Below are 57,671 nucleotides of genomic sequence, written 5' to 3'. Positions count from 1 at the left end.
ACCTCCGCCGGTTAGTCCCAGTCCCGCCAGGTGCCTGGTACATGCGCGGCACCTGTCACGACTTGAAAGGCTGCGTTTAGGGCGCTGCCGCTCCCGTAGTGGGTTTCGATGAACATCGAATCCTCGCCGGGCGCCTGGGCCTCTCCCTCCCAGATCACGGCGCCCTGGATCTTGGCCCCCGCCCAGGTCTGGCTCGCGCAGTCGCCCTCGAAATAGACGATGCCATAGACGCTGATGTCCTCAGTGAAGGATGGGCATCCGCTGGTGCGCGGCACGATCAGCAGGAGGGGTTTGCTCGGGGTGCCGATGGTTCGGTTGTCGACGCCGTCTTCGTCCGCGCAGCTTCCGGTGAGATCCAGCGCGCCGATCGGACCCTCGCGCTCGATCACATAGATGCCGGGGGCCGAGCTGGCTCCGCAGGGGATCTTGTCGGCGAAGGCGTGGCCGGCGTCTTTCGCGAGCTGGACCGCTTGATCGAAGCCGAGTTCGAACAGGTGACGCCAGGCGCAGTCTGTATCGGGACATCCCTCGAAGCTGGCGCGGCGGTAGTCGCTGCTAGGGCCCTGTTCATCCGGGGTGAAGATGCGATCCTGGTTGCGATCCGACCATGTCGAAGCCTGGACGGACCCCGCTGGCAGGCAGCTTGCGTTGGCCTGCTCCCCCGTCGCCGCGGCAATGGCTGATTCATCGGAGAGGATGATCTCGCTCGCCTGGGGTGCGGAGGTCATGCAACCGCCGAGAACCAGCGGAGGCGGCATCCGGGTCTGCGGCGATACGGCGAAGAGGCCGGTCTGCGAGAAGCAGCTGCGTGCCGTGGCCGTCAGAGCGGTGTCGCCAACGGCGAGCGAGGTGGAGCGCACGCAAATGGCGTTGCCGGTTTGGATGAAGGTCAAGAGGACGTCGTAGATCTGGCCGCTCGTTGAGCGATTCTGCGGCGGGCTGGGTGGCTCGATGCCGGGGAGCCAGACGTTGCGCGCCAGCCAGGCGCGTGCGAAGTCGAGGCCGGCCTCGGCGGCCTGCTCGGCCCCGATGGATTGGAGTTCGTTGTTGGCGATGCGCTGCTCGACGACGCCTGTGCGGCCGGCGCTGAACGCGAGGATTCCGGCGCCCACGAGCAGTAGCAGGCCGAAGAGGAGGGTCATGGCGCCGGATTGGCGCCGCCTCTGGGCATGCCTGTGGGGCGGCTTCTGGATCTGGGCGCCCTTCATGGCGTCACCAGGTAACGGTCGTTGCGCACCGCGACCGTTGTGGAAAGACTGCGCGCGCTGTGCGTCCCCTCGGCGAGTTGGCCCCTGAGCGAGATCTGGACCGAGCGGATGGATTGGCAGGTATCGCCCGATGCGCAGGGCTCGGTTCTGGCCTTGGCGGGATTGGCGTTGCGGATCAGGGTGGTCAGGCGGAACTCCAGATCCGTGATCAGGATGTCCGGGCTGGTGATGCGTTCCCAGCGGCCGGCGTCGCAGCAGAAGCTGAGGTCGTCCTTGCCATAGCGCCCGACGCGCATTTGGATGCTCTGATCCCGATGGCGGAAGCCGAACATCTCCATGTCGATCGATTTGGTCTTGTCGGTCCGATCCGGCGGGTACCAGGACCGCCAGGCGTAAGGCTCGTCGTTGCCGGCGGCGAAGGGCGCGCCGCCGTCGAGCCCGGTGGGCCGCGGACACTCGGTTTCGTCGTCCGCGCGATCGCAGGCACGGATGCCGATGCGGGCATCTGCGTCGAGATCGTAGCTATAGGTGAGGCAGCCGCCGGTCTGAACCTCTGTCATGCAGTCACCTGAGGCGTGAAACGCGGTGCAGGTCGATGGCGCGCACTCGCCGGTTGCGGCCGCGGTGTCGATGCAGAGGTCGTTGTTGACACGGCCGTATCGGCGCTGGAAGGGGTTGTTGAGGGGGCTGAGATCCGCGGCGTCCGTATCGCCGTCGCCGTCCGCATCCAGCGTGCCCTCCGCGTCCAGCGTGCCGGTCGGGTCCGGCCGAAGTCCCAGATCGGTCCAGTCGAAGCGGCCATCTGCATTGGTATCTCCGTCGGCATTGGTGTCATTGAAATCCCAGAAACCGGCGCGCCGGATATCCATCTGCATCACGTCCAGCGCGGCCCTCAGCTCTTGGTCGAGGCGAGCCTCCATCAGGGTGTCGCGCGCCCCTTCTGAAATCATGAGGTAGACGCTCAGGGTGGCGGTGAGCACCAGGGTGCCGACGGCGAGTCCCACCATGAGGCCGGTGAGGGTGATGCCGGCCTGGTGTCGTCTGGGGCTGAGATCAGCCATTGCAGGGGTCATAGCCTGGCAGGTCTCCAGTTGGCGAGCAGAGGCGCACTCGGCCGAGCCGCGAGAGCAGGACCTTGAGCGATGAGCCCCGCGCCGATGTGAGGAGCAGGCTGCCGTTGATGGCGGTCGCTCGGCGGGGCTCGAAGGTCGTTCGCGTGAAGGTCGCGCTGAGGCTGACGCCAGGGAAGTCGGCGCCGCTCACCCGCTTCAGCTCGCAGAACCTCGGGGCTGGGGTCGAGACACGGCAGTCGCAGCCAAAGGGGCGTTCGACAGCGACGCCATAGCACCATTGGCCGACGTCGAGACTCAGCTGGAGCGGCCGGTTCTGTTTGATGGATTCCGAGCGCGCCCAGCGCAGATCCTCCGCAATGGCCTGGGCCGCGGCCTTGAGTCGATTGCGGGCGATCATGGACTGCATGGACGGAACGGCGATGCTCATGAGCACCGCCAGCACGGCAATCGCGACCAGGAGTTCAAGGAGGGTCAGGCCGCGACTCCTGGACGTAACGCGCGTGAGCGGCATGCGCTCGGCCGATGGAGCGCCGCCCGAGCGCCAGTCGATGCCTGTTGGCTGGGTCGGGGCAGGCCGTGTCACCAGCACTCCCGGGGCGCGCGGTGGCCATCCTGGTCGAGCGTGATCGGATTGCAGGGGATTCCAGCGGCCTTGTCATTGGCCTGGTCGCCGAGGGGAACCGCGATCGCCCGAAACGCGCTCGCGCTGACGCCGTCGAGGCTGAGTCGGTAGTGTCCATCCGGGCTCATGTCGCTCAGGCCGAGGCTAGGCGATGCCGCCGCGCCGGTGGCGCATCCGCGCGTTCCAGTGACTTGGCTGGCATACCGGGGACAGTTGGCGCGGAGCTTCTCCTCGGCGATGGCCACTTTCATCAGGGCGGTGTGTGCGTCGGCGCGTCTGGCCTGTCGAATCTGCTGCTGAAAGGACGGAAAGGCGAGCATCGCGAGGATGGCGACGACAGCCAGCGCGATCATCAGCTCGATGAGTGTGAAGCCGTCCTGTCTCTCGGCCAGGGTGGCCTTGGATGAACGCAAGCGAGGCGTGTCCTCTTGTCGGCCCCGATGCATCTCGCTGTTTGACACGAAGCGCGCTCGTTTCATCAGGTTCTCGCATGGGCGTACGCTCAAGGAGTCTCTCGCAAGGGGGTCTTCGTCCACCACTTCAGGCGGATTCGTGTGCGTCGAATGGGTCATCCGAACTCGCCTCTGGCGTTCTTTGCGTCCTCTCGTCGAGCGATGAGTATAGCGAACTGTGTCTGATGAAGGCGAACACCCGCTTCGATCGACCTTTCAGCCGCCGAGGCCGAGCCGCGCTGTGGAGGCCTGCCCGCTTCGAGTATCATTCAAGGCCGAGATTCCCCAACGCACCGTCGGGGTTTGCCGTCAACGAACCAGTCTAAGGAGAGTCTCCCTTGCTCGATTTGATTTATGCCGGTGGCTGGCTGATGGTGCCCATCGTTCTGTGCTCCATCATCGCCACCGCAATCGTGATCGAACGTGCCTGGATGCTGCGTCGTCGCAGAATCATGCCGGAGAATCTGGTCGCCCGTATCTGGCAGCTCCACCGCGACAAGTCGCTCTCTGACGCAACCATCCTGGAGATCCGCACGGGTTCTCCGCTTGGAAGAATGCTGGCGGCGGGTCTGATCAATCGGCACCACAGCCATGAGATCATGAAGGAGGCGATCAATGACGCGGGGCGCCATGTCGTCGCCGAGCTCGAGCGTTTCCTCAATACGCTCGGCACCATCGCGGCCGTGGCACCGCTGCTGGGGCTGCTCGGCACCGTGCTCGGTATGATCGATGTCTTTGGCGTCATCATGGAGGCAGGTGTCGGCAACGCGGGCGTGCTCGCGGGGGGGATCTCCAAGGCGCTCGTGACCACGGCGGCCGGCTTGTCGGTCGCCATTCCGGCGCTGCTGTTCCATCGCTTCTTCGACAACCGGGTCGGTCAGCTCGCGATCGACATGGAGGAGCAGGCCCTGCGACTGGTCGAGGTCCTGAAGGGAGAGCGTGAGGACGGCGGGGAATTGGCATCATGAATCTGCGCCCACATCGACGCGCGCCGGCCGACATCAATCTGACGCCACTGATCGATGTCGTCTTCCTGCTGCTGATCTTTTTCATGGTCTCGACCACCTTCAAGGACGAGGCCCGTCTGCGCGTACAGCTCCCGCAGGCGCAGGGCGAGGACATTTCTTCCGAGGAACCGGCCATGATCCGGCTCGTCATCGACCGGGCGGGGAGCTTCTTCCTGAACGATCAGGCGCTGACCGACGCCAAGCCCGAGTCCCTCGCCAAGGCCCTGGCGGAGCTGAAGCGCCAGGACGGGGCGTTGCCCGTGCTCATCCAGGCGGATGCGGCGGCGACCCACCAGTCGGTCATGACGGCGATGGATGCCGCCAGTCAGGCCGGCCTCAATCAGATCGCCTTCGCGGCGACGCGGCCCGACGACAAGAAAGCGCCATGAGCAAAGACCAGGCCCTCTCGACCACGGAGGCGCGCGTGGTCTACCGGCGGTTGCTCGGCTACGTTCGGCCTTATTCCCGGATGTTCATCTTTTCGATCGTCGGCATGCTGGTGTTCGCAGTCACCGAGCCGCTGTTCGCCGCGATGATGAAGCCGTTGATCGACGGCAGCTTCGTGGAGCGCGACATCGAGCTGGTGCGCACCATGCCCTGGCTGCTGGTGGGGCTTTTCCTGGTGCGCGGCATCGCCGGATTCATCAATACCTATTTCCTGAGCTGGGTGGGGCGGCGCGTGGTCGCCGACCTGCGCCAGCAGATGTTCGAGCACCTGCTGCGCGCCCCGACGCGGTTCTTCGACAACAGCGGTTCGGGCCACATCCTCGCGAAGCTCACCTATAACGTCGAGAACGTTGCCAATGCGGCCACCTCGGCGGTCACCACCCTGGTGCGCGATGGCTTCACCGTGATCGGCCTCATGGCCTACATGCTCTATCTGAACGCAGGGCTGTCGGTCATCTTTCTGGTCATCGGGCCGGTCATGGCCGCTTCGGTGAAGTACGCGACCAAGCGTTTCCGCCGGCACAGTCGACGGATTCAGGATCGCGTGGGCGACCTGACGCACGTCGCCCAGGAGGCGATCGACGGCCACCGTGTGGTGAAGGCCTTTGGTGGTCAGGCGCGGGCGGCGCGCCGTTTCGGTCTGATCAACGAGAAGACGCGCTCGCTGCAGATGAAGATGATCGCGACCGAGGCGGCGAGCGTTCCGCTGGTGCAGCTCATCTCCGCTGCCGCCATCGCCGTCGTCGTCTATCTCTCCACCATGCAGGGGCTCAAGGAAAACATTTCGGTCGGCACCTTCATGTCCTTCGTGGTCGCCATGGGCCTGCTCCTGCCGCCGGTCAAGCGTCTGACCTCCGTCAACGCCCAACTCCAGCGGGGCATCATCGCCGCCGAGAGCCTCTTCGAGCTGATCGATTCCGAGGAGGAGCGGGACCAGGGCGCCCGAACGCTCGCGCGGGCGACGGGCCGTGTCGAGTACCAGGGCGTGAGCCATGTCTACTCGGAGGACAAGGCGCCGGCCATTCAGGATGTGAGCCTGGTGATCGAGCCGGGCGAGAAAGTCGCCCTGGTCGGGCGCTCCGGCAGTGGCAAGAGCACCATTGCGAGCCTCCTGCCGCGCTTCTACGACCCGACCCAGGGCGAGATCCTCATCGACGGCATCCCGATTCGCGAGCTGACGCTGGCGAGCCTGCGTGCGCAAATCTCGCTCGTGAGTCAGGAGGTCGTCCTCTTCAATGACAGCATCGCCAATAACATCGCCTACGGTTGCGCCGAGCCGCCCAGCACGGCGGAGCTTGAGCGCGTGGCGGCGAGCGCCCATGCCCTGGAGTTCATCCAGGCGCTGCCGAACGGCTTCGAGACGGTGGTCGGCGACCGTGGCGTGCTGCTCTCCGGTGGTCAGCGCCAGCGCCTGGCAATCGCCAGGGCGATGCTCAAGGATGCGCCCATCCTCGTCCTCGATGAGGCGACTTCGGCCCTGGACACGGAGGCGGAGCGCCACATTCAGGCCGCTCTGCAGGAGTTGATGCACCGCCGCACCACGCTGGTGATCGCGCACCGTCTCTCGACCATCGAGAATGCCGATCGCATTCTGGTGCTGCAGGATGGGCGGATCGTCGAGCAGGGTTGCCACCAGGAACTGCTGGCGCTTGGGGGCTACTACGCGCGGCTTCACCGGCTCCAGTTCCACGATTCGGTCGCGGATCAGCCCGTCCTGGCCTGAGGCCGCTCATGATGGATCCGACCCGGCTCTGGTACGGCCCCAGCCTGCTGTCGTGGTTCTTGCTGCCGCTGTCCTGGCTCTACTGCGCCATCGTGCGGGTGCGTCGTCTCGGCTACCGCCTGGGGTGGATGAATGTCGAGCAACTGGCGGTGCCCGTCATCGTGGTCGGCAATCTGACGGTCGGCGGTACTGGCAAGACCCCGCTCGTGCTGCGTCTGGCGGCGCTGCTCCAAGAACGCGGCTGGACGCCTGGGATCATCACGCGCGGCTACCGCGGCAAGGCCGAGGCTTGGCCCCAGAGCGTGCGCCCAGCGAGCGATCCGGTTCAGGTCGGCGACGAGCCGGTTCTGCTCGCGCGCCGCAGTGGCTGTCCTGTCGTCGCTGGTCCGGACCGGGTTTCCGCGGGGCGGATGGCGATCGCCACGGGCGGCTGCGACATTCTGCTGAGCGACGATGGTTTGCAGCACTACGCCCTGGGCCGCGATCTGGAGATTCTGGTCATCGACGCCCAACGCGGCTTCGGCAACGGTCGCTGTCTGCCGGCCGGCCCCTTGCGCGAGCCTGTGTCGCGACGGGCCAGTGTCGACCTGGTCGTCTATAAAGAGGGGGCGGGGCAGGGGCATGGCATGCGGCTGGAGCCGGGTGAGGTCAGGAGCCTCTGCGCGCCAGATCGTGCATTGGAACTGGCGGACTTCCGCGCCGAGTCCATCCTCGCGGTCGCCGGTATCGGGGACCCGGAGCGCTTCTTTCGCGTGCTGGAAGGAGAGGGGTTGAAGATTGCAAGGCGCCCCTTCCCGGATCACCATTGTTATACGGCCGCTGACGTGGCTGCGTGGGGCGACCGAACCGTCATCATGACTGAAAAGGATGCGGTCAAGTGCGCCGCCTTCGCGACCGAGCGCCACTGGTACCTGTCCGTCGAGGCCAGGTTAGACGCCGCCTTCGAGACACACTTCTTTGCCAAACTCACGGAGTTCACACGTGGATAAGGGGTTCAAGGTGCTGATTCCGGCGCGTTACGGGTCGACGCGACTGCCGGGGAAACCTCTGCTTGAGATTGCCGGTAAGCCCATGATTCACCATGTCGTCGAGCGCGCCTTGGCCAGCGCCGCGGATGAGGTCGTGGTCGCGACGGACCATCAGCGCATTCTCGATGCCTGTGCCGGGTTGGGCGTCAAGGCCCTGCTGACCGATCCTGGGCACCGCAGCGGTACGGACCGTGTCGCGGAGGCCGCCGAGCAGTGCGGTTGGGATGAGGACACCATCATCGTCAATCTGCAGGGCGACGAGCCCTGCATGCCCTCCCGGCTCATCGACCAGGTCGCCGCCGATCTGGCGGCTCTGGACGAGGTCGGCATCGCGACCCTGGCCTATCCGATCCGGGACAGTGCCGTCCTCTTCGATCCGCACGTTGTCAAGGTGGTGACGACGGCCGCCGGGCTCGCGCTCTACTTCTCACGCGCCCCCATTCCCTGGCATCGAGACGAGTTCCTGGGCAAGAAGGCCACGCTGCCATCGACGGTCAGCTTCTTGAGGCACATCGGACTCTACGCCTACCGGGTGTCGTTCCTGAGGCGCTACGTCGGATTCGAGCCCTCGCCCTTGGAGGTTGCGGAGTCGCTTGAGCAATTGCGGGTGCTTTGGCATGGCGAGCCGATTCGCGTCGGACTTGCCGTGGAGGAGCCTGGGCCAGGCGTGGATACCGGGGACGACCTGGCGCGTGTTGCAACGTTGCTGGCCGGGCGCTGACGCTCCAGGTGCGGTGGGCGATGGGGCGTTCGAGAGCGGTCATTCGCGTCGGAATCGCTTCCAGAATTGCGTGCGGTGCCTTGACGGAAGGGCCGCGCCAGATGTCCCTCAATCGACGATGACGGGGTGATGCAGCATGGCAGAGACGATCGAAGTGAGTTTTCCAGGCGGTCAGCGTGTGGATGCCGCTATTCGTGAGTTCAGGATCGAGACGGACCAGTCCATCGAGCACGGCGGTGGCCAGTCGGCGCCCCAGCCCTATGATCTCTTTCTCGCCTCCATCGCCACCTGCGCGGGCATCTTCGCCTTGAAGTTCTGCCAGAGTCGTCATCTCTCGACGGACGGGCTCAAGGTGTTCATGGATTGGGAGCCGAACAAGGCGGACCCTTCCGATTCGCAGGTGGTGCTGCGGCTCCGGCTGCCAGAGGGTTTTCCGGAGAAGTATCAGGCGGGCATTCTCAAAGCGATGGACCTCTGTGCGGTGAAGCGCACCATTCAGCAGCCGCCTAGGTTCGAGAGTCGTGTCGAGTCCGGCTGAGGGTGAGCGCGGCGTCGACGCGACAGCCGCACACCGGTGTGCCGGCTGCGCAGAGGCAGGCTTCTCAGACACCGTTGCAAAAAAAACCCCGCGGATGCGGGGCGAATCACCACTGAGGAGGTCAGAGAACGAGATGGGAATCGATCGGCTCGTTGTCTTGCCTTCTGTTAAGCAGAAACCGGGCCAATGTTAATTTTTGCTGGAAATGCCTTATCGTTCAGCGTTTTGTTGTCTCGCCTCTAAATGACTGAGGATGCCGCGCTTGGATCAATGCACAGTTACGGCTCCTGGATTCGGCAAGCGCACTAGCTTGGTGCGTGCGTTCGCGCAATTCGGCGCAACCTGTGTTTTTTGTGCAACGCTTCTGGGTGGTGCTCCCGCGCGCTGTGAGTCCTCCCTCACGCAGCCTCAGGCTGGGGGCCTGCGGCTGGCGACCGAGTCTTGGTTGTCCTTGGGCGCTGCCGCGGGCGGGCGGGCTGCGAAGCCGCCGGATACCTCTCGCTCAGGCGCGGCCTCTGACGCGAACCGGCTCGGAGAGCGCGTCCGTGACGCGGCTCTGGAACAACGCCAGGCGCGGCAGCGGCAGGCCCTGCGGAGCGAGGTCAGGCGTGACCGCTCGGGGCCGTCCGCGGCTGTCGATCTTCCGGGTGACCGGTCCGGCCTGCCTGCTCGGATCAGGTCGCTGGAGCTGGGTCAGCAGCAGGCGCGAGAGGCCCATCGGGTGCGACGCGATCTGAGGGCGGACCACTGAGCGATTGCGCGAGCTGCCGAGCGTCCGCATGTCCATGATCTTCGAGCTGCCTTTCGGAATGGGCCACTGCGCCCAATCCCATTCGATCCAGGAACTATCGTCGCTTATGAGCAAGTCAGTCAGAGTCAAGGTTCTCTTCGTTTGCATGGGTAATATCTGCAGGTCGCCGACCGCGCATGGTGTCTTCCGCAAGCTGGTCATGGATGCGGGACTCATGGATCTGGTCGAAATCGACTCCGCCGGAACCCATGCCTATCACGTCGGCGAGTCGCCCGACAGGCGCGCCCGGGAGACGGCGGCGCAGCGTGGTATCGATATCGGTGACCTGCGTGCCCGGCGGGCGAAGGCGGAGGATTTCCACCACTACGATTATGTTCTGGCGATGGACCGGGACAATCTCGATGCCCTGTCGGAGATCTGCCCGCCCGGGCAGGAGTCCAAGCTCAGACTCTTGATGGACTTCGCGCCCGATTTACGGATCCGTGAGGTTCCGGACCCCTACTACGGCGGTCAGCGCGGGTTCGAGCGCGTCTTCGATATGGTGGAGTCGGCCGCGCTCGGGCTCCTGGAGGACTTGAGGGGCCGATATCTCTGACCGCCAGGCTCGTCCACCGCGGCGTAGTCCGCATGGAGGCGAAAGCGCTTCAAGTCCTCGCGCAGATCGCCGGCGAGTCTGAGATCCAGGTCGTGCGGATGAATGCCGATGCGTATCCAGCCGATCGCGCGGCAGCGTCGGCGGTTGACGCGGTTCCAGAGTCGAATGACGGGTGTCCGCCAGGCGCGGTCCGCTTCGTAGCCGAGCATTGGGATTGGGTGGAGGCGTCCCGTCTGCCCGGAGAGGATGCCCGAGAAGAGTTCGTATTGCAGAAAAGGCAGCCCCGCCAGGGCGCTGCGTTCGATCCGTCCCATCGCCCAGGCGGGCGGGACGTAGAGGGCGGGTGCCTTCAGCCCTTGTTCCAGAAACCAGCGGTGACAGCGACTGATCAGCGCCAGTATCCCGTCGGCATCCAACGCCAGGTGCTCCGCGACGTTGCGTGAGATGAACCCTGCATGCAGGCGATGCCTTAGTCCCCCATACCGCTCGACCTGATGACGCCAGCCGTGACCGGCGAGCTCATAGCCATGCGCCTCGAAGCCCCTGAGGATTGCGATCTCCTCGGTCGACCAGTCGCACCCTGGGACGACCAGGAGGGTGACGGCATTCACCCCTTCGGAGCGAAGCAGGGCGAGGATCCGCTCGACCTGGGGCAGCGTGCGGGGCATGACGTCATGCACCGAGACGAGTGCGCGAACCTCTTCAGCCGCGTGCATCGACGGAGCGGCCGAAGTTGCCGTGTAGCACCGCGATCCAGTGCTCCAGATTGCTCCGATTGAGCGCGATCGCGGCCTCGCGCGCGATGCGCGTCTTGCGCTCTCGAATCGCGGGATCCAGATCGCGCACCCGTGCCAGGGTGTCCGCCAGATGCTCGTCGTCGCGAATCGGGAAGATGCCGCGGTTGAGGTTGTCCCAGCTCGTGATGCCGCAGGCCGAGGACACCACGACGGGACGCTCGCGTGCCATGGCCTCGAGCGCGATGGTGCCGAAGGACTCGACCCGGGAGGGGAGCACCAGGGCATCGACGCTGTCGATCAAGGCCATGATGCGTGCCCGCCGCACCCAGCCGATGAGACGCAGGTTCGGCAGGTCGCCGCCGTGTGCCTGCAGCCAGGGCTTGAGTGGCCCGTCGCCGGCGATCAGGAACTCGAGGTCCGGCAGACGGCGCGCGGCCTCCAGGATGGCCTCGAGGTTCTTCTCGGGCGCCAGCCTGCCGGCGAAGAGGATGCGTTTGACGGTCCCGTCGAGCGGGACCGTGGGACGGTCGAGGAAGCGTTTGGGGATCGGGGTCGCCATCAGCTCGACACGCCGTGCCCCGATCGCGCGTGCGACCTCGATCATCTGCTGCGAATTGGCCAGCACGAGCTGGCTGCGTTTGAACAGCAGGCGGTGGCAGGCGCGCAGGTAGGCGTTGGCGATCCGCGCCCTGAGGCCCCAGTCGTGGAAGAGATCGGTCAGTGCCTCGAAGTGGGTATGGAAACCCACGACCAGGTTCACCTGGCGGCGTCCGGCGAGGAACATCCCAAGCATCCCGTAGGGGCCGGGCGTGGGAACGACGACTACATTGGGCGAGAGTCGCTCCAGGCGCCTGCTTACGAGCGAGTAGGAGGGGATGAGGATCTTCTGCGTCGGGTCGCCCGGCAGTGGGAGCTGGATGCCGCCGTGCCAACGCCCGCTATGTTGGCGTGGGGCGACCAGTTCCACGCGAGCGCCGCTGGCCTTGAGGTGGTCGGCCAAGTCTCGGTAATAGGCGCCCACGCCGTTCCGCTCGGGTGCGGCGTCCGACACGATGGCAACACGCAGGCCCCGCGCCACGCTCGAAGTATCGGTACCCATCTGATGATCAGGGGCTGACAGATTCAGCATAGCTGCGCGGGCTCCCTCGTCGACATCGCTGAGAATGGGTGGCATGGCACCGAGGAGCCGGACAGGATGTGCTTCACATGGACCGCTCCGTAACACACTCGCCGTGGCGGGTACCCATCTCTGGGGTCGAGGCCGGCTTACCCGTCGTCGCGCCTAGTGCTGCGATACCCTGTCGAGCGAGGGTCGCGTCTGATCAGGGTTGGATCGCGCGCGCGGCGAGTGTCCCGTAGAGGTCTCCCAGCGTTCGGTCGATCTGCTCCTGAGAGAGCCCGAACTGCTCGATGTGGTAGCGATGACCGCTGCGGTAGCGTCTGGCCCTGGTCTCCTGCTCCGTCAATCGGTGCCGGAAGGCGGGTGTGATGGCGAGACCCAATTGCGCGTAGATCCGCTCGATCGCATCGCCAAGGCCGGCGTTCAGGGTCTCCATAGTAACCCAAGCGCAGCGATTTTCGGGGGTCGCGGAAAAGGCGCGATCCAGGTTGAGGTAGTAGAAGCCGAGCTGCTCGGTCAGGCGCTCGCGCAGCTGCGGCGTCTGCGAGAGGGCGTCGAAAAAGGCGATGCCTGACGCGATCGAGCTGAGCTGCGAGGGAAAGGTCTTGGTCGGCTCACGCAGGCAGACCAGGAAGCGCGCATCGTCGAACGCCTCGCTCAGGGTGCCGGCCAGTGGGGCGAAGGCGGCGTTCTTCGAGAGCAGGCGTTTGTGTGGACCATGGACATAGAGGTGTCTCTGCAGACAGCGCCGGTAGAAGTTCATGAGGCGGCGTCGCTGCGCGGGCGGCATGTCGCGGTCGAAGGTGCCCATGCGCCAGAGATGCTCGGAGTGCGGGAAGGGCAGGATGAGAATGAAGCAGGCGAGGACCGGCATCAAGGCGAAGTAGTCCTCTTCGGGATCCCCCAGCTGCATGCTGTGGACGTCTGCGATGCCGCCGAAGAGGTGCGACTCCAGCCACCCGGTGAGCCGCCTGAGCGACCCGCCCAGCCTGGCGTCTAGAGTGGCTAGGCCGAGCCAGAATCGACGGGCGGTGATCGACAGGGCGAAGAGACATTCCCAGGTCGAGAAGGTCGTGTATTGCTCGTCCTTCGCCAGCACGCGATGCAGATGCGTCGTCCCGCTGCGCGGAACGCCGAGGACGAAGAGTGGCTCGCGGATCTCGACGCGCCGATAGGCAGGGAAGAGGAGTTCGTCGAGCAGCAGCCCGATCCAGTGGATGCCCTGGACCACGGCAAACGCCGGGATGAAGGCCAGCATGACGAGCAATCGCTTGACGCTGACCGCTGGCCGACCCCGTCCGGGAAAGACGACCCGGTAGGCCAGGACCGCAAGCCGTGCCTGGCTGTCGAGGAAGAGTCTCAGCATCATCGCAGGTCTACCTTCGCTGAAGGGCCAGTGAGTGCTCGGGGTGGGCGCGGCTCTGGTGTCGGCGCAACGGGGCTTGCCGTGAAGCCCCGTTGCCGACCTGGCTCAGGCGTCTTCGGAGGTTGGGGCGGAGCCCCCTTGGGAAGCGGCCAATGCGGGACTGGGCGTTGGCGTGTCGTTCGCGAGCGATCGCGCCGGGTGTGCCTCCGTGCTCGACTCACTGGATGCCTCGGAGGGGCGCTCGCGCGTCACGTCCGGTGCAGGCAGCATCTGTTGCGGCTCTGGCCGCACCTCCGGTGCCGCTGGCGTTTCAGGGGCGTCTGGACGTGGGGGCGCCGTTTCCGGGCTGGCGGCGATGGGCGAGGGCGTGTCTTCCGTGCGACGCGTCTCCTGCCGTGGCTCCGTGCTCTCGGATGCCTGCGCTGGCGCGGTCCCCAGGGTCTCCGCCTCAGGCGCGGGAGCGCCGTGGGTGCGCTCGGGCCTCGACGACTCCGTGGTCTGTGCGGTCAGGTTGTCCGAGTGTGGATGGGTCGTCTCGCCTTGTTCGCTCGTGTCGGCTCTGGTGCCGTCCGCCGCCTCCGCACTGGCTGCGGGGCGACGCCGGTTGCGTCCGCCACGACGGCGGCGCGATGAGCGAGAGCGCTCACCGGTCGGTGGATTTCCGGCATCGGCGCCTTGGTCGCCATTGGCCTCGGCGGTGTCGTCTTCCGTCTCGCCGTCCGGGGATTCGTCCGCGGCCCGCTGATTGGCGCGGCTGGGGGTTTCCGGTCTCTGTTGGCGTGCGACCGCTACACTGTTATCAGCGGCCGTCGGCGCGGATCGATCCTGCGCTGAGGTGTCCGCTGTCCAGTCCTCGGTCGCCGCATTGGCATCCCGTTGTGCCGACTCGGTGCCCCGGGGTGTCGCCTCGGCGTCCATTTCTAGACCGCTTGGGCGCGCTGCCTCACGCGGCCGCGGGTTCTCCGTCTGCGTGCCGCGCTCGTCCGTGCGCTGTCCGGTGGTGCCAGACCCCGAGCCCCGGCGGCCGCGACCACGCGAGTTGCTTCTGCGGCTGCGCGACTCTCCGGTCCGTGTGCCCCCGGATTGGTCGTCACCGCCGGCTGCATCCGCGCGGCGCTCGCTCGGCCGGCCGGCCTGTGCCTCGCGTCGCGTGCCGCTCGTTCCATCCTCCGCGCCGGTGCCGCTGCGGCGCCGCTCCTCGGCTGAGCGCGGCGGACGTGTGCGCGGGGGCGAGCTGTCACGATCCGGCGTGGTGCGGCGGATCCCCGGCGAAGGCTGGCTGACGCCGTGCCCCGAACTGGCCGCTGCATCCGTGTCAGAGGGCGTGACGCGGTCTGCGTCCGCGTCCTGGCCGTCCTCGGAATCCGGGCTGCGTGGCTGGAAGAGACCTGTCCAGATCCGCTTGAGCAGACTGTCGGGCTCTGTTCTATCGGGCTCCCGGCGGATCGAGACGGGCGGGCTCGGCAGGCGGACGCGCTCCGGCTGCGGCGCGGGCGCGGTGTGCGTCACCTGTTTGACGGCAGGCTCCTCGGCCCGCACGGGTTGCCCGAGCTTGGCGTAGTGCGGGGTGCCATCGTCCTCGGCCGGGGCGGTCATCTCGTAGCTCGGCAGGTCGTCGGCCTCTTCCTTGGTGGCGTCCTGGTCGCGGATGCGCTCGATGCGATACTCGGGCGTCAACAAGTGCTCGTTCGGCAGCAGGAGGATCTCGACATCCTGGCGCTCCTCGATATCGAGGATGGCGCGACGTTTCTCGTTGAGCAGAAAGGTTGCCACGCTCACCGGGAGCTGGGCGAGGATGCGATGGGTGTTCTCCTTCATCGCCTCCTCCTCCACCACGCGCAGGATGGAGAGCGCGAGCGATTCGACCCCGCGGATGGTGCCCTGGCCCTTGCAGCGCGGACAGATCTGCTGGCTGGATTCGCCGAGCGATGGGCGCAGGCGCTGCCGGGACATCTCCAGCAGGCCGAAGCGTGAGATGCGGGCGATCTGGACGCGTGCGCGGTCCTGCTTGAGCGCCTCGCGTAGCCGATTCTCGACCTCGCGCTGGTTCTTGGGCGGGGTCATGTCGATGAAGTCGATGACGAAGAGTCCGCCAAGGTCACGCAGACGCAGTTGTCGGGCGATCTCGTCCGCCGCTTCCAGATTGGTGTTGAGCGCGGTTTCCTCGATGTCCGCGCCCTTGGTGGCGCGCGCCGAGTTGATGTCGACCGAGGTCAGGGCTTCGGTGTGATCGATCACGATGGATCCGCCGGAGGGCAGACGCACCTCGCGCTGGAAGGCGGACTCGATCTGGGATTCGATCTGGTAACGGGTGAAGAGCGGAACCTCGTCCTGGTAGATGCGCAGCTTCTTGAGGTTCTGCGGCATGACCTGCCGGATGAAGTTCTCGGCGCGCTCGTAGACCGCCTTGTCGTCGATCACGATCTCGCCGATGTCCGCGCGCAGATAGTCGCGGATCGAGCGGATGATGACGTCGCTCTCCTGGTAGATGAGGAAGGGCGCCTTGCGGCTCTCGCCCGAGCTGACGATGGCCTTCCACAGCTGCAGCAGATAGTTGAGGTCCCACTGCAGCTCTTCGACGTTCTTGCCGACGCCGGCGGTGCGCACGATCAGCCCCATGTCCTCGGGGATCTCGAGCTGGCTCATGGCATCGCGCAGCTCGCTGCGGTCCTGGCCCTCGATGCGGCGCGAGACGCCGCCCGCGCGCGGGTTGTTCGGCATCAGCACCAGGTAGCGACCGGCGAGCGAAATGAAGGTGGTCAGCGCCGCACCCTTGTTGCCGCGCTCCTCCTTGTCGATCTGAACGACGACCTCGCGGCCCTCGCGCACCGCTTCCTTGATGTTGATGCGGGCGCCGGGCTTGACGCTATCGGGCTCGAAGTAGGCGCGCGCGATCTCCTTGAGCGGCAGAAACCCATGGCGGTCAGAGCCATAATCGACGAAGGCGGCCTCAAGGCTGGGCTCGACGCGGGTAATGGTGCCCTTGTAGATGTTGGCCTTCTTTTGCTCTCGCCCCGGTGATTCGATATCGAGGTTGTACAGTACCTGCCCGTCGACGGTCGCGACGCGCAACTCTTCCGGCTGAGTTGCGTTGATGAGCATTCTTTTCATGTTGTTCCTTCTTACACACCACGGCGCGTGACCCGTGGTTGGGCGCCCCGCCACAGACCTCGCCCGGAGGTCGTGCGGTCGGCTAGGCGCGTCGCCCTTCGGCCCGCAATCGCGGCGGCCTGAGGCGTCGGCACTGTCCGTTCGGCCAGTTCTTGTGGACGGGCTGCAACGGGCACGCGCGTATGAACGATTGTTTACGGGTCCTCTCGGACACCCGCGTCTTTCGGACGCTTCCTGTTGTTGAGGGAGGTCCGCTTCGGAGCGGCTGAGAAAATACCGGCGGCGCCGGTCGGCCTCGACGCGAGCCACAGGGGGAAATCGCTGGGTGTAGAATCTGCGTCGCTCGCTGTCACGAGCTGGCTGGAAGCACCTCGCGGCCCCTCAGGCAGCATGGTCAGGTGTTGAATGCCGGTCTGGGCCTGAGGGTCGTTTTGGCGCCCATCTTGGGGGCGTTGGGTTCGAACCTCGGGATACGCTCGCCGCTCCGGAATGAAGGTCTATTCCACTGGCCAGCGCAAGTCGCTAATGTTAGCAGCGAAATACCTAAGCAGCAATTGAGCCATTCGGGCAGGTCCTTATCCAATTGAAACCCCCAAATCCAGCGACCAAGCTTCGGTCCAAGCCAGATTCCCATCCCCCTTCCTCATCGCGCTCCTCAGAAGACCATGGTGGGGGTGCTGTTACCACAGCACAACAGGTCCGTGTCGATCAGGAGTCGGAGGGGCAGAGGATCGATAACTTCTTGTTGCGCGCCGTCAAAGGTGTGCCTCGCAGCCACGTCTATCGGATCCTGCGGCGCGGCGAAGTCCGCGTCAACAAAGGCCGAGTGAAGGCGACCTATCGGGTGCGGGCGGGCGACCTGGTACGCATCCCGCCGCTGCGCCTGGGCGAGGCGGCCCCCGTGGGGCGCCCCTCGGACGCCCATTTGGCGCGGCTCGACGCGGGGGTGCTCTACGAAGACGAGCGTCTTCTCGTTCTGGATAAGCCCTCCGGGCTCGCCGTGCACGGTGGAAGCGGGCTGAGCTATGGCTTGATCGAGTCGCTGCGCCAGCTGCGGCCGGGCCGTGAGCTGGAGCTGGTCCATCGGCTGGATCGCGAGACCTCCGGCTGCCTGGTCGTCAGCAAGCGGCGCAGCGCCTTGCGGGAGCTGCATCGGATCATCCGCGAAGGCGCCATGGGCAAACGCTATCTCGCGCTCATGGCCGGCGAGCTGCCGCGCCAGGAGGTGCTAGTCGACGTGCCGCTGAGGAAGAACGTGCTGCGCAGCGGCGAGCGTCTGGTCGAGGTCGACCGGGCGGAAGGCAAGGAGGCGCGCACGCGCTTTCGCCGCCAGGCCCGCTTCTTCTTCCGTGGGCGGCCGCTGACCTTGGTGGAGGCCGAGCTCATGACGGGGCGTACCCACCAGATCCGCGTCCACGCGGCGCACCTGGGCGCTCCCCTGGCCGGGGATCCCAAATACGGCGATGACGCCCTCAACCGGGCGTTGAAGGAGGTCGGGCTGACACGCTTGTTCCTGCATGCCTCCGCCCTGAGCTTCCGGCTTGGCGACATGCCCCGCCCCCTGCGCGTGGAGGCGCCCCTGCCCGGCGAGCTTCAGCGCGTTCTGGATGCCTTGGAGGCCGCACCATGAGATTCGAGCTGATCGTCTTCGACTGGGACGGCACCCTGATGGACTCCGAGGCGCGCATCGTCGCCTGTATCCAGTCCGCCTTCATGGAGCTGGGATTGGCCGTGCCGCCGCGCGAGGCCGCGCGCGATATCATCGGACTGGGGCTGGAGGAGGCCATGCGGCGCCTCATGCCAAGCGCCGACGCGGCGACCATCGCCGAGCTGGTGGTTCAGTATCGGCGGTATTTTCTGGTGACCAACCAGACGCCCTCCGTGCTCTTCCCAGGCGCTTGCGAGGCGCTGGATTGGATCGCGCAACAGGGGTCTCGGCTGGCGGTCGCCACGGGCAAGAGTCGCATCGGCCTTGACAGGTCCCTGGCCGAGACCGGCCTGGGCGCCTTTTTTCACGCCACGCGTTGCGCGGACGAGACGTTCTCCAAGCCGAATCCTCGGATGCTTTTCGAGTTGATGGACGAGCTTGGAGTCCGCGCGGCCGAAACGCTGATGATCGGCGACACCGAGTATGACCTGCAGATGGCGCGCAACGCGGGCGTCGCCTCGCTCGCGGTCTCCTACGGCGTCCATGCCGCGGATCGATTGATGTCGCACGGCCCCCTTGCCTGTCTGGATTCTCTGCATGCGCTGCCCGGTTGGCTGACCGGGCTTGAGGATGCTGACGACCAGGCTTGCTAGACCACTCGCGAGCGACCTAACGTTCGGCGGCGGCCTGGCTGCCGCTCGAATCGCCCCCATAAAGAGTCGGGCGTTGTGGCGCCATGTCCGCAGCGCCCTTTCCCCGACTTTACGATTCCGGGCGCGCGACGCCCCCCCGAGGAGTATTTGATGAACTGGAGATTCTGGAAACGACGCGAGGCGCCCATGCCCTCGCCGGATCAGCCCGACTGGGAGCGCGCCGTCATGAATCGGATGGCCGCCGAGTACGTGCACGACCAACGCAGCCGGCGGCGCTGGGGTAACGCCTTCAAACTGCTGATTCTGCTTTATCTTGTCGCCTTGCTGGTGATTGCCAACAGGGGCGATCTGAGCGACATGGTCTCGCCGGGCGAGAAGCACACCGCATTGATCGACGTCAAAGGCGTGATTGCCGCGGATTCGGACGCGAGTGCGGATCGCGTCATCACGGCCCTGCGTGCCGCCTTCAAGGCCGATGACGTCAAAGGCATCGTCATCCGCATCAACAGCCCAGGCGGCAGCCCGGTGCAGGCCGCCTACATCAACGACGAGATCAAGCGGCTCAAGGCCAAGTACAAGAAAGACAACGACAGGGAGATGCCGGTCTACGCCGTCGCCGTGGACCTCTGCGCCTCCGGCGGCTACTACATCGCCGTGGGTGCGGACCAGATCTATGTCGATAAGGGCAGTCTGGTCGGCTCGATCGGCGTCCGCATCGACAGCTTCGGTTTCCAGAAGGCCATGGAGGACTACGGCATCGAGCGCCGGTTGCTGACTGCGGGGGACAACAAGGGCATCCTCGATCCCTTCTCCCCGCTCAGCGAGTCGCAGCGTCGCTTCATTCAGGGCGTGCTCGACAATCTGCACCAGCAGTTCATCGCCGAGGTCAAAGCGGGGCGCGGCGACCGGCTCAAGGGCGGCGATGAAATTTTCAGCGGACTCTTCTGGAGCGGGCAGGAGGCCGTCGAACTCGGTCTTGCCGATGGTTTGGGCAGCTCCAGCTCCGTGGCCCGCGAGGTCATCGGGGCGGAGAAGATCGTCGAATACACCCAGAAGCGCGACCTGCTGGAATCCGTCGCCAAACGGCTGGGCGCGAGCTTTGGGGCTGGCATCACGGAGAGCCTGGGCATCTCCACGGGATTCGGCATTCCTCACTGAGCCGGCGCGCTTCGTCGAGGTATGGGGCTATCGCGATAGCCTCGTAGGATGGGCAAAGCCCGTGCGATGCGCTTCGTTCGGAGCGCTGAGGGTCGGCGGGCGTGCCCATCTTTCCAGCTTCGCGCCTTGCAGGATGGGCACGTCCGCCGAGCGCCGAGGTTGCGTTAAAGCGGCCGAGCGCGGACTTTGCCCATCCTACCGACTCAGCAGCCGGCGGCGCCGAAATCTCAGGGTTTCAGGCCGCCCCGCTCCTTACTTGGTCAGCGCCGCCTGGATCGCGTCGAGGTCAAGCCGCTCGAAATAGGCCTCGATGGGTTTGACGTCCGACAGCTTGCTGCCCTTCCCCTGGATCACCAGGCGGTTGCCGACCATGAGCGTCACCTCGTAGTTGTTGGTGTCGGCCCCATGCTCGACCATGCCGCGGTAGCCCTTGAAGGCGTAGGTCTTCATGTCCTGGTTGCTCTGCATCACGAAGGGCATGGACATGGCCATGGTCAGCATGGGCATCATGGGCGAGTCCGCCATGAGCGTGAGTGTGACCTCGGTGCCGTCGTCGCGGCTGTAGCGCCGGCTGAGCGTCGTGCCCGTAATCATGGCCGCCATTCCGCCTGATTGGGATTCCGCCGCGTCGGCGGTCCAGCCCTCCAGTGGTTCGGGCAGGAGCCGCAGCAGGTTGGCGGTCATCTGCTCCTGGATCTTGGCGACCGCAAAGTTCAGCGTGTCCACCGCGGCGCGCAGCTCGCCCGACTCATAGGCCTTTTTGGCCGCGTCGATCTGATCGCTCACCTCGTCAGCCCTGACAGCGCCGGTCAGGCTCAAGGTGAAGGCAAGTGCGGTAATGGATGCTCTGGATGTGGGGGTCATGATGCGGCTCTCGATTGCGTTTCTTTGGATGTCGTGGTGGTCTCTAGAGACCGAATTCCCGGCGCAGTCGGACCAGCATCTTGCGCGCCTGTTTAAAGGATTCAGTCGGCATCAGCCGATGTCGCTTATGGAGATCGTTCGGCTCGACGCGGTTGATTGCGTCCAGGTGTGCGGCTACAAGCCAGTCCGGCTCAATCGTCGCGGTCGAGCAGCTCCTTCACCTTGTCGACCAGCTCGCGGGTGGAGAAGGGCTTCGGCATGTAGGCGTCCGCACCCAGTGACAGCCCCTTCTTCTGCTCAGCCTCGCGTCCCTTGGCCGTCAACATGAGGATGCGCGTCTTGGCGAGGGCCTCGTCTGCGCGCACTGCCTCCAGGACCGCAAAGCCGTCCAGCTTCGGCATCATCACGTCCAGAACGACCAGATCGGGTTTGTGGGTCTTGACCGCCGCCAGTCCGGCCTCGCCATCCCGCGCGACGCGCACCTCATGGCCCTCGCGCATCATCAGGAACTCCAGTGAGATGACGATATTGGGCTCGTCGTCGACGATCAGGATACGCTTGCGCATGGTCTCGCCTTCAATCCGGTGTCTCGCCTTCAGTCCGACATGTCTGGACGGTGAGCTGGAAGCTCGAAGCAGAGGTTAGCACCTTTTGGGGGCAGGTTTTCCGCCCAGATCCTGCCCCCTAGATTGTCGATGATCTGCCGGCTGATGGGCAGGCCCAACCCGGTTCCGGCCGGTTTGGCACCGGCGATCGAGGTCTGGCGGAACTTCTCGAAGACCAGCTCCAGCTCGGACTCGGGGATGCCTGGACCATCGTCGGCGACACAGAGTCGCCAATTCGGCTCGGCGGCATGCAGCTGGACATCGATGCGACCGCCCTCGGCGGGGGCGAACTTGGCGGCGTTGGAGAGCAGATTCATCAACACCTGCACCAGCCTGTCCCGGTCGCCCCAAACGATCGCCGGCGTATCCGGGAGCGCGCGTGCGAGCTGGATGCCGCGATCCTGGATCATCTGCTCGGTCGCCTGGGCCGCCTGCTCGATGACCTCTTGCAGGACTACGGCCTCGTTGCGCCAATCCGCATGCCCCGACTCGATCTTCGCCAGGTCCAGCACCTGATTCACCAGGCGCGAGAGACGCTCCGTCTCGCTGACCAGGATGCCCAGAAAACGTTTGCGCAGATCGAGCGGGATGTCGGGGTCGTCGTAAAGGATCTCGGAAAAGGCCCGAATGGAGGCGAGCGGGGTGCGCAGCTCGTGGGTCACGGAGGAGATGAAGTCGTCCTTCAGGTGGTCCAGCTCCTTCAGGCGCAGATTCGCCGCGCGCAGCTCGGCGGTTGCCGCTTCCAGGGCTAGGGACTTCTGTTCGAGCTGCTGGCTGTAGGCGCGGATCTGCGAGGCCTCGTCCAGGATATCCAGCACCTCGTCCAGCCCCAGGGTCTCCTCCTCGGTGACCGAGGCGACCATGAGCCGGGCAGAGGCGCCGCCGATGGCGCCGGCAAGTAGATTCTCGGCGAAGCTCACGGTCTGGCCGTCGGCGGGCAGGGTGTCGGTGTCCGCCAGATTGCGTGAGCGCGCGTAGTGCTCAAAGGCCGAGCGGGCGCGTTGGACGCCCAGAAAGCGCTCCGCCAGACGGATGAGCTCGGCAATGTCGGCGCTTCCCCGCCAAAGGGGCGCGCTGGCTGCGCGGCCGTGACGCAGGGCATCCACATAGATGCGCGCCTGGGCCGCCTCGGCGGCGTTCGGCTCGCGCAGGGACGACACGATGAGGAAGGCGCCCAGGTTGGCGATGAGGCTCCAGAATAGGCCATGGGTGATCTCGTTCCAGCCGGCCAGGCCGAAGAGGGCGAGCGGCGCCAGGATGTCGATGCCGCCGGGTCCGGACTCCATGAAGGCCGTTGGCAGCCAACCGGACCTGGCGAAGGAGGGCAGCAGCAGGGTATAGGTCCAGACCAGAAATCCCGCCGACAGGCCGGCGAGCGCCCCTTCGCGCGTGCCTCCCCGCCAATAGAGGCCGCCGATGACCGCTGGCGCGAGCTGGGCGATGGCCACGAAGCTGATGAGGCCGATGCTGACCAGGGCATAGGCCTCCCCGGCCAGCCGGTAATAGAGATAGCCCAGCATGAGGATGGCGACGATGGCGCCGCGCCGGATGTTGAGCAGCAGCCAGCCGAGATCCTCGGGTGGGCGGTGACGGCGCCACAGGCGCATGAGCGCTGGCAGCACCAGGTCGTTGCTCACCATGGTCGAGAGCGCGATGGTCTCGACGATCACCATGCCGGTCGCCGCCGAGAGCCCGCCGATGAAGACCAGGAGCGCGAGCCAGGGCTGCTGGAAGGCGATCGGGATTGTCAGCATGAAGGTGTCGCCATCGACCTGTCCGCTCGGAAAGAGCGACAGGCCGGCGACCGCAATGGGGATGACGAAGAGGTTGATGACCAGCAGATAGAGCGGGAAGAGCCAGATGGCGCGCCGCACATGACGTTCGTCGCTGATCTCGACCACGCCCACCTGGAACTGGCGTGGCAGCAGCATCACCGCGATCGCCGCCAGAAAGCTGATGGCCAGCCAGTCCTGGATGGGCGAGACGCTCGGCTTCAACAAGGGGGCGAGCAAGGATGCCTGCCTGGCCGCTTCGACGGCGGCCGGAAGCTCGTGTCCGGCGAGGCCCAGCAGCCCAAGGGTCACGAAGAGCCCCACGGCGATGAAGGCGACCAGCTTGATGATCGACTCGAAGGCGATGGCCGCGACAAGTCCCTCGTGCCGCTCGCTGGCGTCCAGCTGGCGGGTTCCGAACAGAATGGTGAAGGCCGCGAGCAGGAGCGCGATCACGAAGGCCGAGTCATGCCAGAGGGGCAGGGCGGTCTGCCCCGGCATCCGCACCTCGGGGTAGTGCTTCAGGATGGTGAAGCTCCAGGCGACGGCCTTGAGCTGCAGCGCGATATAGGGCACGACCCCGATGACGGCGATGACCGTGACCAGTCCGCCCAGCGCCTGGCTCTTGCCGTAGCGCGAGGCGATGAAGTCCGCGATCGAGGTGATGCGCTCCGCCTTGCTGATCCGCACCATCTTGAGCATCACGGAGCCCCAGAGCAGCGCGATCAGCGTTGGACCCAGATAGATCGGCAGGAAGCCGAGGCCGTTCTCGGTGGCGCGCCCGACGCTGCCGTAGAAGGTCCAGGCGGTGCAGTAGACCGCCAGCGAGAGCGCATAGATGGTCGGGTGCGCGATCACCGAGCGGCCGCGCTCTGCCTGCCGGTCCGCCCAATAGGCGATGGCGAACAGCAGCCCGAGATAGGTGAAGGACGCGCCGATGATGACCGGGCCGCTGATCATGCGCTGCGATTAATCAGCATGGCGCGAGACGATCCAGGCCGCCAGGGCGATCACGCCGGCCCAGACCGCGAAGATGTAGATGAGGAGCACGGGAATGCCTAGCCAGCGGCCGAAGGCCTCGAACTGCAGGACGAGCGGCGAGAACAACAGCAGCATCGCCGTCAGAAAGAGCGCCGCAAGGCGCTGTCGCAGGAGTGTCGAGCGGGGCATGGCAGTCTAGTCCACCCGTTGCCGGATCAAACATCGCCGTTCGGATGGGCAGCGTCCGGGCGCGCAGGCCGCCTCGACGCCGGGCGCATGTGCCCATCTTGCACGGCTCGGAGCGAGGATGGCGGGGGCGCCCGTTGAGGATCAGCGCTCCGGCCGGAGCTGATCGGGCGGGTTTTCCCGATCCTTGCGGGATCGGGCGTGCCGGTTCGTCTTTGCAGAAATCACCTTGGATGCGCTCGTCGCCTGGCTGCAGCCGTCGAGCCCGGCATGAATAACGCCGCTCTCTGCTCCTTATGCCCGGCTAGTGCCGAGGCCCTTGCCCCTTGAGCTGCTTGAGCAGATCGCGTGGCGCCAAAATCGGCAACGTTGCCGCCGCGAAATCGGATGGATTGAGCGTGACCACGGCGTCCAGCCCGTTGACGCGCGCACATTCGTGGGTCATCGCATCATCCAGGTAGTGCCAGCCGAGCGCCATCGCGGCGTCGATCACAGCCGAATCCACGGGCGCGACGGCAAGCATATTGCGCAGCGCGATGATCTTGGCGCGCGCGCTCGGATGTCCGTGCGCACGGGTCAGCATATCGTTCAAGAACTCGACCGCCGCCGCGCAGAGATAGCCTTCTACCTGTCCATCGGCGGCGAGCGTCAAGGCTTCGCTGGATTCGAGCATCGGCAGACTGTCGTTCATCAGGGCATCGGCCAAGACGCTGACGTCGAATAAGGCCTTCGTTTGTCCGTTCATAGCGCACTCCGTTTGATGTTCCGTCTTCCAAGAGGGTTCTTGCGATCTGGCTCAATCTCGCGACGTCCAAGCGAATGAGATCCGTGCGAATGGCATTCATGCGAATGGCATTCATGGAGTCGAGAGATCAGGCAGGATCCGGGGTGGTGCGGTTCGGGGCGTCGGATGCCCGTCTCCGATGCGCTCAGCTCGACATGCGGGATGGGAAGGGAGGGAATGGCTAGCGGGGGCGTAATCTGGCGTGATCTCGCTCGTTCAGTTCGAGAAGTCCAATGACGGCGAGAGCGCGTCGGCGAGAGGTCAATGTGCTCGATCGCGGCTGATTGCGATGGCTGGCGTTGTTGCCCAGGGAGGGGGTGTGCGCTCAGCTGGCAGTCGAGCATGTCCTTGAACCACCTATCGAATGACGTCGGCATGACAAGTCGAGACGGAGTAAGTTTGCCTCGATTCGCTCCCGTGCGCGAGTCCTATTTTGTAACCTCGACGCCCAACGAGACGCCGAGTTTCATCGTCTTGGGCGCTGCCTCATCGGTGGGAATTGGTGCGCCGACATGGCCCACGGCGTGAAATCGACGCGGATCCCTTCAGGGCACTGGCGCGCCTGAGACTCAACGTGCAGCGCGGTCATCGAACGGAGGGGGTGAGATCGGCGGCAGTGGGCGCGCCGCGGGCGCCAGTTCGCCGCGGAGAGCGGCTTGGAGGGCTGTTGAATGGCTTTCGAGTGGCACGCAGGTCCGACCTGACGGCCTTGCTCTGAGGCCCGCCCCGTTGGCGTGAAGACGCGGCCGGGGCGGGTGTGAGGCTGAAGGGTCGTACTTACTTGTTCGTGTTCAGTCCGAGCGGCATGTAGACCGGGCACCAGCTCAGCAGGCCGGTTGCGAGCGGCACCACGGCGATGGCGCCGAGCCAGTTCTGGGCATAGAGACCCCAGGCGCCAATGGCGACGCCGGCGATGATGCGGAGGGTACGGTCGAGACTGCCTACGTTCTTGGTCATATCGAAATCCTAGTGCTGTGGGTGACCGATCGACGCCCTGGCGGGCTGGTCTGTTGAATGTGCCGCTAGGTTATCCAGATCCGTCGCCGACCTCTGTGACTTTGTCACCGAAGAGGCGGCATTGGCGCGTGAATCAACGTCCGCAGGTCCAGGACTGCTCGAAGAGGGCTCAGACCGACGAAGGGAGCGGTGCGGGTATCCGTCTTTTGGCGGGAATTCTTTTCATGTCAGTAGGATGGGGCGTGCCATCCTTGACACCCGAGGTCGAGCGCGAGTAATTTCGCGGCGGAGGTACACGGTTGGTCGGGTCTGATGTTGCGGAGCCGGCCATCACGAACGTCATTTCGAACATCACGGCGTGGTTTCTGTTCGGCGCTTGCGCGCACCACCAAATCGACGCCGATCCATCGTCTCGTGGGCCTTGATCATCGTGTCGGCGGGTCAGGCGGATGCCCGATAGGGCGATCTGCCTCTGCAACGTTGGCGACCGGCCCGAACGCCTCACGTTGCAACCGCTTCGCGTTCCACCCTACGCCGGAATCGCGACCGCGTGGCTGATAGGCTGATCAAGGCCGTCTCGCGCACCTGATTCGCCGTGCCTATGGCGGCTTGCTTTGACCTTCCGGCTTGCATCGACCGCAAGCCAACGTTCATATCTCGCGAATCGTTAAGCGATCGGGACCGTCGTCCCAGGAGATCGAGCGCATGGCTTCACAAGACTCTGTCTGTTGGTGGTCGGGTTCGTCTCTCGGCCCTCGGGCGCGCGCTGGCTTGGGTTTCTGCGGGGCGCTGATGGTCGCACTGCTGACGACCTCTCCGATCGTCCTTTCGGCGGAAAGCGCCGTTGCGAAGGCTGTCATGGTCCCGCGAACGGAGACTGCCCTCCAGTCGCAGCTGTCCCGCCGCCATCGAGTACTTCCCTCATGCGTCGATGCGCGCACCGGTCGAGCCTCCGCAGCCCCTGGATGCGATCGCTGGCTCCAGTGGAAGCATGCGCAGGAGGCGGAGCGTCCGAAGGCCGGTAGCCGGCATCCCGGGCATCCGACGCAGCGCCCGAAGCCTATCCGCTTCCCGGCACCTGTCCCAGAGCCTCAGAGCTGGCTCGATACCGTCAAGCACTCGGCGCTCGCCGCGACCGGTCGCCTGCTTGGCTGGGCGGGTGGTCGCGAGGCGCGGGCGGCGGGCGGCGTCAACCCGATCCTCGGCACGCTGACGTCCTGGAGCACCGACGATCTGCTCTTGCCGCCGGATAACCCGCCTGGGTTGGGTGTGCAGCTCTATGGCAAGTACGACAGCGCGAGTCAGGTGTACCACCTGGCGCTCCAGACGCCGTCGGGGGAAGCCATCGGGCCGCGCACGACGCTTTGGCTGGATACCGATCAGGACGCGACGAGCGGGTATCAGGTGAGCACCACGCTTGGTGCCGAATATCAGATCCACATCTATAGCGACGGGCGGCCTTACCTCTACAGGGGAACGACATTCGAGTATGTCGGTCCTGTCGCGTCATACGCATTCAGCGCCGATGGCAGCGTGATGGAGCTGGAGATCCCGGCCTCGGCCATCGGCGTGACCTCGGCGCAGTCGATCAATCTGATCGGCGTGGTCGCCGATGTCGACCCGGATGACTACCCGAATGCGAATCCGAACACGAGCGCGTGGCTCTATTTCCCGACCGACTGGAGCGCCGGTCACTTCCTGCTGTCCGGCATCCCGGTGACCTACCCAGAGCGCACCGATCTCGGAAAGCGCGTGGCCGTGGTCTTCTGCGAGGCGAGTCAGGCGCGCTTCTGGTCCGCCGATGCGGCGTCTCAGACGGATGTGCAGCGCAAGGCGTATTCGCAGCTCTACATGGCGCTCCAGCATCAGGCGATGATGGCAGGCATCCCCTTCGATCTGCTCTCGATCGATGCGCTGAAGGATGTCGCGAACATCGTCGATTACGACGCCCTGATCCTGCCCTACTGCGCGAACGTCTCGGCCGACGACCTCGATGTCATCGCACAGACGCTCTCCCAAGCCGTTTACCACTACCAGATCGGCCTCGTCACGGCGGACGATCTGCTGACGAACGATGCGGCCGGCGCGCCCTTTGCCGGGGGCGCCTATGCCCGCATGGCGCAGTTGCTGGGGCTCACGCGTGTGACGGGCGGCGGCCCAGAAGCCTCCTTGACGGTTTCGGCCGCGGCGACCTCACACCCCGTGATGCGCGGTTATGGCAGCGGAGAGACGCTTCTCGAGTTGCCGGGCTTCTATTGGAGCCAGTACGCCCCGCTCGATGGTCAGCAAGCGACGGCGCTCGCCGTTCAGACCATCAATGGCTCCAATACGCTGGCGGCGGTGTGGGCGACCGAGACGGGTGGCCGCAACGTCCACTTTTCCAATGTCGAACTGCTTGGCAACATCAACCTGGCCTGGCAGGCGCTGCAATGGGTGCTCTATGGGGAGCAGATCCCGGTCGGACTCAAGATGGGGCGGGGCAGCACCCTGTTCGCCTCGCGCACGGACATGGATCAATCCATGTTTCGCGCCCCAGCGGGCGAGCCGGAGCCCGCCGACGGCGTGGTGAATGTGGATGCGCCACTGCTGGAACTCTTGAGGGGCTGGAAGACAGACTACGATTTCGTCGGCTCCTACTACATCAACATCGGCGACAACGTCGATGAAGGTGAGTGGACGGACTGGAACTACTCTGGCCCCCTGTTTATCGATTATGTCAACCTCGGGAACGAGATCGGCACCCACAGTCTGACGCATCCGGAGGATACCAACCCCTACGATGCGCTCGAGCATCCGTCCGGCTATCAGCCAGTGGGCGGAGGCGTGCCCTGGGCGACCTGGCTGGCCAGACAGTTCCGCGATTCGATGGATCTGGTCGTCGCGAACGTCATGCCGACCACCTGGGAGGAGACGCCAGCGCGCGGCGGGGCGGTCCCTGGCATGCCCGAGTCGCTGGAGACCGCCGCCGCCATCTTGCAGCAGGGCGGCCTGGACTATCTCACCGGCGGCTATTCGGGCCTGGGCGCCGGCTTTCCGGGTGCCGTCGGGTACCTGATCCCTCCGGATGCAGCCCTGGCCGAGCCGCTACCCAGCGAGGCTGGCAACCGGGTCTATTTCAGTCCCACGCTCTACTTCGACTTCACCCTGATCGAGTGGGGGCTGACGACTGGGCAACTGCCCTCCTTGCCGGAGTCCGGCACGCTGAGTTCGGCCACTCACACGCCGATCCCGGCCACCTGCTCTGGATCCTATGCGACCTGCGCCGAGTCGGTGTGGCCGCAGCAGTACCTCGACCAGCTCAACCATGCCTCCCAGCCGGTCGTGGTCTGGCCCTGGCATGACTATGGTCCGACGACCTCCAGTCAGTGTCAGACGCAGACGCAGCCCGGCACCCACTGCTACAGCCAGGCCATGTACACCAACGTCTTGGCGGCGGCCCGCGGCACGGGGGCTGAGTTCGTGACCCTGATGGACGCGGCGGAACGGATCGAGACCCTCAGGGATGCCAGTCTTATCATCGACGCCCCGAGCGCAAGCCAGGTCGCCGTGACCGCCCTGCCGACCCGGGGTCGCAGTTTGGGGAAGCTCGCCCTCCAGCTCTGGCCGAGCAGCGGGCAGATCCTGTCGAGCGTGGACAACTGGTATGCCTACGGGGATGACAAGGTCTTTCTCCCGGCGAGCGGCGGTCGCTTCGTGGCTCGTCTCGGTTCGAGCCGCGCCCCCGTCACGCATATCAGCCGGCTCCCAATGCGGGCCGAGCTGCGGACGCTGAGCGGCGATGGGACCAACCTCGACTTCAGCTTCACAGGCTCTGGTGTCGTGGAGGTTCTGACCCAGGGGGATGCGGGCGCCTACGAGATCAGCCTGGACGGCGCTTCCGCTGCTCCCAGCGTCTGCGCGAGCAATGCATCGAACTGCCTGGCCCTGGTCTTCGACGGCTTCGGCACGCATTCGGGGTCGGTGGTGGCCGCCCTGCCAGCGGTTGGTGTTGCGCCGACGGGTCTGAGCTTCCCGAGTCAGGCCGTGGGCACGACGAGCGCCGCGCAGCCAGTGGTCGTCACGAGCGAGGGCTCTGGTCGGCTGAGCGTCACGAGCGTCGCCGTCGAGGGTGACTTCGTCGCGACGAGTGACTGCAGCGCCGCCTTGCCGTCAGGCTCCAGCTGCACCATCGCTATCGCCTTTCAGCCGGTCTCGGGCGGGGTGCGGACGGGCGCACTGCGTATCGCCACGAACGATCCCGCCCAGCCGACGCTGAGCATTCCGCTGACCGGCGAGGGTCTGACCATTCCCGTCGCGGCTGCGTCACCGGCAAGCCTGATCTTCTCTGCTCAGACCGTCGGGGCTGCCAGCGCCCCGCAAGGCATCACCTTGTCCAATAAGGGCTCGGCCGATCTGGACCTGGCCGCGATCACGGCAACGGGCGATTTCGCTCAGACCAACGACTGTCCCGCCACGCTGGGCGTCGGGGCGAGCTGTGGCGTTTCCGTGACCTTCACTCCCAGGGTCTCGGGGAGCCGCTCTGGCCGCATCGAGGTGGCGAGCAGCGACCCCGTGAATCCGGTTCTCGGCGTCACGCTCGACGGAGCGGGCGTGGCGCCGCCGGCGGCCCCTGGGAGTCCGACGGTCAGTTGTTCGAGGTTCCTCTTCTTCATCGATCGCTGTCAGGTGCGTTGGCAGGATCTGTCGAGCGACGAGCAGGGCTTCCGGGTCGAGTACGCGAAAAACAGCAGCTATACCTCGGGCGCTCGGACGCTAACCCTGGGCAGCAACAGCACGACGACGACGATCTCAGGCTTGTCCTGGTGGACCAACTACTGGTTTCGCGTCCAATCCTATAACGCCCAGGGCGCCTCGGCCTACGTGACGGCGACCCCGAGTCCGGTGAGGACGCCGTAGCGCGGATGCGCCGAGATGGAAAGACCTGAGCATTGCCGCACGCGACCCGAGGCGTCATCCAGCGCCGGGCGCCCCATTGAATCGTCTCCAGACGCCAGCGACAGGAATTAGGAAGATCATGAACCGACGCGCAATCCTCAAGTGGCTGGGTCTGCTTGGACTGGGTCCGCTGATCGGCCGGGCAGGGGTGTCATGGGGCAATGCCTGCTCGGTGGGACCCAGCACAGCCGTTTTCTATGAGCGCCCGATCCCCGATGAACTGGTCGATCGCTATGAGCGCCTGATCGTCGAGGCCGATGCGATCAGCAGCGACCAAGTCCTGCTGGCGGGCAGGGCCGAGCCTTTCCTTTACATCAGTATCGGCGAGGCAGAGCCCTGGCGTGCCGGCTATGAGACGCTCGATCCGACCTGGTTTCTCGGGCGCAATGAGGGTTGGGGCGGGAATATCGTGGATCTCACTCAGCCGGGCTGGCTGCAATACATCCTTGAGGTGCGCATCTGGCCGCTGTGGGCCCGTGGCTATCGCGGCTTCTTCCTGGACACCCTGGATAGCTTTCGGGCTCTGCCCCTGACGTCGGAGCAGCTGGCCGAGCAGGAGGTCGCGCTGAACGCGATCCTACGCGGCATCTATGAGCGCTATCCGACCATTCGCCTGATCCTCAACCGGGGCTTCGATCTCTGGCCGAGCTTCGGCCGCCAGGCCGTCGGGGTCGTCGCCGAGTCGCTGCTCCATGGCTGGGATGCGGTCGGAAAGTCCTATTTCCGTGTGCAGCCGGCGGATCACGCCTGGCTGCTCGCCAAGCTGGAGACGGCCCGCGACACCTACGGACTGCCGGTCACTGTGATCGACTATCTGCCGCTGACGGATCGCGCCGCCGCGCGGCACGCGGCCAGGCGGATCCGTGATCTCGGCTTCACCCCTTGGGTGACCGCGCCTCAATTGAATGCCGTTGGTATCGGATTGCCCGATCTGAAATGCAGCTGATCGTCGCGGCCCGCCCTGGGGGCGTCGCCCCGGCGCGACGGCGCCCGATCGCGGCCAGGCGACACTCCCACAGCTCGGGCGTCAGAGTGCATCGCGGACGCAAAGCCAATTGATGATCAACGCTGGTACTCGGGAACTGTCCGACACGCAGATGGCGCGGTCTTGCGTCTTCAATCATGTGCCTTGCCGCGAGAATCCGGCTCCGGGCTGGAAGGACTCGCGGGACGACCGAGGGGCGACGAATAGAAGGGGCGATGGGGTATGAACACGGGGTCTTTGTTTGCACGGCTGGCTCAGACGCCGAGCAGGCAGTTCGTGATCTGGCTGGAAGTCATCCTCTTGACTCTCGGCATCCCAGCGGTCGGCTTCCTCTGGAGCCGGCAGGATCCCTTCTTTCTGGACGCGGGTTTCCCCCTGGCGGTCGTTGCGCCCGCGCTGATCGGGCTGCGCTACGGGATCAGTCTCGCCGTTGCGAGCGCTGTCGGGATCGTCGGGGCCGCCACGCTCCTCGCGAGCGCGGCTGGATCACTGGAGGGCGTGCCGCTCGCGATGAGTGTGGGAACACTCCTCTCCGCCCTGATCTGCGGCCAGTTTCACGATTCCTGGGCGCGGGACCGCGCCCGCTATGAGATCGAACACGCCTATCAGGCGGCTCGAATCGAGCAGATCACCCACTCTTACGGAATTCTGCTCGCCTCCCACTCCAAGTTGGAGGAGCGGCTCTGCGCAGAGCCGCTGAGCTTTCGCGCGGCCATGACGGCGGTGCGTGAGCGGCTGATGGTCTCCAGTCTGAAGGATGTCGATGTGGCGTCGCGCCTTGCCGAGACGATCCTGGAGCTGTTCGCCGAGTACGGCCAAGTTCAGGTCTCCGCGGTGTACCGCTGTGTCAAGTCGGACGACCCGAGGCAGCGGGCTGCGGCGGGGCCTGTTCGGCTCCACCGGTTGGCCGAGCGCGGCGCCTCGCCGGCCTTATCCCCGGACAACCCACTGCTCTGCGAGGTGCTGCGCTCGAACAAGACGGCCGTCGCCGCCGCGCATCAGTTCGTCATCACCGGCGGGCTCCAGGCCATCGCGCCCATTCGCCATGTCGACGGCCAGGTGTGGGGGGTCGTTTGCGTGAGCGAGATGGGTGCGCTCGATGATCGGCACCGTACCCTCGAACTCCTGACGCTCATCGCCGACTACGTCTCCGACGGGCTGCACGCGCAGGGTTCAGCGCAAGAGGATGCGGCGGACGGCGGGCAGGCGATCGGCGCCGTCATCGATCGCTGGTGTCGGAATGCCGGCCGCTATGGTCTGGGTGCGAGCCTCCTGGTGCTGCGGGGCGAGAACAGACTCCGGCTGAGAGCGGTCGGAGAGGTTTTGCGCGCGCGCTCCAGAACCTTGGACCATGTCTGGGTACGGGAGGCCGAGGACGGAGGACGCAACGTACTCGCCCTCTTGCCGCTCACCAGCGTCGAGTCGGCCATGATCCTGATGCAGCGCGTGGAGGAGGAGGTTCGCGAGCGGGGAGGGATCCGCTTCGTGCAGGCGGGGATTCGGGTCGACGCCATTGCACTCACGGGTGAAGACAGCTCGGCGGCGATCCTGCGGCGTTTGGAGCAACCCTCGTCCAATGTCTGTGCGTCGACGGGCGGTTTCGCGGTCGCGCCACAAGCCGAGAGCTGACGCATGGTTTTGCGTTGGGCGTTTCTGCTCTCTGCAGCCGCGGGCGCCATGGCGCTGGAGCTCGCGGGCGCCTGGAGTCTATGGCCCGATGCAGGCCCCGAAGCCGTTCCAGGCTTTCTGGCCGCCCACGCGCTCGGATCGGGACTCTTCGCGGTGGTGATCCTGCGGCTGCTGCGTGAGCGCCTTCCGTCGATCCGCTTCTCCCTCGTGTGGCTATTCTGCCTGCTCTCACCGCTTCTGAATGTCGTCTTCCTGGGCGCCGCCGTCGCTTTGCGGTTGGCCCCGGAAACCTCGGAAGAGTCCCGATCGCTCGGCTTTACGACCTTGCGTCCATCGGTGGCCGGGGCGGGCGTGATGAAGACCTGGGAGCGCGCGACGGCGGAGCAGTATGACGAAGCCGGCCTGGCCTCGGTGCTGCGGTGGTCGCGCGATCCGGAGCGGCGTTCTCGCGCGGTGCTGAGGTCGTTGCGTCTGCGCGAGCGCGAGAGCATCCGGCTGTTGCAGTTGGCGCTGCGCGATCCGGAAGACGAGGTGCGCCTGGTGGCCTATGGGCTGCTCGAGCACAAGACGCAAACCCTGACCAACCGGATGCAGGAGCATCAAGTGCGGCTGGCGACGGCCGCGGCTCCCGCGCAGGCGGCGGCGCTGCATCGGGCGCTGGCCGTTGACGTTTGGCAACTGGTGAGTCTCGGTCTGGTTCAGGGTGAGGTCTCGCGCTATTACCTGAGCTTGAGCCGGAGTCACCTCGACGCGGCCGTCCGTCTGCTGCCCGAGTCGCCCGGGACGCACTTCCTGCGGGGGCGGGTGCTGCTCGATCTCGGTGACCCGGAGGCGGCGAGAACGGCGTTCGAGACGGCGCGGCGCCGCGGTCTGGTGCCGACCAAGGCCGACTTGGTCCTCCTGGAGCGCGTCGGCATCTGCGATTCGAGTCAGCGCGAGCGCCCTTGCAACCCTGCTCGCGCCGGTACCCGCACGACCGGCCGAGCCGCTTAGCAGTATGCGTCCTGATCGCGATCCAGGCGCTGGAGCACGCCTGGAGGAGGCGGATGTCATCCTGCTGCTCGAAGGCACCTATCCCTATGTCCGGGGCGGTGTGTCGAAGTGGGTGCATGACCTCCTGCTCGGCATGCCGGAGACGCGCTTCGGCATCGTCTTTCTCGGTGCGACGGCCGACAGCTACGGCGCCCCGCAATACAGTGTCCCCGCCAATGTCGTCTTCCTGGAGACGCACTATCTCCTCGAATCCGCGCAGTTCGCCCCGTCCGGGGCGCGCAAGGGCCATCGGGCCTGCCAGACATGGCTCGAGGCCTTTCACGCCCAGCTCCCGGCCTCGGCGGGCGAACTGGATGAGGCGGTCTGCCAGGATCTGGTCCGCTGCCTGCTGCGGCCCGATGGGATCTCGACCGAAGACTTCCTCTTCGGCAAGACATCCTGGGACTACATCCGCGGGCGCTATGAAGACGGAGCGAGCGACCAGGACTTCGTGAGCTATTTTTGGACCGTCCGGTCCATGCACAATGCCGTCTTCAAGTTGGCGCGGATCGCCCGCCGGCTGCCGAGGGCCAGGGTTCTCCACGCCGTATCGACCGGCTATGCGGGCTTGTTGGGGACTTTCCTCGCGCTCGATACTGGGGCTGCATTCATCTTGAGCGAGCATGGCATCTATACGAAGGAGCGGAAGATCGACCTTCAGCGCATTGCGCTCTCCGACCGGCCCGATCATTTCTATGCCCAGGCCGACTCCGGGGCCGACCATCGACGCGGCCTGTGGATCCGGTTCTTCCAGGGGATCGGCCGGCTCGCCTACGCGCGCGCCGACCCGATCATCGCGCTCTACGAGGGTAATCGTCGGCAGCAGCTTTCCGATGGTGCGCCGGAATCGAAGACGCGCGTTATCCCGAATGGCATCTCGGTCGGTCCCTTTGCCCGGCTGCGCGCCGAGCGCGCGGCGCGCGCCCCCAGGGTGGTCGGCCTGCTCGGGCGCCTGGTGCCGATCAAGGACGTGAAGAGCTTCGTTCGCGCGATGTGCACGGTGAGCGCGCGCTGTCCCGACGTCGAGGGCTGGCTGATCGGCCCGACGGAGGAAGACCCGGACTACGTCCGGCAGTGTCGGGATCTGGTGCGCGATCTAGGCCTGGACGGCCGCGTTAAGTTCCTCGGCTTCCAGGATCCGAAGGCGATCCTCCCGCAGCTGGGCGTTCTGGTGCTGAGCTCGATCAGCGAGGCGTTCCCGCTCGTCATTCTGGAGGCGTGGGCAAGTGGCCTGCCGGTGATCGCGACGGATGTCGGCGCCTGCCGGGAGTTGATCGAAGGCTCCGCGACGAATGGACGCGCGCTCGGCGTCGCTGGTCGCGTCGTGCCCATCGCGGATCCCGAGGCGCTTGCCGCCGCGGCGATCGATCTCCTGAACGACCCGGCCCAATGGCACGCGGCCCAGCAGGCGGGCATCCGGCGGGTCGAGCGCTACTATCGGCAAGAAACCGTCATTTCCGACTACCGGCGCCTCTATCAAGAGGCCATGGGCTGATCGTGGCCGGTATCGGATTCGAATTGCGGCGGCTGCTCGCCGCTGGAACCTATTCGTCCGTCCTGAAGGCGTTCGGCACGGCCGGCCTGATCGGCGCCGGTCCGCTGGCCATCTCGGTGATCGGGATCTTTTCGGTGGGTCTGCTGACCTCCAGCAGCGGGCTGGCGACCCCCTTCGTTGCGCAGTTCCAGTTGTCCGTGACCTATCTCATGGCCGGCTCACTGATCTTCACCAGCCCCTTTCAGCTCATGCTGGCCCGCTTCGTCGCGGATTGTCTCTTTCGGCGGGAGCCCGAGCTCATTCTGCCGAATCTGCTGGGTGTCTCGGTTGTCGTGACCATTGGCGGCGGAGCGCTTGCACTGGCGTTGATCACCTGCTGCTTCGGTGGCTCCTGGCTCTACCGGATACTCATGCTGTCCGGATTCCTGCTCTTGAACAACATCTGGCTGGTGATCACCCTGCTGTCGTCGGTCAAGGCATGGCGAATGATCCTGGCGGCATTCGCACTCGGCTATGGCGCGACGGTCGGTCTCGCCTATGGTCTCAAAGGGTACGGACTCGATGGGCTGATTCTCGGTTTCATCGTCGGGCAGGGGCTCCTGTTCCTGCTCGTCCTCGTCGCCCTCGTCAGGTCTTATCCCCTGCGTTCAGCGCCCTGTTTCGCATTCGTCGAATCCGCGGGCGGCTATGCGACCCTGGCGCTGGCCGGCTTGGTCCACAGCATCGCCGTCTGGGCGGACAAGTTCATCTTCTGGGCCGATCCGCGCACTGGGGTCGAGCTGCTCGGCGCGCTGCGCTATTCGCCGATCTACGACACGCCCGTCTTCATCGCCTATCTTTCGCTCATCCCTGGCATGGCGGTCTTCCTGCTGCGTGTCGAGACCGACTTCGCGGAGAAATACGACGCCTACTACGGCGCGATCCGCGCCGGCTGCACGCTGGCGGAGCTGATGCGCCGCAAGGCCGAGATGGCGCTCGCGATCCGCGAAGGGCTGTTCGATCTGGTGAAGGTGCAGGGCGCCTTTGCGCTGATCCTGATCTGGGCCGGGGATGGGTTGCTGGGCTGGCTGGGGATCTCCACGCTCCAGAAGCCGCTGTTCGACGTCTTCATCGTGGCGGTTTGGCTGCAGCTCCTGCTCATGGCGATCAACAACGTTCTCTATTGGTTCGACAAGCAAGTGTCGGCGCTGTGGTTGGCCTTACTCTTCTTGAGCGCGAACAGCGCTCTCACGCACTTGAGCCTGCTCGGCGGGGTGGCGTTCTACGGTTACGGGTTTGCGCTGGCGCTCATGCTCACGAGCGGTGTCGGGCTGCTGGTTCTGCGCCGGACGCTGGACGACCTCGAATACGAGACCTTCATGCTTCAGAAGGTGCGGGTCTGAACGCGCGGATGCGCTTGGATCGGGCGGCTATCATTCGGCGTGTATGACGATCGGCGTCGCGATGGCCGGCAGGAGTTGCAATGACGGGGTTGCAATGAAGGGGTGGAAATACGGTTCGATCCATGGCTGGCGGATGCTGGGTGCCTTCTTGGTCACCCTGCTCGCCCTGGCCTGGCTCTTCGAGCGTCAGGATTCCTGGCGCGAAGCCGTGCTCGACGCGGAGAGCGGGGCGGCTTCCCTGGCCTATCTGCGCGCCATGATCGCCGCACATCCGGCCGATGTGGAGCTGCGCCTCAAACTGGCACGGGAGTTGGCGAAGGCTGGGGACTGGGGCACGGCCAAGGCCGCACTGGAGCCGGTTCTCCGCACGGCGGATGGGGTGCACGCGGAGGTGTGGCTGGAGCGGCTGCGGATCGAGCAGATGGAACTCAATCGCCTGGATGCGGCGGATGGACGTCGGGAGACGATGATGAATGCCCTGGTCGGCGACCTGGAGGCGCTGGTCGAGACCGCGGGCGCGACCGCGCAACTCCCCGAGCTGGCGAAGCTCGCGCTCGAACTGGAGCAGCCCCGGCTGGCGGCGAAGGTTTACGAGCGCTTGGCGCGCTCTGGCCCGGAGTCCGAGGCGACGCGCTGGCTGCGCGAGGCCGGTCGCTGGTACCTGGCCGCGCGCGCGCCGCTGCGCGCCGCGGGAGTCCTCCACGCCGCCGTGGTGCGGAGCACGCGGCCGAGCGAAGCGCAAGAGGCCGCGCTGGAGACGCTTCAGGCCCTGCGGGCCGGCGATGCCGGCGCGCAGGCGCTGGACGTCTCCGCGCGCTACCTGGAGCGTTTCCCACACAGCCGCCGTCTGCTTGAGGCGGCGATTGTCATCGCCCGCTCCGAGGCGGCCGTGCAGGACGCCTACGCTTGGGGGCAACGGCGATTGGCGCTCGATCCGGATGATCCGCTCTGGGTGGCGCGGGTACGCCGGCTCGCGCTCGACGCGGGTGACATGGCCGAGGCCCTTAGGCTTACGCAGCGGCTGCTTGAGCGGGATCCCGCGAGCCCCGAATCGCGAAGGCTGCTCGCGGAGACCGCGGAGTGGGCCGGCCGGCCCGCGGTCGCCTTGCCGAATTGGTTGTGGCTGGCCAAGCGCGATCCGGCTGGGTCTGGCGTGACTCGCGGCCTTGCCCTGGCCCGCGCGCTCGGGAACGACCAGGCGCTCATTCGCCTGCTGGAGTTGGCCTCGGCCACATGTGCGCTGGAGCCGGTCGAGCTTGGCGAGCTGACCCAGGCCTGTCTCCGCGCGCCGGCGATCAGCGAGGGGGTCGCGCTGCTCACGCGCTACCTGAAGCGCCATGACGATCAGACGCCGGCCTGGAAGGCGCTGGCGGAGCTGCGCGAGCAGGATGGGGATGTGCCGGGCGCCGTTGATGCCTGGCGGCGAGTCGCCTCGGACCCAGGGGAACGCATCCCGGCCACCCTGCGCCTGTCCGATCTCTTGTGGCGCTCCGGCAAGCGCGATGCGGCCTGGGCCGCGCTGACGGCCGTGCAGCCTGCCCCGGATGCCAAGCACGGCGACTACTGGCGCATGCTGGCCGATCAGGCGTGGGAAACCAAACGGGTCGCGCAATCGGCGGCAGCCTATCGCCTGCTCTGGGCGGGCGGGTCGGCGGAGCCCCTGGTGGCCGAGCGGCTCGTCCTGCTGGTGAGTCAGGCCGCCACGGCGGGGGAGACGATCGCGCTTGCCGAGGCGGCCTTCCGGCGTGTGCGCGAGCCGAGACTGCTTCTGCTGGGCATGGATGCCGCGCTGCGCGCCGGTCGCCCGAAAGACCTGCGGGCGTTGCTGGATATCGCCGAGCAGGAGCGCGGCCGATTCCCCGCATTGGCGAGCTACTGGCAGCAACTGGGATCGATCGAGCAGGGTCGCGGGCGGTCACGGGAGGCGCGCGGGGCGTACCAGAAGGCGCTCGAATTGGCTCCCGAATCCCAGGACGTCAAGGCCGCGCTCTTGTGGCTGGCGATCAATGATGACGATCACCGCCAGTTACGGACCTTGCTGGCCTCTTGGGAGGCCGAGGCGGCGGCGTCGCCCGCGCTCTGGCAGCCCTTCGCCGTCGGCCTGTCGAAGCTTGGAGCCGAGGATCGCGCCCTCGCCTGGTTCCGGCGTCGGGCACAGCGGCAGCCGCAGGACTCCGATGCCCTGCTCGACTACGCCGACGCCTTGGTCAAGGTCGGTCGCGATGATGATGCCCTCAAGCTGCGCAAGGCTGCCTATCAGCTCGTGCGTAAGAAGCTCGCCATGCCCTTGGATTAGTCCCGAGGGAGACTGCCTTTAGAGAGTGCCGTTGGATCTGATGGGTGACTTCGATGTGCTTGCATACCCTTCATGAAGGATCTGTCAGGCCGCCACTCGCGGCCTGCTCGCGGGACGCGGCTGGCGCGATGCGCTCGAGTGCGCCCATGCCAGGCGATCCAGTCGCTTGGCGCGCCGAAACCCGGCGCGCCAGCCTTCCGCGCCCAGTACTCAGTGAGGTCGGTGGTGCGTGCGCTTCCCCCGCCACCTTGCGTGCATCCTTCTTCGGCGTCTTCATGACCGTGATCGCATCGGCCCAGTGGATGCTCTCGAACGCTGCGCTCAAGTCACGCGACGACGCCTGGGTCGCTGTGCCAGCGCGTGCGGCAACGGACAGGACGTCGGTCGGGCCGGCAGCTGCTGATCCACCAGGCCGCAGCGCCGTCCCAGCCGCCTGTCCGGCCCGCTTGCTATCGGCCCGCGAGGTCGATCTGCTCCTGGAGTTCGGCGATGCGGCGGAACGCGCCTACCTGTATGAGGTGCTGGGTTGCGCCTCTGATCCGGCACTGCTGGAGGCCGTGATCGCCTGGCACCTGAATCGGGATGAACTCGACGAGGCCGCGCATTGGGTCGCGGTCGCGGATGCCAAGGGGCTGTCCGTTCGACCCTGGCAGCGCATGCGGCTCGCGCTGCACCGTGACGATCGAGAGATGGTCGCCAGTCTGCTGCGCGAGACGGGGCCGGATCTGCCCGTCGGCTCGCGCATCCAAGGCTTGAAATATCTCGGCAAGAACGCGCAGGCCCTGGCGCTGGCCAGAGAGCAGGCCGCGACAGCGACGGATCCGTCGGAGCGGGAGTGGCTGCAAGGGTTGGCGCGGTCGGTCGCGCCGCGCGCCACGGCGGGTGTGAGCGCCCTCGACTATGGGCCGCTGTCGATCAAGACGCTTGAGGTCAGTGGCGAGCTTCCGATCGAGCGCGTCCGGGTAGGGCTGCGGCTCTTAGCCAATGCGCTTCATTCATCCTCGACGGATGCGCTGGACCTGGACGGCGTGGATCGGGAAACGGACATCTCCGTCTCCATCGCGCGCGCAGACGATGGGGGCGAGTTCTCCGCCCGTGCCGGGGCGAGCGTCCGGTCGGATAGCTCAGTTCCCTACGGCTCTCTCAAGCTTCAACGGCCGCTGCGCGGGGATCTGCTGCGCAACCTCAGTCTCGAGCTTGCGCTCAACGATCTGAGCTACGAGACGGCGCTGTGCCGCGTCTTCTGCACCAAGAGCCATCTCACGGCGGGGATGGCCGGAGGCATCTCGCGCCGGGACTTCTTCAACCTGACGCTCGAGGCCGCGCGCTACCAAACACGGGAGAACGAGTATCTGGCAACGGGCTTGAAGCTGGACGGTGCCCTGGGCTACGTGCTTCTCCAGGAGCTCCCTCGCTGGGATGTCTCCCTGCGCGGCGCGTTCCAGGACAACGACCTGGCCGACGGGCTCCCCAAATCGCTGGCCCAGAGCCAGTCCGGCCCCCTTGAGATCGAGGACATCTTGCCGGCGCAATACCGATTCCTCGGTCTTGGAACCTCCGTCCAGGGAGGCGGCGCGGCCGCCGCGCCCGGCCGGCTGTCCTACGCGATCGATGCGCACACTGGATGGCAATGGCCCGCGGACGAGCCGAGCTATGGTCTGCGGGTGAACCTTGTCACCTCATGGCTGTCCTGGCGCGATTCCCTGGCCTTCAGCCTTGCCTATGCAAATTCGCTGGCCGGTGACATGGACGAGTCCTTCAGTCAGGTCTCGCTGACTTACGGCTATGATTTCTAGACGGATGCAGCCTGTCGAGCCCTGGCGTGCCAGTGCGGTGGCCGCCTCGTTTCGGCGCCGGCACAGGTGGAGCAGCTCAAGCGCCGAGGTGACGCCAACATCCGCCCGAGTGTTTTTGTCTACATCCTTTGAAGACAGAATTGAATGAAGACGGAGTCGAGCATGTTCAAAGTCCAAAGAACAGGACCCAACCGGGTCGACATCGAACTGAGCGGCAAGCTTGACGCGGACAGCATGAAGGTTGCACTCGACGCCCTCGTCCGCGAGACCGAGGGGATCGAGCAGGGGCGGATGCTGTACGACGTCGTCGATTTCCACCTGCCGTCCCTCGGCGGAATCGCATTGGAGTTCTCGCGCCTGCCGTCCATGCTGAGCCTGATGACGCGATTCGATCGCGTCGCCGTCCTGACCGACAAGAACTGGATTCAGAGCGTGAGCGAGTTCGAGGGGAGGGTCTTTCCTGGCCTCGAGATCAAGGCGTTCGACCGCGATCAAGGTGTCGAGGCAGACGCCTGGCTGGCCGCCGATATTTGACGGCGAGCTCAGTCCGTTCCGCGACTGTGCGACGACACTCGGGGGCGTGTCCAACAGCAACGAGTAGAAGTGGTCTGCATGGCGGAAGCATGGACTGAGAAGCAAGGCCAGTACCTGGCCTTCAGCGACAACTATTCGGTGATGTTCGGCCAAGCGCCGGCAGAGGGCGATGTGCAGCGCTTCTTCGGAACATCGGTCCCGACAATCCAGCAGATGCTCAAGACGCTGGTGGAGACGCAGCTCATCAGCCGTGTGCCGGGGAAGGCATGCTCGATCGCGCTCCTGATCGAGCCGGAGGCGATTCCGCGCCTTGTGCGGCCAGGCCGGTCGAACGTCTTGAGCCAGCGGGTTCCGCCTCGATCTGGGCGGCTGGCCGACCAGATCATGAAAGCGCCGCGCGAGGGCGGCCCGCGAGACGCCAATTCCACCAGTCCGGCTCCGGGTCGCCCCTTCGTGCCATCAGGTTCAGGCCGTCAGGTCGTGAAATGCCCCGCGGCGCCTACTCGCATGGCGTCAGCTAGGGCTGCGTAAACCTCGCTCCAGGCCGCCTGGACGTCCGGCGTGAAGTCGGTGCCCAGCTCCTGGCTGAGCGTCCACAGCAAGGCATCGGCAACCTTGTCGTAGTCGGGGCCGGTCACGCCATAGCAGGCGTGTTGTGCGCCCAGGTCCAGGAGTGCCGGTAGCACGGCGTCCAGGTTGTCGAGCGCGTCGACCGCGGTATCCAGCATCGCCATGAGCTTGCGTCGCTGCTCGGTCATATCCTCCTGGAACAGCGGTTTGGTCTCGGGGTAGAGCACGAACAGACGGTCGTAGAAGCGCTGGGCGGCCGGCTCGGCAAGCGGCTTGAATTTGGCCCAGGACGCTCGGATGAGGGCGATCGATTGCGGGGTCATACAGTGGTTTCCAATGCTCAGGTGTGCTTAGAAGGCACCAGGCCAGGATAGGCGATGGGAGGCTGAAACTAGCCGGCGGATGCGCCAGCGGTCAAGGCTGAGCTCGCTGGCGCCGCGGCCACTTCGCTCTTGTCGGACGCCGATCGGCGCGCAGGTGCAGCCGCCGAGATGGCTTGGTCCGTGTCCCGCTCCCCGAGCGAGGTCTCTGGCCATGATTCACGCAGTCCTTCTCCGGTTGCGCAAAAACCCAGAGACGACAAGACTTTGGCGGATGCAAGCCACAGCGGATCCGCGGACGCAAGCGATGAAGAACCTCAAGACCGATGCGCTATGCGTCGATGCTCGGGGTCACATGTCCGGCCACGGCGCCGTCCATGCCTTCCCGCGCGCCTTTGCGGACAATGCTGCCGCTCAGGCGGATCCAGCCGTGGTGGCGCTCCATCGGCGCCTGCTCGACAAGGCGTCTGTCTGCGGCTTCCGCGGTGTCGGCTGCCCCTACAGGGTCGTCGAGGCGCCTGGCGGCTGGGAGGAGGCGCTGGATCGCGCCACCTGGTCGTTCCTGCACACACGTAAATGGGTCGGCCCACAGCCCGCGGCCATCTATGGCAACGGCCAGAAGACGCTGGAGGCCATCTGGCTGGCTAGTCTCTACCAGCTGGTGTTCGGTCTCCCGACCATCGGCGCCAACTCCGAGCACTGTCTGGCCAGCGCCGGTAGCGCGCACGAGCGGAGTTTCGGCAACGAGGCGTCCTTCACCTGGCGGGAACGCGAGGAGATCGACCAGTGCGACGTCGTCATCACGCATGGCGCCAATCCGCTGGTGACCTTCCCGCAGGCCTAAGAGAAGATCATGACCAACCAAGGGTCGGTCAAGATCGTCATCGAGCCGGGCGGCGACCTCCTCGCCTTTGTGCCGGCGAGCCGCGCGGACTTCCAGCACAATCCGGGCCGAGGCCGGCCATCGGCGGCGCTGCTCGACGCGCCGCGTGGGCTCAATCCTGGGCTCAACGAGGTTGCGAGCGACACGGCCATGGCGGCATCGGCGCTGGATCTGCCCGGGATGGACGTCCTGAGCACGCGCGGCAAGGTCGAGCGGGTCATCGACGCCCCGCCGCGATCGGGCGCCTGTCGCGGCGGGGCGCCGCTCCCACATGGCAGGACCTGACTGATGCGCGATGCCGCCTTCACTGAAAATCCCGACTCCGCATCGGTTCCAGCCGGACGCTCATCAGCGGTTGCGGATCCCAGAAGGACTCCGCGATCAGATGCAGAATGCCGTCCTGGCGCTGGATACGGCCGGTGACGCCGAGGAAATTGGTCGTCTTGATCAGCAGGCCGTAGCGCTCCAGGACCTGATTCCAGACTACGACGTTGACGAAGCCGGTCTCGTCTTCCAGCGTCATGAAGAGGACGCCGGAGGCGGTGCCCGGGCGCTGGCGGCAGATGACCAGGCCGGCGTAGCGGGCGCGCTGGCCGTGGCGCATGGTCTTGACCTGGGTGGCATCCGGGAGGCGCTGCCCGCGCAGCCGCTCGCGCAGCGGGCCGAGCGGATGGCCGAGGGTGCTGTGGAGGCTGGTGCGGAAGTCCCAGTTGATGGTCTCGAAGTCGTCGAGCGGGGCAAAGGGCAGCGCCTGCTCCCGAGTCGCCAGATCCATCGGGACATCGGCCGCGTTGGCCGCTCCGGCCGCTTGCCAGAGCGCGGCGCGGCGGTCCTGCTCCAGTGAGCGTAGCGCGCCCGACTCGGCCAGTTGCTCCAGCACGCCGACGTTGAGCCGGGTGCGCCGCGTCAGGTCCTCGACCGAGGCGAAGGGCCGCTTCGTCCGCGCCGTCGTCAGCCGCTCCCAATCCGCCTGTCCAACCCCTTTGATGAACTTCAGCCCCATGCGGATGGCGTGCGGCGGCCGCGCGTTGGCGGTCGGCTCCAGGGTGCAGTCCCAGTCGCTGTGCACCACGTCGACCGGACGCACCTTGATGCCGTGACGCTTGGCGTCCTCGATGATGGTCGCGGCGGAGTAGAAGCCCATCGGCAGGGCGTTGAGCAGGGCGCAGGCGAAGGCGTCCGGGTAGTGGCACTTCATCCAGGCGGTGGCGTAGGCGATGAGGGCGAAGCTGGCGGCGTGGCTCTCGGGGAAGCCGTATTCGCCAAAGCCGCGGATCTGCTCGAAGACCTGCTCGGCAAAGGCGGCGTCGATGCCCTTGGCGGTCATGCGCCGGATCAGCCGCTCGCGGTGGCGCTCGATGCGGCCGCTGTGGCGCCAGGCGGCCATGTCGCGCCTGAGCTGATCGGCCTCGCCTGGGGTGTAGTCCGCCGCCACCATGGCGAGCCGGATCACCTGCTCCTGGAAGAGCGGAATGCCGAGGGTCTTCTTCAGCACCGGTTCCAGACAGGGATGCGGGTAGACGACCGGCTCCTGCCCCGCGCGCCTGCGCAGGTAGGGATGCACCATGCCGCCGGTGATGGGGCCGGGGCGCACGATGCTGACCTCGATCACCAGGTCGTAGTAGGTGCGGGGCTTGAGCCGCGGCAGCATCGCCATCTGGGCGCGGCTCTCGATCTGGAAGACGCCGACGGTATCGGCCTGGCGGATCATCGCGAAGGTCGGCTCGTCGTCCGGCGGGATGTCCGCCATGCCGATGTCCTGCCCATAATGCTCGCGTAGCAGGTCGAAGCCCAGGTGCAGCTGATGCAGCGCGCCCAGCCCCAGCAGGTCGACCTTGAAGAGACCGAGCGCCTCGATGTCGTCCTTGTCCCACTGGATGACGGTGCGGTCGGCCATGGCGCCGTTCTCGATCGGCACCAGGGTCGAGACCGGCTCGTGCCCGAGCAGGAAGCCGCCAGGATGAATGGAGAGGTGACGCGGGAAGTCCAGGATCTCGGTCGAGAGCCGCATCAGGTGCTGGAAGACCGGCTGCTCAGGGTCGAGCCCTGCCTGTTGAAGCACCTGGGGCGAGACCGTGGCGCCATAGGGCGACAGCAGCTTGGCGAGCCGGTCGAGCGCCGTCTCCGGCACGCCCAGCGCCTTGCCGACGTCGCGCACCGCCGAGCGCACCCGGTAGCGGATGACGTTGGCGACCATGGCGGCATGTTCACGGCCGTACTTCTTGAAGACGTGCTGGATGACCTCCTCGCGGCGCGCGTGCTCGATGTCGAGATCGATGTCCGGCGGCTCGGCGCGCTCGCGCGAGAGGAAGCGCTCGAACAGCAGCCCCAGCCGCACCGGGTCGACGGCCGTTACTCCTAAGCAGTAGCAGACCGCCGAGTTGGCCGCCGAGCCGCGCCCCTGACAGAGAATAGTCTCGCGGCGGCAGAACTGGACGATCTCCCACATCGTCAGGAAGTAGCCGCCGTACTCCAGCTCGTCGATCAGCGCCAGCTCCCTGGCGAGCTGCTGGGAGACGTCTGCCGGCACCTTGCCTGTATAGCGCTGTTGTGCGCCCTCCAGCGTCAGCCGGCGCAGCCGTTGCGACGAGGTCGAGCCGTCCGGCAGCGTCTCGGAGGGGTAGCGGTAGCGCAGGTCGTCCAGATTGAAGCGGCAGCGCTCGGCGATCTCCGTGGTGCGGGCGAGGGCGCCCGGATCGTCCTCGAACAGCTTCTCGAAGGCAAAGGGCGAGAGCAGGGCATGCTCCGCGTTCGGCCGGATGCGCCGTCCGGCCTCGGAGAGCTGGATGCGGTGACGGATGCAGGTCAGCACGTCCTGCAGCTCGCGCCGGTGCGGCTTGTGATAGAGCACCTCGGCCCCGGCGACCAGCGGCAGCCGATAGCGCGCGGCGCGCTGACGCAGACGGGCCTCCAGCGCCAGCTCCTCGGCGCGGCGATGGCGGGCCGCCAGGGCATAGAGCCGGTCGTCGAAGGCCTCGCGCAGCTGGTGGGCGACGAAGAAGGGATCCGCCTCGCCCGTGAGCAGCGAGCGCTCTCCGCCCCAAAGCGCGATCAGATCCTCCGCATGGGCATAGACCTCCCGCCAGCCGACCCGGCTCTCGCCCTTGGGGCAGCGCCGGTGGCCGATCGTCAGCAGCCGACAGAGATTGGCGTAGCCGTTACGGCTCTGCGCCAGCAGAATCAGCGTCGAGCCGTCGTCGACCGAGACCTCCGCGCCCTGGATCAGCTGCACCCCCAGCTCACGCGCCTTGAGGTGCGCCTCGACCAGCCCGGAAACGCCGTCGCGGTCGGTCAGCGCCAGGGCGGGCAGGCCGAGCGCCGCGCAGGTCTCCATCAGCTCCTGTGGGTGGCTCGCGCCTTCCAGGAAGGAGAAGTTGCTTTTGCACCAGAGGGGGATCATTCGGGGAGCCGCCAGCGTTCAGGTGAATTCCAGGAATCTCTCGACCAGGCCTGCTCGGAGGACTGCGCGATGGGCGCGCGCGGCCCGTCGGTGTTTCGGTCGATGCGTGGACTGAGCGCGTTGCCCATCCTACAGATCGATGCCATACAATTGTATGCTATAGCCGAGATCGACGACTGGCGACGGGTGGGAATAGAGGTGCCGCAGCCTACTGATCGCGAGCCCCTGGGTGTCCCATCTGGTCGCGCCCGGTCCAGTGGATTCGGCGGGCGGGTTGCGCGAATATGAAGGCGTATCAATCCATTGTCGGAGGCGCCCCGTGGAGGCACTGAAGCTCAGAACCCTCGATGACTTGCTCCTGTCCCCGGATGAGCGGGTGGAGCTGATCGGCGGAGACATCGTGCGTCGGCCGATGGCTCGATTTGCCCATGGTCGTGCACAGAACCGCATGGCATTCACGCTCGGTCCCTTCGATGAGGGCGAGGGTAGCGGCGGCGGCTGGTGGCTCGCGACCGAGGTCAGCGTCGCCTATGAGATCCACGAGTGCCCGTCGCACGACCTCGCCGGCTGGCGCCGCGAGCGGCTGCCGCGGCTTCCCGAGGGCGTCATCGACCTGCCGCCGGACTGGGTCTGCGAGATCGTCTCGCCCGGTCACGAGAAGAAAGACACCCTGGTTCTGCCGCTATTGCTCAAGCGCCATCAGGTGCCCTACTACTGGCTGATCTGGCCCGAGGAGCGGATGCTGGTCGCCCACATGCTCGGCGAGGGCGACTGGCGCACGATCGCGACGCTCAAGGGCGGAGACCGCGCCCGCATTCCGCCCTTCGATGCCATCGAGCTGGATCTCAGCGCCCTGCTCGGCGGCGAATGACGCGACCGCGCCTTGGCTCACTGCCGTCTGATCGATCGAGCCCGATGAGACGCGATCCGTGCCCGTCTCCTGCTGTGACGCATCGTTTCGTCATCGTCCTGTGTTTGCTGGGGGACGTTGATCGCGTTGCTCAAGCTCGGGTATAGTCCTCGCCCTGAATGTGGCGCATTGCTCGCCACCTCCGATGAAAAGGCCGTTTCCGGCGCCGCCGGGATGGCCTTTTTTCTTTTTCGAGACGCTCGCCGGGCTCTTGGCCTGAGTTGGCCTCCATGGCGGCGGGACACCCTGTTGGGCAGCCGTCGGCCACGGCAAGTGGCGATCGGCCCCTGGGTGCGCGATGTCGCGCGACTCCGGTCGAGCCCGATCTTCCCCAGTCGGTCCCGCGCACCGCCGCGCCGAGCGCGTCCCTTTCACTCCATTGCCGACCCCAGCGGTCTGGCTCAGCGAGAGTATCCATCAACGATGAAAGCCTTACGCCAGGAATGGCTTGCAAACATTCGCAACGACCTGCTCGCCGGCCTGGTGGTCGCGCTGGCGCTCATCCCCGAGGCCATCGCCTTCTCCATCATCGCGGGTGTCGACCCCAAGGTCGGGCTCTATGCCTCCTTCTGTATCGCGACCGTCACCGCCTTTCTCGGCGGCCGGCCCGGCATGATCTCCGCGGCGACGGGTGCCATGGCCCTGCTGATGGTGACGCTGGTCAAGGATCACGGGCTGCAATACCTGCTCGCCGCGACCGTGCTGACGGGGCTGCTGCAGGTCCTGGCGGGCATGCTGCGGCTGGGGAGCTTGATGCGCTTCGTCTCGCGCTCGGTCATCACCGGCTTCGTCAATGCCCTGGCCATCCTCATCTTCATGGCCCAGCTGCCGGAGCTGATCGGCGCGACCTGGCAGGTCTATGCGATGGTGGCGGCCGGCTTGGCGATCATCTATCTCTTCCCCTATCTCACCAAGGCCGTTCCCTCGCCGCTGGTGACCATCCTGGTGCTGACGGGCGTGAGCCTGGCGCTGGGGCTCGACATCCGCACGGTCGGCGACATGGGCGAGATGCCGGACAGCCTGCCGGTCTTTCTGCTGCCGGAGATTCCGCTCACCTGGGAGACGCTGGGGATCATCTTCCCCGTCTCCGCCACGCTCGCCGTCGTCGGCCTCTTGGAGTCGCTCATGACCTCCGCCATCATCGACGACCTGACGGACTCGACCGGTAACAAGAACCGCGAGTGCGTGGGGCAGGGCGTCGCCAACATCACCACGGGCTTCCTCGGCGGCATGGCGGGCTGCGCCATGATCGGCCAGTCGGTCATCAACGTGAAATCCGGCGGGCGCGGGCGCCTCTCGACCCTGGCCGCCGGCATCTTCCTCCTGCTCATGGTCGTCTTCGCGAACGATTGGGTCGCCCGCATTCCCATGGCGGCGCTGGTCGCGGTCATGATCATGGTATCCATCGGGACCTTCAACTGGGCCTCGATCCGCAACCTGCGCGAGCATTCGCTCTCGGCCAACGTCGTGATGCTGTCGACGGTCGTGGTGGTCGTCGCGACGCACGACCTGGCGAAGGGCGTGCTCGTCGGCGTGCTGCTGTCGGGCTTCTTCTTCGCCAACAAGGTCGGGAAGGTCCTGCACATCGGCTCGCTGTCGCTGAACGAGGGGCGGATGCGCGCCTACGTGGTGACCGGCCAGGTCTTCTTCGCCTCGGCCGACCGTTTTGTCGCCGCCTTCGATTTCAAGGAGGTCATCGAGCGGGTGCGGATCGATGTCAGCCGCGCGCACTTCTGGGACATCACCGCCGTCAGCGCGCTGGACAAGGTGGTCATCAAGTTCCGCCGCGAGGGCACCGAGGTCGAGGTGGTCGGGCTGGACGAGGCGAGCGCGACCCTGGTCGACCGCTTCGCGGTGCACGACAAGCCCGACGCCGTCGCGCAGCTCATGGACCACTGAGAGAGGGATTCAGCATGTTGAACGAAGACAAAATTCTCGCCTGCGTCGACCAATCGCACTTCGCCGACACCGTGACGGACGCCGCCGCCTGGGCGGCCCGTCGCACCGTCGCCCCGATGGAGCTGCTGCACATCATCGATCGCCATCCGGAGATCGCGCGCGGCGACGACCACAGCGGCACGATCGGCTTCAACGCCCAGCAGCAGCTGCTGACCGAACTCTCCGAGCAAGACGCGGCCCGCAGCCGCGAGGCGCGCGAGCGCGGCCGGCTCTTCCTCATGCGTCAGCGCGAGCGTGCCATCCAGGCCGGAGCCGCCCCGCCCGACGTGCGCCAGCGGTATGGCGAGCTGGAAGAGGTTCTGATCGAGCAGCAACCGGGCGTGTGCCTCTTCGTGCTCGGACGCCGCGGCGAATCGGCCGAGACGACACAGCGCGACCTGGGGCGCAATGTCGAGCGCGTCGTGCGCGCGCTCAAGAAGCCGATCCTCGCCGTCACCGAGGGTTTCCAGGAGCCGAGCCGGGTCATGATCGCCTTCGACGGGGGCAGCGTCACCCGGCGAGGGGTCGAGATGGTCGCCGCGAGCCCCTTGTTCCGCAAGCTGAGAGTGCATCTGCTCATGTCGGGCAAGGAGCGCAAGGACGGCGCCAAGCAGCTCGAGTGGGCGAGGACGACGCTGGAAGCCGCCGGCATCGAGGCACCGGCCGCGCTGATTCCGGGCGATGCCGAAAGCATCATTGCCCGTGCCGTGCATGAGCAGGCGATCGACATGCTCATCATGGGCGCCTACGGACACTCACCGATTCGCACCCTGTTGTTCGGCAGCAAGACGTCCGATCTGTTGCGCTCGGCCAAGATCCCCACGCTCCTGCTGCGATGACGGGATGGCGTGCGCATCGCTCGGCGGCGTAGCGGTGTCTTCACCCGGCGGCTGAGTCAGGACGGGGCGAACGCGGTCAAGCACTTCCGCGTCGTCCTCCGATGGGGTACGCAAGCGCCTGAGACCCGGTTGGGGTTGGCCGTTTTGGCGTCGAAACGACGGACGATCGGATGCCCGTGCCCGATCACCTGGATAACCTGTGTCGCAGTCCACAGATTTACCCTTAAGGGATTTCCCTATATGGAGTGTTGCCCTAAGATCTAAAAAACGCCCTTCGTGCCTGGAACATGAGACTCGAAACCATGCGAGCACTCCCTCTTGCGGCCTTGACCGCGATGTTCTTCCCCACACTGCCGACCTCATCCCACATTCAGCCGCGTGAGCCGACAGCCGCCACGGTGAAGTCCGCAACCGAGGTTGTCGAACAGGTCTCAGCCCCATCTTCAGCGCCCTCAGCCCCTTCGTCAGCCCCCTCGGAAGAGGACGCGGATCTGCGCTGCCTCGCCCTGAACATCTATCATGAGGCCCGTTCGGAGCCGGAATCCGGCCAGATTGCGGTTGCATTGGTCACCTTGAATCGTGTTGGATCCAACGCCTTCCCCGGATCCATCTGCGCCGTCGTCAAACAGGGCGGAACCAAGCGCAACCGCTGCCAATTCTCCTGGTGGTGCGACGGTCGATCGGATAAGCCGAAGGACCCGCAGGCGTGGCGGCGGGCGATGGACATCGCGCGGCGCGTGCTCAATGACAGCGTTCCCGATCCGACCCGTGGCGCGCTCTACTACCACGCGAGCTATTGCTCGCCCTCCTGGTCGAGTGCCTACAAACGCACCGCGCGGATCGGCCAGCACCTGTTCTACCGTCCGAGCGCGATCTAGCGGGCCTGCCTATCGGCCTTGGGTCTTGAGCGGCGCTGACGGATGCCGGCGGTCCGCGTTTCGCGCTCTCACTCCACCCGCCCGTGCACGAACCAACGCCGCCGCACCCGGTCGTAGAACACCCACAGCAGCTCCCCCTTTTGCGTCTCGGCGAAGTGATAGTCGCGATGCACCGGGCGCACCCACCAGCCTCCGGCGATGACGTAAGGGCCGCAGACGCGGACCACCGGGCCTTGCTCCAGGCTGTGCGGCATCCAGCCGTCGGGCTCATGGCGTGGGCGCGGCGGGAGTGGGATGGGCCGGCGGTAGAGGCGGCGTACCAGGCGAGGCTGCTCGATCGGCCGGGGCTGCGCGGGTTCGAGCTTGGTGAGCGGCTCCCAGTCGAAGCTGTTTTCGGGCAGATGGCCGGCGCCTAGGCGCGCCCGCACGACGGCCTGCTCGCCGAAGGCGGCGCGCACCCGTGCCAGGGCGCGATTGGCCGCCTCCAGATCACGTCGTGGGCGCTCCGCGAGCAGCTCGAGCTGCTGTTGCTCCGGCGTGACCGCATGCGCCAGCAGTCGCACCTCCTCGACGCCGTCCGGCAAACCTGTCCCCGTCAGTCTGAGATCGATCAGCTCCAGGAGCTGGCGCGCATCCAGCGTCGGCGCGGCCGGGCGGATGTGTTCCTTGTGCAGGCCCAGGCGCTCGAAGCGAAACAGCAGCCGCAGTTGGTCGAGGACTTGGCCGCGTCCGGCCAGCTCATCCAGCAGCGGTGTCAGCAGCCGCTCGATGAGATGCATGAGGCGTGTGGTATCCGTCTCGACGTGGTCGAGGGTGGCGCATGCCGTGCTTGGCGGAACCGGGCGCTCGGGTTGCAGCGGGAGGCTGATGGCGCCCGAGGCCAGGCGGTGCAGCTCGAAGGCGGCGGGGCCATAGCGTCGGCGCACGCCCTCCGGCGGCAGCGCGAGGAATTGACCCAGGGTGAGCACGCCGAGCTTGGCGAGCGCATCCCGTGCCTTGGGCGCGAGCGTCAGCCGGTCCAGTGGAACGCGCTGTAACGCGGTCTGCTCCTCCAGCGGGTCGGACAGGATCCGCGGGCCGCGGCTGGATTTGGCGAGCGCGGCGGTGGCGAAACGGCGGAAGCCGACGACGATGGTCGCCCGCAAGCCCTGCGCGGCGAGATCGGCCTCGATCCCCGAGGCCCAGTGTGTCAGGGAGTCGTAGAGACGTTCGAGCCCGGAGGCATTCAGCCAAAAGGTGCCAGGCTCGCCTGCGGCGGGTTCGACCTCTGGACTATGGTTGCGCAGCCGCTTGGCGAGGATGGCGAGGGCGCGGTCGATGTGCGCCTTGGGGATCTCGGCGGCGCGCAGGTCGGCGTTCAGCGACAGGGCGGTCGCGAAGCGCATGCCGGCGCGGATGCGCGCGGATCGCGCGGGCGCATTGACCCAGAGGAGAACGCCGCCGGGGCGGTCGTGGTCGACGACGGCCGCCGGGTGTCCGCGCCAGTCCGGGTGCTGCCGCAATAGGAGCTGGAGCGGGAAGGCGGGGATGTCAACGCAGGCCGTCCGGTCCATGGTAGACCTCGGTGTGAGTCCAGCCCGGACCTCGGCGTTTGTCCTTGAGGATGCGTGCCTCGCAGCGGAAGCGCGCCTGGTGGTGGCCGGTGCGGGTCGCCTGTGCGCGCAGTGAGATCAAGGCGCTCACCGACGGTTGCTGCTCCTCTTTGCGCGTCAGGCAGAGTAGGGCGGTGTCATGCTTTTTCGCCAGCGCGGCGAGCCGGTTCTGGGTGGCCAGCGGCAGGGTGTGGTCGCTGCCCAGGTCCATGACGAGCAGGCCAAAGGCGCCGGAGCGCAGCAGCAGGTCGGCGGCCTGGGCGGAGTCTCGGGCGTCCGCTGTCCAGATCACGACCAGGGCGCCGAGGTCGATGCCGGTTGCGGCGACGTCGGGCGGATAGAAGCTGCTCTCGCGCCGCGTGATCCAGGCGGCTGGCTCACCGCGTCGCTGGGCCTCGCCGATCAGCCCGACCGTTAGGGTTAGCGCCGCGGTCGCCTCGGTGCCCGAGATCTCGCTGAAGCGCCCGCTGAAGGCGGTCAGATCCCAGGCGGCGGGCGTTTCGGTGCGCTTGAGGCCCTGGTGGAGATTGGGGAGAGAGATGGCGGTTGAGCGTTGCTTGAGCATGTGCGTCGTGATCTGCAAAAGGCTCGGCGGCCGTGGCGCAGGGCGCCGGGAGGGGCCTGACACCGCAGAGCCGTGTCACGAGAAGACGTCTGGTGGCTGGAAGCCGATTGCTTCTAGTCCAGATACCGCCGGACCTCGATGACGCGGCCGATGATCTCAAGCGCGTCTGGATCTGGCGCCATCACCGGGTAATCCGGATTCTCCGGGTGCAGCTCGATCCGATCCTCGCGCAGACGCAGGCGTTTGACCGTCGCCTCTTCGCCGACCAGGGCGACCACGATGGCGCCGTCGTCGGCCTTCGGCTGGCGGCGCACGACGACGATGTCGCCGGGCAGGATGCCGGCGTCGCGCATGCTCTCCCCGCGCACGCGCAGGCCGAACAGCTCGTCATCGGCACCCGCCCGGTCCGCCTGGATCGGGAGATAGCCCTCGAGGTTCTCGACCGCCAGGGTGAAGGCGCCGGCCGAGACGCGGCCGAGCAGCGGGATCAAGCGGGGCGGGGCGAGCGGCGCGCCCCGCTCACGTCCGCTGAGTGATGGTCTGCCTCCCTCGCCGAGCCGGTAGCCGCGTGCCTCGCCTGGACGCTTGTCGAGCCGACCCTCGGCCACCAGGGCCTCCAGGTGCTCGCGCGCGCTTTGCACGGAGCGGAAGCCAAAGGCGTCCTGAACCTCCCGGACGGTCGGTGGCTGGCCGGCCAGGAGCCGATCCCGCACGAATTGAAAGATCCGCTCACGCGTCTGCCCCGGTGGTGTTCGACCCATGGTGCTCGCCCCCGACAGCCATCCTGATGTTCCTGCGCGAGAGTATTACATACATTTGTCTGGTTCGCGAGATGGCGAGCGCGTGGTCGATGTGGGCGGCTGGCGGTGGGTTGCTGTCCGTGAACGATTTTTCGAGCGCGATCACCTGTTCGCCGGCAAAGGTCCGCGATGACGGCACAAAACCCCACGCGTCAACCCTTGACAGCTGAGGATTAGGCTCTACCATTAGCACTCGTTTCCGGTGAGTGCTAACAGCCGGGCGTCATCCCCGCTTCGCGGGCACTCGACAATCACTTCTCAACCATAACGAGGAGCACCTCCATGAACATCCGTCCTTTGCATGACCGCGTCGTCGTCCGTCGCATGGAAGAGGAGCGCACGACCGCTGGTGGCATCGTGATCCCTGATTCCGCGACCGAGAAGCCGATCCAGGGCGAGATCATCGCCGTCGGTAAGGGCAAGATCCTGGACAACGGCGAGAGCCGTCCGCTCGACGTCAAGGTCGGCGACCGTGTCCTCTTCGGCAAGTATTCCGGCACCGAAGTCAAGCTCGACGGCCAGGATTTCCTGGTGATGCGCGAGGAAGACATCATGGGTGTCGTCGAAGGCTAAGTGCCCTCCACGCCCGACACTGATCTCACCACTCAGCGAATTTAAAGAATCAATCGAGGAATCTAGAGAATGAGCGCAAAAGACGTGAAGTTCGGCGGCGATGCCCGTGCCCGCATGATGGAGGGCGTCAACGTCCTCGCCAACGCCGTGAAGGTCACCCTGGGTCCCAAGGGCCGCAACGTGGTGTTGGAGAAGTCCTTCGGCGCTCCGACCGTCACCAAGGACGGCGTCTCCGTCGCCAAGGAGATCGAGCTCAAGGACAAGTTCGAAAACATGGGCGCCCAGATGGTCAAGGAAGTGGCTTCGCACACCTCCGACATCGCTGGTGACGGTACCACCACTGCGACCGTGCTGGCTCAGGCCATGGTCCGCGAGGGTCTGAAGGCGGTTGCCGCCGGCATGAACCCCATGGATCTGAAGCGCGGCATGGACAAGGCCGTCGAGGCCGCCACCGCTGAGCTGCGCAACCTGTCCAAGCCCTGCACCGAGAGCAAGGCCATTGCCCAGGTCGGCACCATCTCCGCGAACTCCGACGAGTCCATCGGCCAGATCATCGCCGAGGCGATGGAGAAGGTCGGTAAGGAAGGCGTCATCACCGTCGAGGACGGCACCTCCCTGCAGAACGAGTTGGACGTCGTCGAGGGCATGCAGTTCGACCGCGGCTACCTCTCGCCCTACTTCATCAACAATCAGCAGAGCCAGAGCGCCGAGCTCGAAGCGCCGTACATCCTGCTGCACGACAAGAAGATCTCCAACATCCGTGATCTCCTCCCCGTGCTCGAGGGCGTCGCCAAGGCTGGTAAGCCGCTGCTGATCATCGCCGAGGACGTCGAGGGCGAAGCCCTGGCGACCCTGGTCGTCAACACCATTCGTGGCATCGTCAAGGTCTGTGCCGTCAAGGCGCCTGGCTTCGGCGACCGTCGCAAGGCCATGCTGCAGGATATCGCCATCCTGACCGGCGCCACCGTCATCGCCGAGGAAGTCGGTCTGTCGCTGGAGAAGGCGACCCTGAATGATCTGGGTACCGCCAAGAAGGTCCAGGTCGGCAAGGATGAGACCACCCTCATCGACGGCGCCGGCTCCGAGCAGGGCATCAAGGCCCGTTGCGAGCAGATTCGCGCCCAGGTCGAGGAGACCAGCTCCGACTACGACAAGGAGAAGCTCCAGGAGCGTCTGGCCAAGCTGGCTGGCGGTGTCGCCGTCATCAAGGTTGGTGCCGCCACCGAGATGGAGATGAAGGAGAAGAAGGCGCGCGTCGAAGATGCACTGCACGCCACCCGCGCGGCCGTCGAGGAAGGCATCGTGCCTGGCGGCGGTGTCGCCCTGGTTCGCGCCCAGACCGCCGTTAAGGGGCTGCAGGGTGCCAACCACGATCAGGACGTCGGCATCACCATCGCGCGTCGCGCCATGGAAGAGCCGTTGCGCCAGATCGTCGCCAACGCCGGCGAAGAGCCGTCCGTCATCCTGCACAAGGTCGTCGAGGGCTCCGGCAACTTCGGCTACAACGCGGCCAATGGCGAGTACGGCGACATGGTCGACATGGGTATCCTGGACCCGACCAAGGTCACCCGCTCCGCGCTGCAGAACGCCGCCTCCGTTGCTGGTCTCATGATCACCACCGAGGCGATGGTCGCTGACGAGCCGAAGGACGACTCTCCGATGCCGGGCGGCGGCATGGGCGACATGGGCGGCATGGGCGGCATGGGCATGATGTAAGCCCAGGTTTCGCACCTGTCTGAAAGAGCCCCGCTTCGGCGGGGCTTTTTTATGGGGTTGGAATTGGATGCCAGCGGCATCCATGTCGCCGAATACCTCACCCTGCCGCCGCCCAAGGACGTGCTGCAAGCGAAGCTGGATGAGGCCATCGCGCCGTCCCCCGCCGGGCTGGATAACCGTGGCGGGGCGGAGGCGTGATGGATGCGCAGCAGACTTTAGCCGAGCACGGGTATATCACCAATGCGTCGGGGGGGGGGGCGCCACGCTGCGGCAAATGATCGATCAGCTAGTGCAACAGAGTGGAAATCCCGAGACTGTTTAATCATTCATGCTGCGAGCGGCTTTCCCTCATAGGTCCAGCGAAAGGGTTTGGCCAACGTGCGATTGAAGAAGTCGATGAAATCGCTGATGCGTTTCTGAAGGTCGTCGATGGAGGTGAAGTTGCCACGGCGCAGGACTTTGCGCGCCAGGATCGAGAACCACATCTCGATCTGAT

At 66.0% G+C, this 57,671-nt stretch carries 48 protein-coding genes; 28 read left to right on the top strand and 20 right to left on the bottom strand.

The features are described 5' to 3' along the window. Positions 1–11: 11 nt before the first annotated feature. Genes CKO23_RS13505 through CKO23_RS13490 form a run of 4 tightly spaced genes read right to left on the bottom strand, consistent with a single transcriptional unit; the run spans position 12 to position 3,316 of the window. Complete coding sequence (locus CKO23_RS13505; RefSeq protein ID WP_200331980.1) at positions 12–1,208, bottom strand: hypothetical protein; 1,197 nt, start codon at positions 1,206–1,208, stop codon at positions 12–14. Further along, on the bottom strand, positions 1,205–2,269 hold the full coding sequence (locus CKO23_RS13500) for a PilW family protein (protein ID WP_200331978.1): 1,065 nt from the start codon (positions 2,267–2,269) through the stop codon (positions 1,205–1,207). The genes CKO23_RS13505 and CKO23_RS13500 overlap by 4 nt, the downstream gene beginning before the upstream one ends. Further along, complete coding sequence (locus tag CKO23_RS13495; protein WP_346014606.1) at positions 2,262–2,864, bottom strand: GspH/FimT family pseudopilin; 603 nt, start codon at positions 2,862–2,864, stop codon at positions 2,262–2,264. The genes CKO23_RS13500 and CKO23_RS13495 overlap by 8 nt, the downstream gene beginning before the upstream one ends. Further along, positions 2,861–3,316, bottom strand: coding sequence for a type IV pilin protein (locus CKO23_RS13490; RefSeq protein WP_242482425.1), 456 nt, complete (start codon positions 3,314–3,316; stop codon positions 2,861–2,863). The genes CKO23_RS13495 and CKO23_RS13490 overlap by 4 nt, the downstream gene beginning before the upstream one ends. A gap of 377 nt (positions 3,317–3,693) precedes the next feature. Here CKO23_RS13490 and CKO23_RS13485 point away from each other — a divergent pair, with 377 nt between their 5' ends. The 6 genes from CKO23_RS13485 to CKO23_RS13460 all read left to right on the top strand — a co-directional run bounded on the left by CKO23_RS13485 (position 3,694) and on the right by CKO23_RS13460 (position 8,819). Further along, positions 3,694–4,323 carry a MotA/TolQ/ExbB proton channel family protein gene (locus CKO23_RS13485; protein ID WP_200331976.1) on the top strand — a complete coding sequence of 210 codons (630 nt, stop codon included), beginning with the start codon at positions 3,694–3,696 and terminating at the stop codon, positions 4,321–4,323. Next, the gene (locus CKO23_RS13480; RefSeq protein WP_200331974.1) at positions 4,320–4,751 is read left to right on the top strand and encodes an ExbD/TolR family protein; all 432 of its coding nucleotides are present in this window, start codon (positions 4,320–4,322) and stop codon (positions 4,749–4,751) included. The genes CKO23_RS13485 and CKO23_RS13480 overlap by 4 nt, the downstream gene beginning before the upstream one ends. Beyond that, positions 4,748–6,532, top strand: a complete 1,785-nt coding sequence (msbA, locus tag CKO23_RS13475) for a lipid A export permease/ATP-binding protein MsbA (RefSeq protein WP_200331972.1) — start codon at positions 4,748–4,750, stop codon at positions 6,530–6,532. The genes CKO23_RS13480 and msbA overlap by 4 nt, the downstream gene beginning before the upstream one ends. Positions 6,533–6,540: 8 nt before the next feature. Then, positions 6,541–7,521 (top strand): tetraacyldisaccharide 4'-kinase, encoded by a 981-nt coding sequence (lpxK, locus tag CKO23_RS13470; protein ID WP_242482424.1) that lies wholly within the window; start codon positions 6,541–6,543, stop codon positions 7,519–7,521. Next, positions 7,514–8,281: a 3-deoxy-manno-octulosonate cytidylyltransferase gene (kdsB, locus tag CKO23_RS13465; protein WP_200331970.1), complete on the top strand. Its 768-nt coding sequence runs from the start codon at positions 7,514–7,516 to the stop codon at positions 8,279–8,281. Before lpxK ends, kdsB begins: the two co-directional genes overlap by 8 nt. Positions 8,282–8,417: 136 nt before the next feature. Then, on the top strand, positions 8,418–8,819 hold the full coding sequence (locus tag CKO23_RS13460; protein WP_200331968.1) for an OsmC family protein: 402 nt from the start codon (positions 8,418–8,420) through the stop codon (positions 8,817–8,819). Between the two features lie 502 nt (positions 8,820–9,321). On the opposite strand, the gene CKO23_RS13455 is transcribed toward CKO23_RS13460, so the two are convergent. Next, positions 9,322–9,699: a hypothetical protein gene (locus tag CKO23_RS13455; RefSeq protein WP_200331998.1), complete on the bottom strand. Its 378-nt coding sequence runs from the start codon at positions 9,697–9,699 to the stop codon at positions 9,322–9,324. A 16-nt stretch (positions 9,700–9,715) separates the two neighbouring features. On the opposite strand from CKO23_RS13455, the gene CKO23_RS13450 reads away from it, so the two are divergent. After that, entirely contained in the window at positions 9,716–10,165 is a 450-nt protein-coding gene (locus CKO23_RS13450) for a low molecular weight protein-tyrosine-phosphatase (protein ID WP_440870568.1), read from the top strand. On the opposite strand, the gene CKO23_RS13445 is transcribed toward CKO23_RS13450, so the two are convergent. From CKO23_RS13445 to rne, 4 genes are all read right to left on the bottom strand, one after another. Beyond that, on the bottom strand, positions 10,081–10,881 hold the full coding sequence (locus tag CKO23_RS13445) for a polysaccharide deacetylase family protein (protein ID WP_200331964.1): 801 nt from the start codon (positions 10,879–10,881) through the stop codon (positions 10,081–10,083). The two genes, CKO23_RS13450 and CKO23_RS13445, sit on opposite strands and share 85 nt — an antisense overlap. Then, on the bottom strand, positions 10,868–12,001 hold the full coding sequence (locus CKO23_RS13440; protein ID WP_242482423.1) for a glycosyltransferase: 1,134 nt from the start codon (positions 11,999–12,001) through the stop codon (positions 10,868–10,870). Before CKO23_RS13440 ends, CKO23_RS13445 begins: the two co-directional genes overlap by 14 nt. Before the next feature lie 223 nt (positions 12,002–12,224). Further along, entirely contained in the window at positions 12,225–13,391 is a 1,167-nt protein-coding gene (locus tag CKO23_RS13435; RefSeq protein ID WP_242482422.1) for a sulfotransferase, read from the bottom strand. 102 nt (positions 13,392–13,493) lie between these two features. Next, positions 13,494–16,499, bottom strand: coding sequence for a ribonuclease E (gene rne, locus CKO23_RS13430; RefSeq protein WP_200331961.1), 3,006 nt, complete (start codon positions 16,497–16,499; stop codon positions 13,494–13,496). 583 nt (positions 16,500–17,082) lie between these two features. Between rne and CKO23_RS13425 the strand changes: the two genes are divergently transcribed. The 3 genes from CKO23_RS13425 to CKO23_RS13415 all read left to right on the top strand — a co-directional run bounded on the left by CKO23_RS13425 (position 17,083) and on the right by CKO23_RS13415 (position 19,958). Further along, positions 17,083–18,129, top strand: a complete 1,047-nt coding sequence (locus tag CKO23_RS13425; protein ID WP_200331960.1) for an RluA family pseudouridine synthase — start codon at positions 17,083–17,085, stop codon at positions 18,127–18,129. Further along, complete coding sequence (locus CKO23_RS13420) at positions 18,126–18,800, top strand: HAD-IA family hydrolase (RefSeq protein ID WP_200331958.1); 675 nt, start codon at positions 18,126–18,128, stop codon at positions 18,798–18,800. Before CKO23_RS13425 ends, CKO23_RS13420 begins: the two co-directional genes overlap by 4 nt. A gap of 150 nt (positions 18,801–18,950) precedes the next feature. Beyond that, positions 18,951–19,958, top strand: coding sequence for a S49 family peptidase (locus CKO23_RS13415; RefSeq protein WP_200331956.1), 1,008 nt, complete (start codon positions 18,951–18,953; stop codon positions 19,956–19,958). Positions 19,959–20,210: 252 nt separating this feature from the next. Here the strand turns inward: CKO23_RS13415 and CKO23_RS13410 are convergent, their stop codons facing one another. The 6 genes from CKO23_RS13410 to CKO23_RS13385 all read right to left on the bottom strand — a co-directional run bounded on the left by CKO23_RS13410 (position 20,211) and on the right by CKO23_RS13385 (position 26,107). Further along, on the bottom strand, positions 20,211–20,822 hold the full coding sequence (locus tag CKO23_RS13410; protein ID WP_200331954.1) for a hypothetical protein: 612 nt from the start codon (positions 20,820–20,822) through the stop codon (positions 20,211–20,213). Positions 20,823–21,013: 191 nt separating this feature from the next. After that, positions 21,014–21,388 (bottom strand): response regulator transcription factor, encoded by a 375-nt coding sequence (locus CKO23_RS13405; RefSeq protein ID WP_200331952.1) that lies wholly within the window; start codon positions 21,386–21,388, stop codon positions 21,014–21,016. Positions 21,389–21,417: 29 nt separating this feature from the next. Continuing rightward, positions 21,418–24,159 (bottom strand): sensor histidine kinase, encoded by a 2,742-nt coding sequence (locus CKO23_RS13400; protein ID WP_200331950.1) that lies wholly within the window; start codon positions 24,157–24,159, stop codon positions 21,418–21,420. 9 nt (positions 24,160–24,168) lie between these two features. Further along, a complete protein-coding gene (locus CKO23_RS13395) occupies positions 24,169–24,369 on the bottom strand; it encodes a hypothetical protein (protein ID WP_200331948.1) in 201 nt (66 codons plus the stop codon). A 301-nt stretch (positions 24,370–24,670) separates the two neighbouring features. Beyond that, positions 24,671–25,111 (bottom strand): type II toxin-antitoxin system VapC family toxin, encoded by a 441-nt coding sequence (locus tag CKO23_RS13390; protein WP_200331946.1) that lies wholly within the window; start codon positions 25,109–25,111, stop codon positions 24,671–24,673. A gap of 816 nt (positions 25,112–25,927) precedes the next feature. Continuing rightward, positions 25,928–26,107: a YgaP family membrane protein gene (locus tag CKO23_RS13385; RefSeq protein WP_200331944.1), complete on the bottom strand. Its 180-nt coding sequence runs from the start codon at positions 26,105–26,107 to the stop codon at positions 25,928–25,930. An 858-nt stretch (positions 26,108–26,965) separates the two neighbouring features. On the opposite strand from CKO23_RS13385, the gene CKO23_RS13380 reads away from it, so the two are divergent. The 9 genes from CKO23_RS13380 to CKO23_RS13340 all read left to right on the top strand — a co-directional run bounded on the left by CKO23_RS13380 (position 26,966) and on the right by CKO23_RS13340 (position 42,191). After that, the gene (locus tag CKO23_RS13380) at positions 26,966–31,003 is read left to right on the top strand and encodes a choice-of-anchor D domain-containing protein (RefSeq protein ID WP_200331942.1); all 4,038 of its coding nucleotides are present in this window, start codon (positions 26,966–26,968) and stop codon (positions 31,001–31,003) included. A 118-nt stretch (positions 31,004–31,121) separates the two neighbouring features. After that, on the top strand, positions 31,122–31,988 hold the full coding sequence (locus CKO23_RS13375; RefSeq protein WP_200331940.1) for an endo alpha-1,4 polygalactosaminidase: 867 nt from the start codon (positions 31,122–31,124) through the stop codon (positions 31,986–31,988). A 315-nt stretch (positions 31,989–32,303) separates the two neighbouring features. Further along, a complete protein-coding gene (locus tag CKO23_RS13370; RefSeq protein WP_200331939.1) occupies positions 32,304–33,656 on the top strand; it encodes a PelD GGDEF domain-containing protein in 1,353 nt (450 codons plus the stop codon). 3 nt (positions 33,657–33,659) lie between these two features. After that, a complete protein-coding gene (locus tag CKO23_RS13365) occupies positions 33,660–34,649 on the top strand; it encodes a hypothetical protein (RefSeq protein ID WP_200331938.1) in 990 nt (329 codons plus the stop codon). Positions 34,650–34,653: 4 nt separating this feature from the next. Then, entirely contained in the window at positions 34,654–36,183 is a 1,530-nt protein-coding gene (pelF, locus tag CKO23_RS13360) for a GT4 family glycosyltransferase PelF (RefSeq protein WP_200331936.1), read from the top strand. Positions 36,184–36,185: 2 nt separating this feature from the next. After that, on the top strand, positions 36,186–37,565 hold the full coding sequence (gene pelG / locus CKO23_RS13355; protein ID WP_200331934.1) for an exopolysaccharide Pel transporter PelG: 1,380 nt from the start codon (positions 36,186–36,188) through the stop codon (positions 37,563–37,565). Positions 37,566–37,659: 94 nt separating this feature from the next. Further along, positions 37,660–39,861: a tetratricopeptide repeat protein gene (locus CKO23_RS13350; RefSeq protein WP_200331932.1), complete on the top strand. Its 2,202-nt coding sequence runs from the start codon at positions 37,660–37,662 to the stop codon at positions 39,859–39,861. Positions 39,862–40,007: 146 nt separating this feature from the next. Then, positions 40,008–41,657 (top strand): hypothetical protein, encoded by a 1,650-nt coding sequence (locus tag CKO23_RS13345; RefSeq protein WP_200331930.1) that lies wholly within the window; start codon positions 40,008–40,010, stop codon positions 41,655–41,657. A gap of 162 nt (positions 41,658–41,819) precedes the next feature. Then, a complete protein-coding gene (locus tag CKO23_RS13340; RefSeq protein ID WP_200331928.1) occupies positions 41,820–42,191 on the top strand; it encodes an STAS/SEC14 domain-containing protein in 372 nt (123 codons plus the stop codon). 473 nt (positions 42,192–42,664) lie between these two features. Here CKO23_RS13340 and CKO23_RS13335 read toward each other — a convergent pair whose 3' ends face one another. After that, the gene (locus CKO23_RS13335; RefSeq protein ID WP_200331926.1) at positions 42,665–43,084 is read right to left on the bottom strand and encodes a globin family protein; all 420 of its coding nucleotides are present in this window, start codon (positions 43,082–43,084) and stop codon (positions 42,665–42,667) included. Between the two features lie 304 nt (positions 43,085–43,388). Between CKO23_RS13335 and CKO23_RS13330 the strand changes: the two genes are divergently transcribed. Further along, a complete protein-coding gene (locus CKO23_RS13330; protein WP_200331924.1) occupies positions 43,389–43,925 on the top strand; it encodes a molybdopterin-dependent oxidoreductase in 537 nt (178 codons plus the stop codon). A gap of 9 nt (positions 43,926–43,934) precedes the next feature. After that, positions 43,935–44,249 (top strand): hypothetical protein, encoded by a 315-nt coding sequence (locus CKO23_RS13325; RefSeq protein WP_200331922.1) that lies wholly within the window; start codon positions 43,935–43,937, stop codon positions 44,247–44,249. Positions 44,250–44,268: 19 nt separating this feature from the next. On the opposite strand, the gene CKO23_RS13320 is transcribed toward CKO23_RS13325, so the two are convergent. Next, a complete protein-coding gene (locus CKO23_RS13320) occupies positions 44,269–47,364 on the bottom strand; it encodes an error-prone DNA polymerase (protein ID WP_200331920.1) in 3,096 nt (1,031 codons plus the stop codon). A gap of 319 nt (positions 47,365–47,683) precedes the next feature. On the opposite strand from CKO23_RS13320, the gene CKO23_RS13315 reads away from it, so the two are divergent. The 4 genes from CKO23_RS13315 to CKO23_RS13300 all read left to right on the top strand — a co-directional run bounded on the left by CKO23_RS13315 (position 47,684) and on the right by CKO23_RS13300 (position 51,929). Continuing rightward, complete coding sequence (locus CKO23_RS13315; RefSeq protein ID WP_200331918.1) at positions 47,684–48,235, top strand: Uma2 family endonuclease; 552 nt, start codon at positions 47,684–47,686, stop codon at positions 48,233–48,235. A gap of 462 nt (positions 48,236–48,697) precedes the next feature. Further along, a complete protein-coding gene (locus CKO23_RS13310) occupies positions 48,698–50,173 on the top strand; it encodes a SulP family inorganic anion transporter (RefSeq protein ID WP_200331916.1) in 1,476 nt (491 codons plus the stop codon). 14 nt (positions 50,174–50,187) lie between these two features. Further along, positions 50,188–51,051, top strand: a complete 864-nt coding sequence (locus CKO23_RS13305) for a universal stress protein (protein WP_200331914.1) — start codon at positions 50,188–50,190, stop codon at positions 51,049–51,051. Positions 51,052–51,353: 302 nt separating this feature from the next. After that, positions 51,354–51,929 (top strand): cell wall hydrolase, encoded by a 576-nt coding sequence (locus tag CKO23_RS13300; RefSeq protein WP_200331912.1) that lies wholly within the window; start codon positions 51,354–51,356, stop codon positions 51,927–51,929. A gap of 68 nt (positions 51,930–51,997) precedes the next feature. Here CKO23_RS13300 and CKO23_RS13295 read toward each other — a convergent pair whose 3' ends face one another. From CKO23_RS13295 to lexA, 3 genes are all read right to left on the bottom strand, one after another. Further along, positions 51,998–53,482: a DNA polymerase Y family protein gene (locus CKO23_RS13295; RefSeq protein WP_200331910.1), complete on the bottom strand. Its 1,485-nt coding sequence runs from the start codon at positions 53,480–53,482 to the stop codon at positions 51,998–52,000. Beyond that, positions 53,460–54,086, bottom strand: coding sequence for a recombinase A (locus tag CKO23_RS13290; RefSeq protein ID WP_200331908.1), 627 nt, complete (start codon positions 54,084–54,086; stop codon positions 53,460–53,462). The genes CKO23_RS13295 and CKO23_RS13290 overlap by 23 nt, the downstream gene beginning before the upstream one ends. Before the next feature lie 113 nt (positions 54,087–54,199). Next, on the bottom strand, positions 54,200–54,847 hold the full coding sequence (gene lexA, locus CKO23_RS13285) for a transcriptional repressor LexA (RefSeq protein ID WP_200331906.1): 648 nt from the start codon (positions 54,845–54,847) through the stop codon (positions 54,200–54,202). Positions 54,848–55,168: 321 nt separating this feature from the next. Between lexA and groES the strand changes: the two genes are divergently transcribed. The 3 genes from groES (at position 55,169) to CKO23_RS13270 (ending at position 57,373) form a co-directional block, all read left to right on the top strand. Next, positions 55,169–55,459 (top strand): co-chaperone GroES, encoded by a 291-nt coding sequence (gene groES, locus CKO23_RS13280; RefSeq protein ID WP_200331904.1) that lies wholly within the window; start codon positions 55,169–55,171, stop codon positions 55,457–55,459. A 69-nt stretch (positions 55,460–55,528) separates the two neighbouring features. Next, entirely contained in the window at positions 55,529–57,175 is a 1,647-nt protein-coding gene (gene groL / locus CKO23_RS13275; protein WP_200331902.1) for a chaperonin GroEL, read from the top strand. 51 nt (positions 57,176–57,226) lie between these two features. Then, complete coding sequence (locus tag CKO23_RS13270) at positions 57,227–57,373, top strand: hypothetical protein (RefSeq protein ID WP_242482420.1); 147 nt, start codon at positions 57,227–57,229, stop codon at positions 57,371–57,373. The last annotated feature ends 298 nt before the right edge of the window (positions 57,374–57,671 follow it).

Origin of the sequence: Thiocystis violacea (genome assembly GCF_016583565.1) — a bacterium.
GTDB lineage: Bacteria > Pseudomonadota > Gammaproteobacteria > Chromatiales > Chromatiaceae > Thiorhodococcus > Thiorhodococcus violaceus_A.
The sequence above is the reverse complement of the archived record's forward strand: the minus strand, read 5'-3'. Positions and strand labels throughout refer to the sequence as shown.

Coding starts and splice junctions, on each gene's coding strand:
- CKO23_RS13505 (WP_200331980.1), bottom strand. CDS start 1,208: ATGAAGGGCGCCCAGATCCAGAAGCCGCCCCACAGGCATGCCCAGAGG.
- CKO23_RS13500 (WP_200331978.1), bottom strand. CDS start 2,269: ATGGCTGATCTCAGCCCCAGACGACACCAGGCCGGCATCACCCTCACC.
- CKO23_RS13480 (WP_200331974.1), top strand. CDS start 4,320: ATGAATCTGCGCCCACATCGACGCGCGCCGGCCGACATCAATCTGACG.
- msbA (WP_200331972.1), top strand. CDS start 4,748: ATGAGCAAAGACCAGGCCCTCTCGACCACGGAGGCGCGCGTGGTCTAC.
- lpxK (WP_242482424.1), top strand. CDS start 6,541: ATGATGGATCCGACCCGGCTCTGGTACGGCCCCAGCCTGCTGTCGTGG.
- CKO23_RS13460 (WP_200331968.1), top strand. CDS start 8,418: ATGGCAGAGACGATCGAAGTGAGTTTTCCAGGCGGTCAGCGTGTGGAT.
- CKO23_RS13450 (WP_440870568.1), top strand. CDS start 9,716: ATGGGTAATATCTGCAGGTCGCCGACCGCGCATGGTGTCTTCCGCAAG.
- CKO23_RS13445 (WP_200331964.1), bottom strand. CDS start 10,881: ATGCACGCGGCTGAAGAGGTTCGCGCACTCGTCTCGGTGCATGACGTC.
- CKO23_RS13440 (WP_242482423.1), bottom strand. CDS start 12,001: ATGGGTACCGATACTTCGAGCGTGGCGCGGGGCCTGCGTGTTGCCATC.
- CKO23_RS13435 (WP_242482422.1), bottom strand. CDS start 13,391: ATGATGCTGAGACTCTTCCTCGACAGCCAGGCACGGCTTGCGGTCCTG.
- rne (WP_200331961.1), bottom strand. CDS start 16,499: ATGAAAAGAATGCTCATCAACGCAACTCAGCCGGAAGAGTTGCGCGTC.
- CKO23_RS13420 (WP_200331958.1), top strand. CDS start 18,126: ATGAGATTCGAGCTGATCGTCTTCGACTGGGACGGCACCCTGATGGAC.
- CKO23_RS13415 (WP_200331956.1), top strand. CDS start 18,951: ATGAACTGGAGATTCTGGAAACGACGCGAGGCGCCCATGCCCTCGCCG.
- CKO23_RS13410 (WP_200331954.1), bottom strand. CDS start 20,822: ATGACCCCCACATCCAGAGCATCCATTACCGCACTTGCCTTCACCTTG.
- CKO23_RS13405 (WP_200331952.1), bottom strand. CDS start 21,388: ATGCGCAAGCGTATCCTGATCGTCGACGACGAGCCCAATATCGTCATC.
- CKO23_RS13400 (WP_200331950.1), bottom strand. CDS start 24,159: ATGATCAGCGGCCCGGTCATCATCGGCGCGTCCTTCACCTATCTCGGG.
- CKO23_RS13395 (WP_200331948.1), bottom strand. CDS start 24,369: ATGCCCCGCTCGACACTCCTGCGACAGCGCCTTGCGGCGCTCTTTCTG.
- CKO23_RS13390 (WP_200331946.1), bottom strand. CDS start 25,111: ATGAACGGACAAACGAAGGCCTTATTCGACGTCAGCGTCTTGGCCGAT.
- CKO23_RS13385 (WP_200331944.1), bottom strand. CDS start 26,107: ATGACCAAGAACGTAGGCAGTCTCGACCGTACCCTCCGCATCATCGCC.
- CKO23_RS13380 (WP_200331942.1), top strand. CDS start 26,966: ATGGTCCCGCGAACGGAGACTGCCCTCCAGTCGCAGCTGTCCCGCCGC.
- CKO23_RS13375 (WP_200331940.1), top strand. CDS start 31,122: ATGAACCGACGCGCAATCCTCAAGTGGCTGGGTCTGCTTGGACTGGGT.
- CKO23_RS13365 (WP_200331938.1), top strand. CDS start 33,660: ATGGTTTTGCGTTGGGCGTTTCTGCTCTCTGCAGCCGCGGGCGCCATG.
- pelF (WP_200331936.1), top strand. CDS start 34,654: ATGCGTCCTGATCGCGATCCAGGCGCTGGAGCACGCCTGGAGGAGGCG.
- CKO23_RS13350 (WP_200331932.1), top strand. CDS start 37,660: ATGAAGGGGTGGAAATACGGTTCGATCCATGGCTGGCGGATGCTGGGT.
- CKO23_RS13345 (WP_200331930.1), top strand. CDS start 40,008: ATGCCAGGCGATCCAGTCGCTTGGCGCGCCGAAACCCGGCGCGCCAGC.
- CKO23_RS13340 (WP_200331928.1), top strand. CDS start 41,820: ATGTTCAAAGTCCAAAGAACAGGACCCAACCGGGTCGACATCGAACTG.
- CKO23_RS13335 (WP_200331926.1), bottom strand. CDS start 43,084: ATGACCCCGCAATCGATCGCCCTCATCCGAGCGTCCTGGGCCAAATTC.
- CKO23_RS13330 (WP_200331924.1), top strand. CDS start 43,389: ATGAAGAACCTCAAGACCGATGCGCTATGCGTCGATGCTCGGGGTCAC.
- CKO23_RS13325 (WP_200331922.1), top strand. CDS start 43,935: ATGACCAACCAAGGGTCGGTCAAGATCGTCATCGAGCCGGGCGGCGAC.
- CKO23_RS13320 (WP_200331920.1), bottom strand. CDS start 47,364: ATGATCCCCCTCTGGTGCAAAAGCAACTTCTCCTTCCTGGAAGGCGCG.
- CKO23_RS13310 (WP_200331916.1), top strand. CDS start 48,698: ATGAAAGCCTTACGCCAGGAATGGCTTGCAAACATTCGCAACGACCTG.
- CKO23_RS13305 (WP_200331914.1), top strand. CDS start 50,188: ATGTTGAACGAAGACAAAATTCTCGCCTGCGTCGACCAATCGCACTTC.
- CKO23_RS13300 (WP_200331912.1), top strand. CDS start 51,354: ATGCGAGCACTCCCTCTTGCGGCCTTGACCGCGATGTTCTTCCCCACA.
- CKO23_RS13295 (WP_200331910.1), bottom strand. CDS start 53,482: ATGGACCGGACGGCCTGCGTTGACATCCCCGCCTTCCCGCTCCAGCTC.
- CKO23_RS13290 (WP_200331908.1), bottom strand. CDS start 54,086: ATGCTCAAGCAACGCTCAACCGCCATCTCTCTCCCCAATCTCCACCAG.
- lexA (WP_200331906.1), bottom strand. CDS start 54,847: ATGGGTCGAACACCACCGGGGCAGACGCGTGAGCGGATCTTTCAATTC.
- groES (WP_200331904.1), top strand. CDS start 55,169: ATGAACATCCGTCCTTTGCATGACCGCGTCGTCGTCCGTCGCATGGAA.
- groL (WP_200331902.1), top strand. CDS start 55,529: ATGAGCGCAAAAGACGTGAAGTTCGGCGGCGATGCCCGTGCCCGCATG.
- CKO23_RS13270 (WP_242482420.1), top strand. CDS start 57,227: ATGGGGTTGGAATTGGATGCCAGCGGCATCCATGTCGCCGAATACCTC.